The organism is Vulcaniibacterium gelatinicum (assembly GCF_008033445.1).
GTDB lineage: Bacteria > Pseudomonadota > Gammaproteobacteria > Xanthomonadales > Xanthomonadaceae > Vulcaniibacterium_B > Vulcaniibacterium_B gelatinicum.
The window spans coordinates 106511-157449 of sequence record NZ_VNKO01000006.1; the positions used below are offsets into that span (position 1 = coordinate 106511).

50 protein-coding genes and 1 other RNA gene are annotated in these 50939 nt (G+C 70.5%); 20 read left to right on the forward strand and 31 right to left on the reverse strand.

Annotated features, from left to right (window positions below; genetic code table 11):
* Positions 1-259 precede the first annotated feature (259 nt).
* The gene (locus FPV26_RS05435; RefSeq protein WP_147652703.1) at positions 260-688 is read right to left on the reverse strand and encodes a nuclear transport factor 2 family protein; all 429 of its coding nucleotides are present in this window, start codon (positions 686-688) and stop codon (positions 260-262) included.
* 158 nt (positions 689-846) lie between these two features.
* Here FPV26_RS05435 and FPV26_RS05440 point away from each other — a divergent pair, with 158 nt between their 5' ends.
* Both FPV26_RS05440 and FPV26_RS05445 read left to right on the forward strand, forming a co-directional pair.
* A complete protein-coding gene (locus FPV26_RS05440; protein ID WP_147652704.1) occupies positions 847-2526 on the forward strand; it encodes a long-chain fatty acid--CoA ligase in 1680 nt (559 codons plus the stop codon).
* A 160-nt stretch (positions 2527-2686) separates the two neighbouring features.
* Positions 2687-3559 (forward strand): crotonase/enoyl-CoA hydratase family protein, encoded by an 873-nt coding sequence (locus tag FPV26_RS05445; RefSeq protein ID WP_147652705.1) that lies wholly within the window; start codon positions 2687-2689, stop codon positions 3557-3559.
* Between the two features lie 13 nt (positions 3560-3572).
* On the opposite strand, the gene FPV26_RS05450 is transcribed toward FPV26_RS05445, so the two are convergent.
* The 15 genes from FPV26_RS05450 to hrcA all read right to left on the reverse strand — a co-directional run bounded on the left by FPV26_RS05450 (position 3573) and on the right by hrcA (position 25556).
* Positions 3573-5750 carry an ATP-binding protein gene (locus FPV26_RS05450; RefSeq protein WP_246109218.1) on the reverse strand — a complete coding sequence of 726 codons (2178 nt, stop codon included), beginning with the start codon at positions 5748-5750 and terminating at the stop codon, positions 3573-3575.
* 2 nt (positions 5751-5752) lie between these two features.
* Positions 5753-6817 carry a response regulator gene (locus FPV26_RS05455; protein ID WP_147652706.1) on the reverse strand — a complete coding sequence of 355 codons (1065 nt, stop codon included), beginning with the start codon at positions 6815-6817 and terminating at the stop codon, positions 5753-5755.
* 163 nt (positions 6818-6980) lie between these two features.
* A complete protein-coding gene (gene lysS / locus FPV26_RS05460) occupies positions 6981-8507 on the reverse strand; it encodes a lysine--tRNA ligase (protein WP_147652707.1) in 1527 nt (508 codons plus the stop codon).
* Between the two features lie 188 nt (positions 8508-8695).
* Positions 8696-9824 (reverse strand): peptide chain release factor 2 gene (prfB, locus tag FPV26_RS05465; RefSeq protein ID WP_147652708.1). Its coding sequence is split into 2 segments (ribosomal slippage): positions 8696-9748 and positions 9750-9824, totalling 1128 coding nucleotides; the frame shifts between segments, so codons are not numbered across the junction.
* Positions 9825-9904: 80 nt separating this feature from the next.
* Positions 9905-11632, reverse strand: coding sequence for a single-stranded-DNA-specific exonuclease RecJ (gene recJ / locus FPV26_RS05470; protein WP_147652709.1), 1728 nt, complete (start codon positions 11630-11632; stop codon positions 9905-9907).
* Complete coding sequence (locus tag FPV26_RS05475; RefSeq protein WP_147652710.1) at positions 11629-12564, reverse strand: phosphoglycerate mutase; 936 nt, start codon at positions 12562-12564, stop codon at positions 11629-11631. The genes recJ and FPV26_RS05475 overlap by 4 nt, the downstream gene beginning before the upstream one ends.
* A gap of 2 nt (positions 12565-12566) precedes the next feature.
* Entirely contained in the window at positions 12567-13043 is a 477-nt protein-coding gene (gene greA, locus FPV26_RS05480; protein WP_147652711.1) for a transcription elongation factor GreA, read from the reverse strand.
* Positions 13040-16282 (reverse strand): carbamoyl-phosphate synthase large subunit, encoded by a 3243-nt coding sequence (gene carB, locus FPV26_RS05485; RefSeq protein ID WP_147652712.1) that lies wholly within the window; start codon positions 16280-16282, stop codon positions 13040-13042. Before carB ends, greA begins: the two co-directional genes overlap by 4 nt.
* A gap of 1 nt (position 16283) precedes the next feature.
* Entirely contained in the window at positions 16284-17405 is a 1122-nt protein-coding gene (gene carA, locus FPV26_RS05490) for a glutamine-hydrolyzing carbamoyl-phosphate synthase small subunit (RefSeq protein WP_147652713.1), read from the reverse strand.
* A gap of 174 nt (positions 17406-17579) precedes the next feature.
* Positions 17580-18290 (reverse strand): 4-hydroxy-tetrahydrodipicolinate reductase, encoded by a 711-nt coding sequence (gene dapB, locus FPV26_RS05495; protein WP_147652714.1) that lies wholly within the window; start codon positions 18288-18290, stop codon positions 17580-17582.
* A gap of 43 nt (positions 18291-18333) precedes the next feature.
* Positions 18334-20472: a DUF1631 family protein gene (locus FPV26_RS05500; RefSeq protein WP_181952565.1), complete on the reverse strand. Its 2139-nt coding sequence runs from the start codon at positions 20470-20472 to the stop codon at positions 18334-18336.
* A gap of 141 nt (positions 20473-20613) precedes the next feature.
* On the reverse strand, positions 20614-21744 hold the full coding sequence (gene dnaJ / locus FPV26_RS05505; RefSeq protein ID WP_147652716.1) for a molecular chaperone DnaJ: 1131 nt from the start codon (positions 21742-21744) through the stop codon (positions 20614-20616).
* Between the two features lie 128 nt (positions 21745-21872).
* Complete coding sequence (dnaK, locus tag FPV26_RS05510; protein ID WP_147652717.1) at positions 21873-23801, reverse strand: molecular chaperone DnaK; 1929 nt, start codon at positions 23799-23801, stop codon at positions 21873-21875.
* Positions 23802-23899: 98 nt separating this feature from the next.
* Positions 23900-24433: a nucleotide exchange factor GrpE gene (gene grpE, locus FPV26_RS05515; RefSeq protein ID WP_147652718.1), complete on the reverse strand. Its 534-nt coding sequence runs from the start codon at positions 24431-24433 to the stop codon at positions 23900-23902.
* A gap of 73 nt (positions 24434-24506) precedes the next feature.
* The gene (gene hrcA, locus FPV26_RS05520) at positions 24507-25556 is read right to left on the reverse strand and encodes a heat-inducible transcriptional repressor HrcA (protein WP_147652719.1); all 1050 of its coding nucleotides are present in this window, start codon (positions 25554-25556) and stop codon (positions 24507-24509) included.
* A gap of 55 nt (positions 25557-25611) precedes the next feature.
* Between hrcA and recN the strand changes: the two genes are divergently transcribed.
* The gene (recN, locus tag FPV26_RS05525; protein ID WP_147652720.1) at positions 25612-27279 is read left to right on the forward strand and encodes a DNA repair protein RecN; all 1668 of its coding nucleotides are present in this window, start codon (positions 25612-25614) and stop codon (positions 27277-27279) included.
* Positions 27280-27290: 11 nt separating this feature from the next.
* Here recN and fur read toward each other — a convergent pair whose 3' ends face one another.
* Entirely contained in the window at positions 27291-27692 is a 402-nt protein-coding gene (gene fur / locus FPV26_RS05530) for a ferric iron uptake transcriptional regulator (RefSeq protein WP_147652721.1), read from the reverse strand.
* Positions 27693-27797: 105 nt separating this feature from the next.
* Between fur and FPV26_RS05535 the strand changes: the two genes are divergently transcribed.
* Positions 27798-28193, forward strand: a complete 396-nt coding sequence (locus FPV26_RS05535; RefSeq protein ID WP_147652722.1) for an outer membrane protein assembly factor BamE — start codon at positions 27798-27800, stop codon at positions 28191-28193.
* A 54-nt stretch (positions 28194-28247) separates the two neighbouring features.
* Here FPV26_RS05535 and FPV26_RS05540 read toward each other — a convergent pair whose 3' ends face one another.
* Positions 28248-28499 (reverse strand): RnfH family protein, encoded by a 252-nt coding sequence (locus FPV26_RS05540; protein ID WP_147652723.1) that lies wholly within the window; start codon positions 28497-28499, stop codon positions 28248-28250.
* Positions 28496-28930, reverse strand: a complete 435-nt coding sequence (locus tag FPV26_RS05545) for a type II toxin-antitoxin system RatA family toxin (RefSeq protein WP_147652724.1) — start codon at positions 28928-28930, stop codon at positions 28496-28498. The genes FPV26_RS05540 and FPV26_RS05545 overlap by 4 nt, the downstream gene beginning before the upstream one ends.
* Before the next feature lie 40 nt (positions 28931-28970).
* Between FPV26_RS05545 and smpB the strand changes: the two genes are divergently transcribed.
* On the forward strand, positions 28971-29465 hold the full coding sequence (gene smpB / locus FPV26_RS05550; RefSeq protein WP_147652749.1) for an SsrA-binding protein SmpB: 495 nt from the start codon (positions 28971-28973) through the stop codon (positions 29463-29465).
* A gap of 15 nt (positions 29466-29480) precedes the next feature.
* Here smpB and FPV26_RS05555 read toward each other — a convergent pair whose 3' ends face one another.
* Entirely contained in the window at positions 29481-31313 is a 1833-nt protein-coding gene (locus FPV26_RS05555) for a sensor histidine kinase (RefSeq protein ID WP_147652725.1), read from the reverse strand.
* Positions 31314-31465: 152 nt separating this feature from the next.
* Between FPV26_RS05555 and ssrA the strand changes: the two genes are divergently transcribed.
* Positions 31466-31817, forward strand: a transfer-messenger RNA (tmRNA) gene (ssrA, locus tag FPV26_RS05560).
* 296 nt (positions 31818-32113) lie between these two features.
* Here ssrA and FPV26_RS05565 read toward each other — a convergent pair.
* The 8 genes from FPV26_RS05565 to FPV26_RS05600 form a co-directional block, all read right to left on the reverse strand.
* Positions 32114-32578: a hypothetical protein gene (locus FPV26_RS05565; RefSeq protein ID WP_147652726.1), complete on the reverse strand. Its 465-nt coding sequence runs from the start codon at positions 32576-32578 to the stop codon at positions 32114-32116.
* Positions 32575-32958, reverse strand: a complete 384-nt coding sequence (locus FPV26_RS05570) for a site-specific recombinase resolvase (protein WP_147652727.1) — start codon at positions 32956-32958, stop codon at positions 32575-32577. Before FPV26_RS05570 ends, FPV26_RS05565 begins: the two co-directional genes overlap by 4 nt.
* On the reverse strand, positions 32955-34334 hold the full coding sequence (locus FPV26_RS05575) for a recombinase family protein (protein WP_147652728.1): 1380 nt from the start codon (positions 34332-34334) through the stop codon (positions 32955-32957). The genes FPV26_RS05570 and FPV26_RS05575 overlap by 4 nt, the downstream gene beginning before the upstream one ends.
* Positions 34334-34777 (reverse strand): DUF2924 domain-containing protein, encoded by a 444-nt coding sequence (locus tag FPV26_RS05580; RefSeq protein WP_019562251.1) that lies wholly within the window; start codon positions 34775-34777, stop codon positions 34334-34336. Before FPV26_RS05580 ends, FPV26_RS05575 begins: the two co-directional genes overlap by 1 nt.
* Positions 34777-34968 carry a hypothetical protein gene (locus FPV26_RS05585; protein ID WP_024890398.1) on the reverse strand — a complete coding sequence of 64 codons (192 nt, stop codon included), beginning with the start codon at positions 34966-34968 and terminating at the stop codon, positions 34777-34779. Before FPV26_RS05585 ends, FPV26_RS05580 begins: the two co-directional genes overlap by 1 nt.
* A 104-nt stretch (positions 34969-35072) precedes the next feature.
* A complete protein-coding gene (locus FPV26_RS05590; protein WP_147652729.1) occupies positions 35073-37328 on the reverse strand; it encodes a hypothetical protein in 2256 nt (751 codons plus the stop codon).
* A gap of 25 nt (positions 37329-37353) precedes the next feature.
* A complete protein-coding gene (locus FPV26_RS05595; RefSeq protein WP_024890400.1) occupies positions 37354-37926 on the reverse strand; it encodes a PIN domain-containing protein in 573 nt (190 codons plus the stop codon).
* A gap of 4 nt (positions 37927-37930) precedes the next feature.
* A complete protein-coding gene (locus FPV26_RS05600) occupies positions 37931-38392 on the reverse strand; it encodes a helix-turn-helix domain-containing protein (protein WP_132765319.1) in 462 nt (153 codons plus the stop codon).
* Positions 38393-38620: 228 nt separating this feature from the next.
* Between FPV26_RS05600 and FPV26_RS05605 the strand changes: the two genes are divergently transcribed.
* The 14 genes from FPV26_RS05605 to FPV26_RS05670 all read left to right on the forward strand — a co-directional run bounded on the left by FPV26_RS05605 (position 38621) and on the right by FPV26_RS05670 (position 49627).
* Complete coding sequence (locus FPV26_RS05605; protein WP_132765316.1) at positions 38621-38884, forward strand: MerR family transcriptional regulator; 264 nt, start codon at positions 38621-38623, stop codon at positions 38882-38884.
* A 10-nt stretch (positions 38885-38894) separates the two neighbouring features.
* Positions 38895-39374 (forward strand): hypothetical protein, encoded by a 480-nt coding sequence (locus FPV26_RS05610; protein ID WP_147652730.1) that lies wholly within the window; start codon positions 38895-38897, stop codon positions 39372-39374.
* Positions 39375-39377: 3 nt separating this feature from the next.
* Positions 39378-40151 carry a BRO-N domain-containing protein gene (locus tag FPV26_RS05615; protein WP_147652731.1) on the forward strand — a complete coding sequence of 258 codons (774 nt, stop codon included), beginning with the start codon at positions 39378-39380 and terminating at the stop codon, positions 40149-40151.
* Positions 40151-40981, forward strand: a complete 831-nt coding sequence (locus FPV26_RS05620; protein ID WP_181952566.1) for an ATP-binding protein — start codon at positions 40151-40153, stop codon at positions 40979-40981. The genes FPV26_RS05615 and FPV26_RS05620 overlap by 1 nt, the downstream gene beginning before the upstream one ends.
* A 3-nt stretch (positions 40982-40984) precedes the next feature.
* Positions 40985-41614 carry a hypothetical protein gene (locus FPV26_RS05625; protein WP_147652733.1) on the forward strand — a complete coding sequence of 210 codons (630 nt, stop codon included), beginning with the start codon at positions 40985-40987 and terminating at the stop codon, positions 41612-41614.
* A gap of 11 nt (positions 41615-41625) precedes the next feature.
* On the forward strand, positions 41626-42129 hold the full coding sequence (locus FPV26_RS05630) for a DUF6511 domain-containing protein (RefSeq protein ID WP_147652734.1): 504 nt from the start codon (positions 41626-41628) through the stop codon (positions 42127-42129).
* Positions 42126-42872 carry a hypothetical protein gene (locus FPV26_RS05635; protein WP_147652735.1) on the forward strand — a complete coding sequence of 249 codons (747 nt, stop codon included), beginning with the start codon at positions 42126-42128 and terminating at the stop codon, positions 42870-42872. Before FPV26_RS05630 ends, FPV26_RS05635 begins: the two co-directional genes overlap by 4 nt.
* Entirely contained in the window at positions 42869-43117 is a 249-nt protein-coding gene (locus FPV26_RS05640; protein ID WP_028769458.1) for a hypothetical protein, read from the forward strand. The genes FPV26_RS05635 and FPV26_RS05640 overlap by 4 nt, the downstream gene beginning before the upstream one ends.
* A complete protein-coding gene (locus FPV26_RS05645) occupies positions 43114-45384 on the forward strand; it encodes a phage/plasmid primase, P4 family (RefSeq protein ID WP_147652736.1) in 2271 nt (756 codons plus the stop codon). Before FPV26_RS05640 ends, FPV26_RS05645 begins: the two co-directional genes overlap by 4 nt.
* Positions 45385-45526: 142 nt before the next feature.
* Positions 45527-46003, forward strand: a complete 477-nt coding sequence (locus FPV26_RS05650) for a crossover junction endodeoxyribonuclease RuvC (RefSeq protein WP_147652737.1) — start codon at positions 45527-45529, stop codon at positions 46001-46003.
* Position 46004: 1 nt separating this feature from the next.
* Entirely contained in the window at positions 46005-46214 is a 210-nt protein-coding gene (locus tag FPV26_RS05655; RefSeq protein WP_147652738.1) for a hypothetical protein, read from the forward strand.
* Positions 46207-46620, forward strand: coding sequence for a DUF6362 family protein (locus tag FPV26_RS05660; RefSeq protein WP_147651735.1), 414 nt, complete (start codon positions 46207-46209; stop codon positions 46618-46620). The genes FPV26_RS05655 and FPV26_RS05660 overlap by 8 nt, the downstream gene beginning before the upstream one ends.
* Before the next feature lie 332 nt (positions 46621-46952).
* Positions 46953-48365, forward strand: a complete 1413-nt coding sequence (locus FPV26_RS05665; protein WP_246109219.1) for a site-specific DNA-methyltransferase — start codon at positions 46953-46955, stop codon at positions 48363-48365.
* Positions 48362-49627 (forward strand): site-specific DNA-methyltransferase, encoded by a 1266-nt coding sequence (locus FPV26_RS05670; protein ID WP_147652740.1) that lies wholly within the window; start codon positions 48362-48364, stop codon positions 49625-49627. The genes FPV26_RS05665 and FPV26_RS05670 overlap by 4 nt, the downstream gene beginning before the upstream one ends.
* Here the strand turns inward: FPV26_RS05670 and FPV26_RS05675 are convergent.
* The 3 genes from FPV26_RS05675 to FPV26_RS05685 all read right to left on the reverse strand — a co-directional run bounded on the left by FPV26_RS05675 (position 49591) and on the right by FPV26_RS05685 (position 50857).
* A complete protein-coding gene (locus FPV26_RS05675; protein ID WP_147652741.1) occupies positions 49591-49959 on the reverse strand; it encodes a hypothetical protein in 369 nt (122 codons plus the stop codon). The genes FPV26_RS05670 and FPV26_RS05675 overlap by 37 nt on opposite strands.
* A 71-nt stretch (positions 49960-50030) precedes the next feature.
* Positions 50031-50243 (reverse strand): hypothetical protein, encoded by a 213-nt coding sequence (locus FPV26_RS05680; RefSeq protein WP_147652742.1) that lies wholly within the window; start codon positions 50241-50243, stop codon positions 50031-50033.
* A gap of 98 nt (positions 50244-50341) precedes the next feature.
* Complete coding sequence (locus FPV26_RS05685; RefSeq protein ID WP_147652743.1) at positions 50342-50857, reverse strand: DUF3489 domain-containing protein; 516 nt, start codon at positions 50855-50857, stop codon at positions 50342-50344.
* Positions 50858-50939: the final 82 nt, after the last annotated feature.

Genomic DNA, 50939 nt, shown 5'->3' on the forward strand with positions numbered 1-50939 from the left:
CCGCTTCGGCTGGGGCGGAAGCCCGGCCCTCGCGCGGCACGCGCGAGGGCGCTCAGCGGCGCACGCGGCGGTGCCGCGTCAGCGCGCCGCTTCGCCCGCCACGGCGGCATCCTGCATTACGTGCTCCGGCAGCTGGCGGCGAAGAAGGCCGCGTAAGCGCACCCCGCCGGCGATCCACGTACCAGACCGGGCGGCACGCCGCCCGGTCCGTCGTTTCAGGGCTCGACCAGCAGCCGAACCGGTCCTGGCGCGGGGCGGCTCACAGCCGCTGCGTCCACTCCGCGCTGACCAGCATCCATTCGCCGTCCTCGACCCGCCAGCCGGTGGTGACGTCGTAGACCCGGCCGCGCTCGGGCAGCAGGCCCTCGCCGCCGGTCAGGGCCGCGGTGAAACGCACGGTGGCATGCGCCTCGCGCAACGCCACCTGCATCGGTCCCAGGCCCACGCCGACATCGCGGTAGCGCAGGAAGCTGGCCTGCGCCAGCCGCCGCGCGCCCTCGCGGTCCAGCCCTTCCGGGCCGATGAAGTCGGCGGCGAGGTGCTCGGCGACGGCCCGCGCGTCCCGGCGTTCCACCGCCGCCTGCAGCGAGGCCACGCGCGCCCGCAACGCTTCCTCGGGCGGTGGCCGCGCGCAGGCGCCGGCGAACAGGCAGGCCGCGAACAGCAGAGTGCGCAAAGTCGGCAACATGCTTCGATCTCCCGCCACGGGCACCCAGCATATCGCGCAGCCACCGCGCGCCCGCCAGGCCCGCCTTGTCAGCCCGGCGAAGGCTGTGCTCCAATCCGGACACGTCCTGTACATGCATTCGTCCTGCGGCCTTCCTTCGGGGGAACGGAGAGATCGCGATGGAATTCGAGCGTCCCTGGCTGAAGAGCTACCCGCCCGGCGTCCCGGCGGAGATCGATCCCGACGCCTACCCTTCCATCGTCGCCGTGCTGCAGTCCTCGCTGGAGCAGTACCGTGACCGCCCCGCCTTCGCCAACCTCGGCAAGGTCCTGACCTACGCCGAGTTCGACGTACTCAGCCGCCAGTTCGCCGCCTTCCTGCTCGGCGAGCTCAAGCTGCGCAAGGGCGACCGCGTGGCGATCATGCTGCCGAACTGCCTGCAGCATCCCATCGCCACCTTCGGCATCCTGCGCGCGGGCCTGACGGTGGTGAACACCAACCCGATGTACACCCCCCGCGAGCTGCGGCACCAGATGGTGGACTCGGGCGCGAGCGCGATCCTGGTGCTCGACAACTTCGCCCACGTGGTCCAGGAAGTGCTGCCGGACACCCAGCTCCGGCACGTGATCACCACCGGCCTGGGCGACATGCTCGGCCTCCCGAAAGGGCCGATCGTCAACTTCGTGCTCAAGCACGTGAAGAAGATGGTGCCGGACTACGACATCCCCGGCGCCATCCGCTTCCGCGACGCGCTCGCCGCCGGACGCAAGCACGAGCTGCCGGAGGTCTCGATAGACCCGCAGGACATCGCCTTCCTGCAGTACACCGGCGGCACCACCGGGGTGGCCAAGGGCGCAATGCTGACCCATCGCAACCTGGTGGCCAACATGCAGCAGGCCTCGGCGTGGATCGGCACCAACATCCGCTACGGCGAAGAGATCATCATCACCGCGCTGCCGCTGTACCACATCTTCGCGCTGACCGCGAACGGGCTGGTGTTCATGAAGTTCGGCGGCCTGAACTACATGATCACCAACCCGCGCGACATGAAGGGCTTCGTCAAGGAACTCAAGCAGGTGCCGTTCACCGCCTTCACCGGCGTGAACACGCTGTTCAACGGGCTGCTCAACACGCCCGGCTTCGACCAGGTGGACTTCTCGCACCTGCACCTCACCCTCGGCGGGGGCATGGCGGTGCAGAGGGCCGTGGCCGAGCGCTGGAAGAAGGTGACCGGTTGCACCCTGGTCGAGGCCTACGGCCTGACCGAGACTTCGCCCGCGGCCTGCATCAACCCGATGGATCTGCAGGAGTACAACGGCTCCATCGGCCTGCCGATCCCCTCCACCGACTGCTGCATCAAGGACGACGACGGCAGGATGCTCCCGGCCGGCGAGATCGGCGAGCTGTGCATCCGCGGGCCACAGGTGATGAAGGGCTACTGGCAGCGCCCCGAGGAAACCGCCAAGACCATCGACGCCGACGGCTGGTTGCACACCGGCGACATGGCCCGGATGGACGAGCAGGGCTACTTCTATATCGTGGACCGGAAGAAGGACATGATCCTGGTGTCCGGCTTCAACGTGTACCCGAACGAGGTCGAGGACGTGATCGCGGCCATGCCGGGCGTGCTCGAGTGCGCCGCGATCGGCGTGCCGGACGAGAAGTCCGGCGAGGCGGTCAAGCTGTTCATCGTGCGCAAGGATCCCGCCCTCACCGCGGAGCAGGTGAAGGCCTACGCCCGCGAGAACCTGACCGGCTACAAGCAGCCCAAGTACATCGAGTTCCGCGACGAACTGCCCAAGAGCAACGTCGGCAAGATCCTGCGCAAGGAATTGCGCGACGCCGAAAAACGGGCCTGAAACCGCCCAGTATTGCCCGTGCCATGGCCCGGGTAACGTGTCGGGAGCCCTCCTCCCCGTGTGATGGACACCCCGGATTCGGGGTGTAGGATCGGGCCGTGGGTGGATGTTCCCGCCCGTCCCCCACCCTCGCCCAGACGGGATCCAGAGGGGATCTGCCATGAGTACCATCGAAAAGCTGCAACGCAGCCATCGCTTTCCGACCATCCGGGTCGAGGCCGACCCGACCGGAGCGACCCATTGGCTGTACATGCATTCGGACTACGCCCCCGGTATCCGGCCTTGCTTCCGGACCGCGCTCATGGACGAGATGTGGAGCTACCTGACCGGCATCACCCTGCGCGACGACCAGCGTCGCCCGGGCTGCCTGCGCCACCTGGTGCTGGCCTCCGACGCCCCGGCGTTCAACCTCGGCGGCGACCTGGATCTGTTCGCCCGCCTGATCAAGGAAAACAACCGCGAGCATCTGCTGGCCTATGCCCGCCGCTGCGTGGACGGCGTGCACCACATCCACAACGGCCTGGGCGGCGACGTGCGCAGCATCGCCCTGGTCCAGGGCGACGCCCTCGGCGGCGGCATGGAGCTGGCGCTGGCCTGCCATACCATCGTGGCCGAGGAAGGCGTGCAGATGGGTCTGCCCGAGGTCCTGTTCGGGCTGTTCCCGGGCATGGGCGCGTACTCGTTCCTGTGCAAGCGGATCTCGCCGCAGCAGGCCGAGCGCATGATCCTCAGCGGCAACCTGTACGACGCCAGCGAGCTGCACCGGATGGGCATCGTGGACGTGCTGGTGCCGCGCGGCGAGGGCCAGGCGGCCGTGCAGGAACTGCTGGAGAAGCAGCAGCGCGCGGCCCATGCGCACCTGGCGCTCAACGCCGTGCGCGACATCGCCCAGCCGGTCAGCTACGACGAGCTGATGCGGATCACGGAAGTGTGGGTGGACACGGCGCTGGCGCTGGGCGAGCGTTCGCTGCGCACCATGGAGCGCATCGTCCGCGCCCAGACCCGTCGCTCCGGGACGGCGGCCGTGGCGTAACCGCCCGGCTGCCTCACCCGCCCTCCTGGTCGCGCGCGGCAGAGCCCTGCCGGCGCGCCTCCAGCGCCGCGCGCCCCTGCGCGAGGTGCTGGCGCAACGCTGCCAGACGCTGGCGCCACTCACGCGACAGCTGCCAGTCGGGCAGGTGCATGCATTCGCCACTGAGGGAGGCGAGCTTGATCAGTCCGAGGTTACCGGCCACGCCCTTGAGCTGATGGGCGCTGTCGCGCGCCGCGCTCCAGTCCGCGCGCTCGCAATCCCCTTCAAAACCGACGATCGCCGCTTCTGCATCACGCAGGCACTGGGTGATGAATTCGCGCTGGAACGACTCGCCCAGGCCGAGCGATGCCAGCTCCTCCAGCACGCCCGGATCGAACAGGGCGTCGGCGGACAGCACCGGCTCCACCCTGGCCACGGTGTCCATCCGCGCCTGGCCGTTGGTCGCGATCTCGGCCAGGGTGTCGAGCAGGCGCGCGGGCACGACCGGCTTGGGCAGGAACGCGCGCGCGCCGGCACGGGCGCATTCCTGGATCGCCGCAGGGGTCACGTCCGCGCTGAACACGATCACCGGCGTCTGCCGCCCGCCGCCGGCCTCCATCACCCGCAGCTGGCGCAGCAGGTCCAGGCCGCTGACCCCGGGCATGTGCAGGTCGGCGATGACGGTGTCGTAGGCGTTGTGTTCCAGCGCATCGAGCACCGCCTCGCCGCCGTCCACGCAGGTGACACGGTGGCCGGCCTTCTGCAGCAGCCGCTGCAGCACCATCCGGTTGGCCGCGTTGTCGTCGGCCACCAGGATGTCCAGGCTGCGCACACGCGCGCGGTGGCGCAGGAAGGGATCGTCGAAGGCGATGACGTTGGCGGGGATCTCCGCGGCCGGGGCCGCCTGGGGCCGCGCCGTCGCCGGCACGTCGGCCGCTTGCGCAGGCTCGGGCGCCGCGACGCGTTCGAAGGGCAGCTCGACCCAGAACCGGCTGCCGCGATGCTCCCAGCTCTCGAACCCGATGCTGCCGCCCATGGCCTCGGTCAGGCCCTTGGCGATGGTGGTGCCCAGGCCGGTGCCGCCGTAGCGCCGCGACAGGCTGGCGTCGGCCTGCTCGAAGGCCTCGAACAGCCGCTCCTTGGCGGTGGCGGGGATGCCGATGCCGGTGTCGGTGACGGTGAAGCGCAGCCGGATCTGGCCGGCCTGCTGCCCGACCGTGACCACCTCGAGCTTGACCGAGCCCTCGTCGGTGAACTTGACCGCGTTGCCGGCCAGGTTCAGCAGCACCTGACGCACATGCGCGGCATCGCCGCGCAGGCGGTCGGGAACGTCGGGCGCGATGTGCAACGAGTACTCGATCCCCTTGGATCGTGCCGAAGGCAGCAGGATCGCGCCGATGCCTTCGAGCAGCTCGTGCAGCGAGAACTCCACCACCCGCAGCTTGAGCTTGCCGGCCTCGATCGCCGAGATGTCGAGCACGTCCTCGACCAGCGACAGCAGGGTGCGGGTCGCCGCCTGGATCGTCTCCAGGCACTCGCGCTGCTCGCTGTCCAGACGGGTGGTGGCCAGCAGCTCGGTCATGCCCGCCAGACCGTTGAGCGGGGTGCGGAACTCGTGGCTCATGTTGGCCAGGAAGCGGGTCTTGGCCTCGTTGGCGCGCCGTGCCTCCTCGGTGGCGCGGGTCAGGGCGCGCAGCAGGCCGGCCAGGTACAGCGGCACCGCCACCAGGCCGAGCAGCAGGCCGATGCCGAGCACCCGGTTGTCCTGCCAGTAGTCGCTGAGGGCCACCACGCTGCCGAAGCTGACCACCGCCGCGGCCATCGCCGCCACCAGGTAACGCAGGCCGTAGCGCAGGCCGTTGCCGATGGTGACCCACAGGATGATCACGTACACCCACGCCAGCGGTTCGCCGATGCGGATCATCGCGGCCATCATCAGGCCGTAGTCGGACACCATGCCGATCGCACGGCGCACGTGCGAGGCGCCGGGGCGCCACAGGATGGCGCAGATCAGGCCGAGGCCGATCGTGAAGCCGGCCGCGACCATCCAGAGCACGTCGCGGTACTCGGCATCGTTCGGGCCGGCCGGGCCGGTCAGCAGCATGTAACCCAGGACCACCGTGAGCACGGCCAGCCGCACCAGGGCCTGGCCATGTTCGCTGTCGGGGCGATGGCTCAGGCGCTGGCGGACAAGGGCGATCAGGGAGGCCACGGTCACTCCCCGGCGGGCGGCACGAGCGGCGTGGAGGGGTACTGCCGGCAGATTTCCTCCAGCCGCGCGCGGTTGCGGACCAGCACGTCCACGCAGCGCGGGTCGAAATGCCGGTCGCGCTGCGCGTAGAGGTGGGCCAGCGCGGCCTCGACCGTGTACGGTTCGGGGCGGTACGGACGCGGCGAAATCATGGCGTCGAACACGTCGGCCACGCCGACGATGCGCGCCTCGAGCGGGATCGCCTCGCCGCGCAGCCCGTCGGGATAACCGCCGCCGTCCCAGCGTTCGTGGTGGGAACGGGCGATCACCGCACCGACCTGGATGAAGCGGTTGTGGCTGCCGCTGAGGATGTCGTAGCCGACCAGCGGGTGGCGCCGGGCCACCTCCATTTCCTCGGGCGTGAGCGGGCCGCGCTTGAGCAGGATCGCGTCGGGCAGGGCGATCTTGCCGATGTCGTGCAGCGGCGCGGCCATCTCGATCAGGCGCGCCTCGTCCTCCGGCAGCCCCAGACACTCGGCGATCAGGCCGGAGATGCGCGCCATGCGTTCGAGGTAGGCGCTGGTGGTGACGTCGCGGTACTCGATCGCGCGGGCGAGCCGGGTGATGGCCTCGCGCTCGCGCTCCTCCACCTCATTCATGCTCGCCAGCAGGCGCTGCTCCAGCGACAGCGCGCGCTGCTTGACGGTCTCGGCCTGCTGGCGCAACTGCAGCAGGTTGCGGCAGCGGGCGCGCAGTTCGCGCGGGCGCACCGGCTTGACCAGGAAATCGATCACCCCCGCGTCCAGCGCGGCCTGGCGCACCGGCTCGTCGCCGACCACGGTGACCAGCACGATCGGCACGTCGCGGTGCAGCGGCGGGCGGCGGAAACGGCGGGCGAACTCCAGCCCGTCCATGCCCGGCATGCGGTAGTCGAGCAGCAGCAGGTCCGGACGGTTCTGGTCGCACCAGGCGAGCGCATCGCCCGGGTCGCCGAAGTCGTGCACGGCGAGCTCCGGGCCGATGTCCTCCAGGATGTGGCGCAGCATCGTCCGGGAGGAAGTCTGGTCGTCGACGATCACCACGTTCATGGGTGCTCCCCTCGCGGGCCCGGCTTCCCTGCCGCTCCAGCGCAGCATACTCCTGGTTCCGGGCCGGCCGTCACGTTTTCACGTCCACCCTACGCACTCAAGGCGGATATGCGCAAGTCTTGATGTGATTTCTACGCAGTGACGGCGGCGGAGAGGACAAGCCCTAGGCGTGGCTCTCCGGCCGCATGTACGGAAAGAGCAGCACGTCACGGATGGATTCGCGGCCGGTCAGCAGCATCACCAGCCGGTCGATGCCCACCCCCAGCCCACCGGTGGGGGGCAGGCCGACCTCCAGGGCCCGGATGTAGTCGGCGTCGTAGTGCATGGCCTCGTCGTCGCCCCCCTCCTTGGCCGCGACCTGGGCACGGAAGCGTTCGGCCTGGTCCTCGGGGTCGTTGAGCTCGGAGAAGCCGTTGGCCAGCTCCTTGCCGCCGATGTAGAGCTCGAAGCGGTCGGTGATGCCGGGCTCGGTGTCGCTCTCGCGGGCCAGCGGCGAGACCTCGACCGGGTAGTGGGTGATGAAGGTCGGCTGGACCAGGCTGTCCTCGACCGTGTGCTCGAAGAGCTCCAGCAGCAGCGCCCCCCAGCCCCAGCCCGGCTTGACCGGGATCCGCAGGCGCTGGCAGTGCCGGGCCAGGGCCTCGCGGTCGCGGCAGTCGGCTACGGTGATCTCCGGGTTGTGCGCGCGCACCGCCTCCTCCAGCCGCCAGCGGCGGAAGCGCGGCCCCAGCTCGATGGTGTTGCCCTCCCACTCCACCGTCGTGGTGCCGAGCACCTCCTTCGCCACGTCGCGGATCAGGTGCTCGGTCAGGTCCATGATCTCCTCGTACGCGGCGTAGGCCTCGTACAGCTCGAGCATGGTGAACTCGGGGTTGTGGCGGGTGCTCACGCCCTCGTTGCGGAAGTTGCGGTTGATCTCGTACACGCGCTCGAAGCCGCCCACCACCAGCCGCTTGAGGTACAGCTCCGGGGCCACGCGCAGGTACAGGTCGAGGTCGAGCGCGTTGTGGTGAGTGACGAACGGGCGCGCGGTGGCGCCACCGGCGATGTAGTGCATCATCGGCGTCTCCACCTCCAGGAAGCGGCGCGCGTCGAGCCAGCGCCGGATCGCGGCCACGATCCGCGAACGCTTGACGAACACCTCGCGCGATTCCGGGGTGACGATCAGGTCCACGTAGCGCTGGCGGTAGCGCTGCTCCACGTCGTGCAGGCCGTGCCACTTGTCCGGCAGCGGCCGCAGCGACTTCACCAGCAGGCGCAGCGCCTGCGCCTTCACCGACAGCTCGCCGGTCCTGGTCCGCGTCAGCGTGCCCTCGACCGCGACGATGTCGCCGATGTCCCAGCCCTTGAACGCTTCGTACGCCTCGCCGAGCACGTTGGCCTGCAGGAACAGCTGGATGCGGCCGGAGACGTCCTGGATCTGGGCGAAGGCGGCCTTGCCCATCACCCGCTTGGCCAGCAGCCGCCCGCCGAGCGCGACCTTGCGCCCCTCGCCTTCCAGCGCCTCGGTGGTCCAGCGCTCGGCGTCGGCGTACTGCGCCTGCAGGTCGCCGGCGCAATCGGTGCGGCGGAAGTCGTTCGGGAACGCCACGCCCTGCGCGCGCAGCGCAGCCAGTTTGGCGCGGCGCTCGGCGATCAGGCGGTTCTCGTCGGCGTGCGCTTCGGCGGGGGCTGGCGTGTGGTCGGTCATGGCGTCCTGGGTTCTGGGGAGAAGCGTTTCAGCCACGGGTCAACGCGGATGAACACGGATCAAGCATGGAAAAGAGGGCAAGGGCATCGGACGGCGCCGGGCATGACGGGGGGCACGAGGCGCGGCACTCCCTTCCCTGGACGCCTGATCCGTGCTCATCCGTGTCAATCCGTGGCAGACAACACCCCTCACGCCGCGTCCGCGCGTTTGGCGCCCGCTTCCAGGCCGGCCTTGAGGCTGGCCTCGACGAACTCGTCGAGGTCGCCGTCGAGCACCTTCTGGGTGTCGGAGCGCTCCACGCCGGTGCGCAGGTCCTTGATGCGCGACTGGTCGAGCACGTAATTGCGGATCTGGCTGCCCCAGCCGATGTCCGACTTCGACGCCTCCAGCGCGGCCTTCTCGGCGTTGCGCTTCTGCAGCTCGAGCTCGTACAGCTTGGCCTTGAGCATCTTCATCGCCCGGTCGCGGTTGGCGTGCTGGCTGCGCTCGGTCTGGCAGGCCACCACGATACCGCTCGGCACGTGGGTGATGCGGACCGCGGATTCGGTCTTGTTGACGTGCTGGCCGCCCGCGCCGGAGGAGCGGTAGACGTCGGTCTTGAGGTCGGCCGGGTTGATCTCGATGTCAATGTCGTCGTCCACCTCGGGCGAGACGAACACCGAGGTGAAGCTGGTGTGGCGGCGGTTGTCGGAGTCGAACGGCGACTTGCGCACCAGCCGGTGCACGCCGGTCTCGGTCTTGAGCCAGCCGTAGGCGTAGTCGCCCTCGACGCGGATGGTGGCCGACTTGATCCCGGCCACTTCGCCGCCGCTGACTTCCAGCAGCTCGGTCTTCCAGCCGCGCGATTCGCACCAGCGCAGGTACATGCGCAGCAGCATCTCGGCCCAGTCCTGGGCCTCGGTGCCGCCGGCGCCGGCCTGGATGTCCACGAAGGCGTTGGCGCTGTCCATCTTGCCGGAGAACATGCGCTGGAACTCGAGCTGCTCCACGCCGCGGGCGTAGCGCTCGACGTCCTCGGCCACGGCCCTGGCCGTGTCCTCGTCGTTCTCCATCTCGGCCAGGTCCAGCAGCTCGGCGGCGCCGGCCAGGCCCTCGCCCAGGCTGCGGATGCCGTTGACGGTCTTGTCCAGCAGCGAGCGTTCCCGGCCCAGGGCCTGGGCGCGCTCCGGATCGTTCCAGACGTCCGGGCTCTCCAGCTCGCGGTTCACTTCCTCGAGACGTTCGACCTTGCGGTCGTAGTCAAAGATACCCCCTCAGCGCTTCCAGCCGGCCACGGAGGTCGGCGATGCGCTGGCGGACGGGATTGAGTTCGATCATGTCGTGGGATGCCGCGTGAAAACGCGCATTGTAGGCCGCCCCTGCCCGGCCGTCATGCGGACCGCCGGGCATCGGGCCGATCAGTCCGTGCCCGCCACCGGCTCGCGGTGCACGACCACGAGCTGCACCGCCTCGCCGCCGCGCCAGTCGTCGGGAGCCAGGCGGTAGGCCAGGCGCAGGCGGGGTTCCGGCGCCGCACCGGCCCAGCCGCCGAACTCGATCGCGGCCAGGCGGCGGCCGTGGGCGGCGAGTTCGAGCTTGAGGTGGCGCTCGCCGACCACACGCCAGTCGAGCACGTCGAACACGCCGTCGAACAGCGGCTCCGGATACCCCTGCCCCCACGGCCCGCCGTCGCGCAGCAGCTCGGCGTGGCGACGGTCGAACTCGCCCGGGGCGAGCTCGCCGTCGCTGAGCAGCTCGGCCTGCAGCGCGGCCGGGTCGAGCATGCGCTCGACCTCGGCGCGCAGGGCCGCCTCGAACGGCGTCAGCGCCGCCTGCGGCAGGCTCAGGCCGGCGGCCATGGCGTGGCCGCCGAAGCGCGGGATCAGGCCCGGGTGGCGCGCATCCACCGCGGCCAGCGCGTCGCGGATGTGCAGGCCGGGGATCGAGCGCGCCGAGCCGCGCAGCGTATCGCTGCCCGGTTCGGCCGGCGCGAACGCGACCACCGGACGGTGCAGGCGTTCCTTGATCCTGGAGGCGACCAGGCCGACCACGCCCGGATGCCACTCGGGGTCGAACAGGCACAGCACTGGCGGCAGCTCGCCGTCGAAGGCGATGCGGGCGAGCGCGGCCTCGGCCTCGTCCACCATCTGCTGCTGCACGCTGCGGCGCTCGGCGTTGATCGCATCGAGCGTGGCGGCGAGCGCCCGTGCGCGCGCCGGATCGTCGCAGAGCAGGCACTCGATGCCCAGCGCCATGTCCTCCAGGCGCCCGGCGGCGTTGATGCGCGGGGCGATCGCATGGCCGATGTCGGCCGCGGCCAGCGTGGCCAGGTCGCGGCCGGCGACCTCGGCCAGGGCGCGCAGGCCGGCGCAGCCCTGCCCCGCGCGCAGCCGGCGCAGGCCGGCGCCGACCAGGGCACGGTTGGTCACGTCGAGCGGCACCAGGTCGGCGACGGTGCCGACCGCGACCAGGTCGAGCAGCGTGGACAGGTCCGGCTCCGGCACCGGCACACGACCCGCCTCGCGCAGCCGGCGACGCAGCGCGAGCAGCACGTAGAACATCACCCCGACGCCGGCCAGCGCCTTGGCCGGGAATGGATCGCCCGGGAGGTTCGGATTCACGATCGCATCGGCCGGCGGCAGGCCTGCGCCGGGCAGGTGGTGGTCGGTGACCAGCACCTGCCAGCCCTTCGCTTTCGCCGCGGCGATGCCGGCATGGCAGGCGATGCCGTGGTCCACGGTCACGAGCAGGTCCGGGCGCAGCGCGGCGAGCTCCTCCACCAGCCCCGGCGACAGCCCGTAGCCGTGCACGATCCGGTTCGGCACCGCGTGCGAGACATGCCGTGCGCCGAGCAGGCGCAGGCCGCGCACGCCGAGCGCGCAGGCGGTGGCGCCATCGCAGTCGAAATCGCCGACCACGACGATGTGGCGGTCGGCGGTGATCGCCGCTTCCAGCAGGGCCACCGCATGCGCAATGCCGCCGAGCAGTTCCGGCGGCGGCAGTTGCGCCAGGCGCGGCTGGGCCTCGTGCAGGCCGCGGCTGCCGCGCGCAGCGTGCAGGCGACGCAGCAGGGGCGGGAGCGTGCCCCACTCGCCATCGTGCGCCTGTCCCGCCTCGCGTCGGCGGATGCGGCGTGGCGGGGTCATGCGAAGGCCGGCCTCGGCCGGCGCCAGAAGCGCCAGCGCTGGCGGGGCGCGAAGCGGAAGCGCGCGCCGTCCTCGAAATCGAGTTCCAGCGCGTCGAGCGTGCCGCGCCGCAGGGCCTCGACCGCGGGCACGAGCCAGGCCTCAGCCAGCGCAGCGGGATCGCGCGCGGCACGCAGGTCGTACAGCAAGGCGCCCTCGCGCGGGGCGAAGCACGCCGGCAGCGGCGCGGCGTCGCGCCCCGCCGCCTGCGCCAGCGCGGCGAGCAGGACCTCCCCGCCGTGCACGGCCGCGTGCACGGTGCGCACATGGTCGGGCAGCACGCCGCCGCCCCAGAACCACAGCGAGTTGACCGGCGGCTTGCCGGCCGCCACGCGTGCGGCGTTGTGCGGATGGTTGTGCAGGATCACCTGCGCCTCGCTCAGCAGCACGCGCCAGCGACGGCCCTCCGGCCCTTCCGGCAGGTGTTCGAACAGGTCCGCGCCGAGCGCCTCGGACGGCTCGGCGAAGGCCGGCAGGCGCGCCTCGCGCGGCAGGCGCAGGTACCAGCGCGTCGGCGCCGGGGCATCGATCGGGAAGCCGGCGTCGCCGAACAGCGGCCGCAGCGCCGGCAGGAAGGCCTCGGCGTCCTCGCGCGCGAGCCGCATCGTCTCGCCATGCGCGAGCAGGCGCACGCCGTTGATGTCGGGGCGGGCGTACACCGGGTCGGCGCGCAGCCAGCCGTGGGCGGGCGCGTCGCCGGCATCGCGCTGCCGGGTCAGGGCCGCGACCGGCCAGCCGCGCGGCAGCAGCTCGAAGTGGCGCAGCAGCTGCGCGCGCTCGCCGCCCTCCCCCGCGGGCAGCGCGTCCGCGCGCCCGAGCGCACGCGCCACCGCGTCCGGCAGCGCGCCGGGCAGGCGCGCGCGCGGAGGCAGCAGGAAGGTGGCGGCGCGCATCCTCAGCCGACGTAGCGGACGCCGACGATCTCGTACTCGCGCCGGCCGGCCGGCGCGTCAATGGTGACGGTGTCGCCCTCGTGCTTGCCGATCAGCGCACGCGCCACCGGCGAGGAAATGGCGATCAGGCCCTGCTTGATGTCGGCCTCGAGGTCGCCGACGATCTGGTAGGTCACTTCCTCGCCGCTCTCGGCGTCGGCCAGGTCCACGGTCGCGCCGAACACCACCCGCGTGCCCGGCTTGAGCGCGGCCACGTCGATGACCTGCGCGTGCGACAGCTCGGCCTCGAGCTGCTTGATCCGGCCCTCGATGAAGCCCTGCTGCTCGCGCGCGGCGTGGTACTCGGCGTTCTCGCGCAGGTCGCCGTGCGCGCGCGCCTCGGCGATGGCGTTGATCACCGCCGGCCGCTTGACCGACTTCAGTTCCTCGAGTTCGGCGCGCAGACGCTGCGCGCCCTTGGCCGTGAGTGGTGCCCTCATGCGTGCAATTCCCGGTGCAGTTCCTGCAGCGCGTGCACGTCGCCCGTTCCGCGGTAGTCCAGCGAGTTGAGCAGCGCGCGCGCGCCGGCGATGGTGGTCGAATAGGTGACGCGGTGCTGCAGGGCCTCGCGCCGGATCGAGAACGAGTCGGCGATGGCCTGCCGCCCCTCGGTCGTGTTGACGATATACACGATCTCGCCGTTCTTGATCAGGTCCACGATGTGCGGGCGGCCCTCGATCACCTTGTTGATGTGGTCGCAGGGGATGCCGTGCTCGCGCAGGTAGGCGGCGGTGCCGCCGGTCGCGACCAGGGTGAAGCCGCGCCGCAGCAGGTCCTGCGCCACCGGCAGCACGCGCGGCTTGTCCGGGTCGCGCACCGAGATGAACGCCTTGCCCGGGGCCGGCGCCCTGATCCCGCCGGCCTCCTGCGCGCGCGCGAACGCGGCGCCGAAGCCGCGGCCCACGCCCATCACCTCGCCGGTGGAGCGCATCTCCGGGCCCAGGATCGGGTCCACGTTCTGGAACTTGGCGAACGGGAAGATCGCCTCCTTCACCGAGTAGTAGCCCGGCACCACCTCGCGCGTGGCGTCCTGCTCGGCCAGGGTCCTGCCCGCCATGCAGCGCGCCGCGATCTTGGCCAGCGGCACGCCGGTGGCCTTGGACACGAACGGCACCGTGCGCGAGGCGCGCGGGTTGACCTCCAGCAGGTACACCGTGTCGCTGCCGTCGGGCTCGCGCTGGATCGCGAACTGGGTGTTCATCAGCCCGACCACCTTCAGCGCGCGGGCCAGGGCCCGCACCTGCTCGCGCAGGCGGTCCTGGGTCTCCGGCGAGAGCGAGTACGGCGGCAGCGAGCAGGAGGAGTCGCCGGAGTGCACGCCGGCCTCCTCGATGTGCTCCATCACCCCGCCGATCAGCACCTCGCCCTCGCGGTCGGCGATGATGTCCACGTCGCACTCGACCGCGTTGTCGAGGAAGCGGTCGAGCAGCACCGGCGAGTCGTTCGACACCTTGACCGCGTCGCGGATGTAGCGCGACAGGTCGGCGTCGGAATAGACGATCTCCATCGCCCGCCCGCCGAGCACGTAGCTCGGGCGCACCACCAGCGGATAGCCGATCTCGCGCGCCAGGGCCAGCGCCTCGTCCGGGTTGCGCGCGGTGCGGTTGGGCGGCTGCTTCAGGCCGAGCGAATCCACCAGCTTCTGGAACCGCTCGCGGTCCTCGGCCAGGTCAATGCTGTCGGGCGAGGTGCCGATGATCGGCACGCCGTTGGCCTCCAGCGCCTGCGCCAGCTTGAGCGGGGTCTGCCCGCCGAACTGCACGATCACGCCGCGCGGCTTCTCCACCTCGACGATCTCGAGCACGTCCTCGAGCGTGAGCGGCTCGAAGTACAGGCGGTCGGAGGTGTCGTAGTCGGTCGAGACCGTCTCCGGGTTGCAGTTGACCATGATGGTCTCGAACCCGTCCTCGCGCAGGGCCAGCGCGGCGTGCACGCAGCAGTAGTCGAACTCGATGCCCTGGCCGATGCGGTTGGGGCCGCCGCCGAGCACCATGATCTTGTCGCGCGAGCTCGGGTTGGCCTCGCACTCGTCCTCGTAGGTCGAGTACATGTAGGCGGTGGTGGTGGCGAACTCGGCCGCGCACGAGTCCACCCGCTTGTACACCGGGCGGACGCCGAAGGCGCGGCGCAGGGCGCGCACCGCCGACTCGTTGGTGCCGGCGAGCTGGGCGATGCGGGCGTCGGAGAAGCCCTTGCGCTTGAGCTCGCGCATGCGCCGCGCGTCCAGGCCGTCGAGCCCGCCGGCGGCGACCTCGCGCTCGACCTGCACCAGCTCCTCGATCTGGTCCAGGAACCACGGGTCCACGAACGACAGCGCGTGCACTTCCTCCACGCCCATGCCGGCGCGGAACGCGTCGGCGATGTGGAAGATGCGGTCCGGGCCGGGCTCCTTGAGCTCCCGGCGCAGCTGCGCCAGGCCGCCCTCGCCGGCCAGGTCCAGGCCAGTCGGGTCGAGGCCGATCTTGCCGGTCTCCAGCCCGCGCAGCGCCTTCTGCAGCGACTCCTGGAAGCAGCGGCCGATGGCCATCACCTCGCCCACCGACTTCATCTGCGTGGTCAGGCGCGGATCGGCAGCCGGGAACTTCTCGAACGCGAAGCGCGGGATCTTGGTGACCACGTAGTCGATGGCCGGCTCGAACGAGGCCGGGGTCCTGCCGCCGGTGATCTCGTTCTTCAGCTCGTCGAGGGTGTAGCCCACCGCGAGCTTGGCCGCGACCTTGGCGATCGGGAAGCCGGTGGCCTTCGACGCCAGCGCCGAGGACCGCGACACGCGCGGGTTCATCTCGATCACCACCATGCGGCCGTTCGAGGCGTTGATGCCGAACTGCACGTTGGAGCCGCCGGTGTCCACCCCGATCTTGCGCAGCACCGCGATCGAGGCGTCGCGCATGCGCTGGTATTCCTTGTCGGTCAGCGTCTGCGCCGGGGCCACCGTGATCGAGTCGCCGGTGTGCACGCCCATCGGGTCGAAGTTCTCGATCGAGCAGACGATGATGCAGTTGTCCGCCTTGTCGCGGACCACCTCCATCTCGAACTCCTTCCAGCCCAGCACCGACTCCTCGACCAGCACCTCGTGCACCGGCGAGAGTTCCAGGCCGCGCTTGACGATCTCCTCGAACTCCTCGCGGTTGTAGGCGATGCCGCCGCCGCTGCCGCCGAGGGTGAAGCTGGGGCGGATGATGGTGGGGTAGCCGACCCGGGCCTGGATCTCCACCGCCTGCTCGAAGCTGCGCGCGATCTCGGCGCGCGGGCACTCCAGGCCGATCTCGGCCATCGCGCGCCGGAACAGCTCGCGGTCCTCGGCCATGCGGATCGCCTCGCGCGAGGCGCCGATCAGCTCCACGCCGTACTTCTCCAGCACGCCGTGGTCGGCCAGGTCGAGCGCGCAGTTGAGCGCGGTCTGCCCGCCCATGGTCGGCAGCAGCGCGTCGGGCCGCTCCTTGGCGATGATCTTCTCGACCGTCTGCCAGTTGATCGGCTCGATGTACACCGCATCGGCCATCTCCGGGTCGGTCATGATCGTCGCCGGATTGCTGTTGACGAGCACGACGCGGTACCCCTCGTCGCGCAGCGCCTTGCACGCCTGCGCGCCCGAGTAGTCGAACTCGCACGCCTGGCCGATCACGATCGGGCCGGCGCCGATGATCAGGATGGTTTGGATGTCGGTGCGCTTGGGCATGTCAACGCGCCTCCATCAGCGCAACGAACCGGTCGAACAGTGGCGCCACGTCGTGCGGGCCGGGGCTCGCCTCCGGGTGGCCCTGGAAGCCGAACGCCGGCGCGTCGGTCAGGGCGATGCCCTGGTTGGAGCCGTCGAACAGCGAACGGTGGGTCACGCGCACGTTGGCCGGCAGCGTGGCCTCGTCCACGGCGAAGCCGTGGTTCTGCGAGGTGATCATCACCCGGCCGGTGTCGAGGTCGATCACCGGGTGGTTGGCGCCGTGGTGGCCGAACTTCATCTTCAGCGTCCTGGCGCCGACCGCGAGGCCGAGCAGCTGGTGGCCGAGGCAGATGCCGAAGGTCGGGATCCGGCGCGCGACGAACTCGCGGATCGCGGCGATCGCATAGTCGCAGGGTTCGGGGTCGCCGGGGCCGTTGGACAGGAACACGCCGTCCGGAGCCATCGCCAGGACCTCGGCCGCCGGCGTCTGCGCCGGGACCACGGTCAGGTCGCAGCCGCGCTCGGCGAGCATGCGCAGGATGTTGCGCTTGACGCCGAAGTCGTAGGCGACCACGCGGAACCTGGCCTCGCCGCGCGCGAACTCGCCGCGGTCGAGGTCGAGCCGGCCCTCGCGCCAGGCATAGGGCTGGGAAGTGCTGACCACCCTGGCCAGGTCCATGCCCTTCAGGCCGGGGAACTTGCGCGCGGCCTCGAGCGCACGCTCGGCGTCCACCTCGCCGGCCATCAGGGCGCCGTTCTGGGCGCCGCCGTCGCGCAGCATCCGGGTCAGCTTGCGGGTGTCGATGCCGGCAATGGCGACGATGCCGCGCGCCCGCAGCCACTCCGGCAGCGCGACCTGGCTGCGCCAGTTGCTCGGGCGGCGCGGCACGTCGCGCACGATCAGGCCGGCGGCCCACACCTGCCCGGCCTCGTCGTCCTGGTCGGTGCAGCCGGTGTTGCCGATGTGCGGATAGGTCAGGGTGACGATCTGCCGGGCGTAGGACGGATCGGTGAGGATTTCCTGGTAGCCGGTCATCGCGGTGTTGAACACCACTTCGCCGACCGAGAGGCCGGGCGCGCCGACGGAAACGCCCTCGAAGATCGTGCCGTCTTCGAGCGCGAGGATGGCGGGTTGGGTCACGGGGCTTCGCCTTGCTGGGAGGGGAGCGAGCCTCGCCCGCGCAACCCGGCCGGAAGCGGGTTGCAGCAAAGCGCGGACGCGGGGGCAATCCGGTCCGTGCTGTCAGTGAGGCAGGCGAGCGGGAATTGTACCGGCGCGGCCGGTCGGGCGCCAGCCGGAAATCCGCCGCCGAGTTCAGTCCAGCAGGTCGCGGACCCGGTACAGGCCCGGCGCGCGGCCGTGCAGGCGGACGGCCGCATGCAGCGCGCCGCGGGCGAAGATGTCGCGGTTGCCGGCGCGATGGACCAGCTCGATGCGCTCGCCCGGCCCGGTGAACTGGACCAGGTGCTCGCCGACGATGTCGCCGGCGCGCAGGCTCGCGTAGCGCGGCGCCGCCCCACCCCGCTGCGCTGCCGCGCCCAGGGTCAGGGCGGTGCCGGACGGGGCGTCCTTCTTGTGCACGTGGTGCGACTCCACGATGTCGCAGTCCCAGCCGCGCAGCGCCGCGGCCGCGCGCTCCACCAGCTCGTGCAGCACCGCCACGCCGAGGCTGAAGTTGGATGCCCACAGCACCGGGATCCGCGTCGCGGCCGCGTCCAGGGCGGCGCGCTGGGCGTCGGACAGGCCGGTGGTGCCGGACACCAGCGGCCGGCCGCGCTGCGCGCACAGGGCCAGGATCCCGTCGAAGGCTTCCGGCAGGCTGAAGTCCACCGCCACGTCGAACTCGGGCACGCCGGACAGTTCGCCGGCCGCGAACCAGGGGACGCCGTCGGCCACCCGTTGCGCCGGATGGCGCGAGACCGCCGCCACGATCGTGCAGTCGTCGCGTTCGCCGCACAGCCGCAGCAGGGCCTGGCCCATGCGGCCGCTGGCGCCGTGGATCAACAATCGGACGGGAACGGGCATCCGTGCAGGCTAGCCGGTCGCGGCAGCGGTGGACAAGCGCCGCTCAGGCATCGGTACCGCCGGAACGCGCCGGCGTGCTCACCCCATGCAGGGAGGCGGTGCGGGCCTTCATCCGGTCCATCATCCGCCGCATGGCGGTGTCGAACGGCGTGTCGGCCTCACGCAGCCGCAGCCGGCCGAGCTTGACCATCGCCGCCAGCTCCTCGGGCGAGGCGACCAGCGCGCGCAGGCCGCGGCGGTTGACGAACAGCAGGCGCGAGGAGATCGGGCTGATCCAGGACACCTTGACCGGCTCCACCGACCCGGCTTCGTCGCACAGGTCCACCCAGGTGCCGACCTCGAGCGCGCGCATGCGCTCGGCCACGTCGGAGTCGAAATCCAGGGCACGGCGGTCGGCCACCAACCGCAGTTCCGGCTCGATCACCGGTTGCGGCTGCGGCATCGCCTGCGCCGGCAGACACACCGCGTCGGCCGCGGCGCGGTCGCCGGCGGCCAGCAGGTCGAGCGTGCGCTGCAACGCCGCGAGCATCTCCTCCGCTCCCGGCCCGCTGCAGCCCGCGCTCGCCAGGACGTCGAGCAGGACCGGCCGGTCCAGCCCGGCGTCCGCATCCGGAACCGAGCCGGTGTCCTCGCATGCATCCATCAGGCCGACCACCGCGCGCAACGCATCGGCATAGCGCGGCGAACCCTTGCCCTCGCGCAGGATGACCTGGGTGAGATGGTGGCTGGCGTACTGGGCGACGAACTCGTCCACCGCGGGCGGCAGATGGCGCGCGTCGCGGTTGAGCGCCAGGTCCACCGCGGCGCTCTCGCGCGCCTGTTCCAGGCGCTCGCGTCCGCGCTGCGCCTCGGCCGCGCGACGTTCGGCCAGCTCGATCCGCTTGCGGTACTGGTCCAGGAACGCGCGCAGCTCCTGCTCGAGCAGCTCGAAGATCGCCATGTCCTCGTTGTACTCGGCGACCAGGCGGTCGATCGCCGCATCCACCCGGTCGAGCAGCTCGCGTTCCTGCGGCCCGTCGCCGTGGTTGCCGTCGCAGGCCTCGGCGACGACGTTGAGCAGGCGCCGCGCCGGGTGCTCCCGGGACAGGAACATGCGCCGGTCCTGCATCGCGACCTTGACGTACGGCACCAGCAGCCGATTGAGCTTGCGCCGCACGCCGGGCTCGAAATGGCGCTCGTCCAGCAGCACGTCGAACAGCATGCCGACCAGATCCACGGCGTCGTCGGCCTGGCTCGACAGGTGCAGGCCCTCGCCGCCGATGCCGAGCCGGCGCGCTCCGTCCAGCACGCCGCGGCGCAGCCGCTCGGCGAGGGTGAGCCCGTCGTCCTCGTGCGCGTGCTCGAGGCCCGGTGGTGGTTCGTGCTGGAGCAGGGACAGGACCGAGATCACCGACCTCGTGTCGAGCGGCGTGCCCGCGGGCTGCGCGGCTGCCGCGCCCTGCTTCCAGACCCGCAGCAGGTCGAGCAATTCCGAATACACGGCCTCGTCGCTAGCGCCAGCCTCGTCTCGACCCTGTGGCCGCGGTTCCCGCGCGCCGGTACCGGCCTGCGCCGGTGCGCTCTCGTGCTCCGCCGGCGGCGCCCCTGCCTGCACTTCGGGCATGGCATGCGGCAGGATCCCGGCGGCGGCCAGGGTCGCGTTGAGGCGCTCGTAGAGGCCGGCCAGCGCGGTCGCCAGCTCGCGCTCGAAGAACTTGTACAGGACGATGCGGACACCGGTCGGCAACTCGACCGCGCCGAGCGCGTTGTGCAACGCCTCGCCCAGGAATGCGGGCGCGGCCGGATTCTCGCCCTGCGCCATCGCCACCCGGCCGGTGAGCGCGGCCAGGCGCTTGTCGAGCAGTTCCAGCGCCGGCGCATGCGCGTGCGCAAGGCTGTTCACCAGTTGTTCGTGCGCGAGCTGCTCCTCCAGCCCCTCCTCCGAGAGCAGGCTGAGCGGCGTGGGGTCGTGCCTGCGCGGCAGCGCCGGCCCCTGCAACTTGCGGAATGCGCCGGCCAGCGCCTGGTCGAAGCGCTGCACGATCCCGGCACGGGCGCGGCGCAGGTCGCGCAGCGCGGTCAGTTCCACGTCCTCGCCGTTCTGGCTGCGGTCGAACAGATAGTCGTCGGCGCGCCGCAGCACCAGGTCCAGGGCTGCCCCCACCTGGTCCTGGGTGGTGCGCTGCAGGGATGCAAGCAGCAATCCCGGATCGTGGCTTCCTGCCGGAAGAATCGGGTCGTGCGGAGTCATGCGGCCGGCCATGGGATGCCTGGCCCCATCCTAACCAGCCGTCCGGGACAAAGCGTGATCTCCGTCCAGAAGCCGGCCACGTCCGTCGGCCGGTCAGGACACCATCCGCTCCCAGAAGCCCTTCACGCCGTCGAGGAACGTGCTCGCCTTGGGCGAGTGCCGGCGCGCGCCCTCGCCGACGAAGGTGGCCTCGAACCTCTCCAGCAGCTCGCGCTGCTCGGCGGTGAGGTTCACCGGGGTCTCGACCACGATCTTGCAATACAGGTCGCCGCGGCCGCGGCTGCGCACCGACTTGACCCCCTTCTCGCGCAGGCGGAACACCTTGCCGGTCTGGGTCTCGGCCGGGATGCGCAGCTCCACCTCGCCGTCGAGGGTGGGCACGCGGATCACGTCGCCGAGCGCGGCCTGGGAGATGCGAACCGGCACTTCGCAGTGCAGGTCGTCGCCGTCGCGGACGAAGATCTCGTGCGGGCGCACGCGGATCTCGACGTACAGGTCGCCCGGCGGCGCGCCGGGCGCGCCGGCCTCGCCCTCGCCGGCCAGGCGGATGCGGTCGCCGTTGTCCACACCGGCCGGGATCCGGACCGAAAGGACCTTCTCCTCCTCCAGCCGGCCACTGCCCATGCATGGCTTGCAGGGGTCGGGAATGGTCTTGCCGCGTCCGCCGCAGTGCGGGCAGGTCTGCTGCATCTGGAAGATGCCGCGCTGCAGGCGCACCTGGCCGCGGCCGTGGCAGGTGCGGCAGGTGTCGAGCTTGCCGTCGGCCGAGCCGGAACCGGCGCAGTGATGGCAGGACACCATGGTCGGCACTTCGATGCGCTTCTCGACCCCGGCCACCGCTTCCTCGAGGTCGAGCTCGAGCACGTAGCCGATGTCGGCGCCGCGACGCGGACCGCCGCGCGCGCCACCGCCGAAGATGCTGCCGAACAGGTCGCCGAACAGGTCGTTGACGTCGGCGAAGCCCGGCCCCGGACCGGCACCGGCGCCGCCCATGCCGTGTTCGAACGCGGCGTGGCCGTGCATGTCGTAGACCCGACGACGGGCCGGGTCGGAGAGGACCTCGTAGGCCTCCTTGCACTCCTTGAACGCGGCCTCCGCCTCCTTGTCCCCCGGGTTGCGGTCCGGGTGGTACTTCATCGCGCAGCGGCGGTAGGCCTTCTTCAGCTCCTCGTCGCTGGCGTCGCGGCCAACCCCCAGGACTTCGTAGTAGTCGCGCTTGCTCATGCGTTGGCTCTTCCCCACCCCGCCGGGGACTGCCGGGGCGGGATCCGGTCATGCGCGAAGGTCCGGGGCCGCAGGACGACCCCGAACCTTCATTTCCACCCCTCCCCTTGCGGAGAGGGCCGGCCAGCTTACTTCTTGTCCTCGTCCTTGACCTCGGTGAACTCGGCGTCCACCACGTCGTCGTGGCGCGCCCCGCCCTGCGGGGCCTGCGCGCCGGCCTCGCCCTGCGGCTGGGCGGCGGCCGCCGCGGCGGCGAACAGCGACTGCGCGGCCTCCTCCAGGGCACGCGACTTGGCCTCGATCTGGGCCTTGTCGTCGCCCTTCATCGCCGCCTCGAGTTCGGCGATGGCGCTCTCGGCGCGGCCGATCACGTCGCCCGGGACCTTCTGCCCGTGCTCCTTGATCGCGCTGCGCGCGGTGTGCACCAGGGCGTCGGCGCGGTTGCGGGCATCCACCAGCTCGTGGAACTTGCGGTCCTCCTCGCGGTGCGCCTCGGCGTCCTGGATCATGCGCTGGATCTCCTCGTCGGAGAGACCCGAGCCGGCCTTGATCTCGATCTTCTGCTCCTTGCCGGTCTTCTTGTCCTTGGCCGACACGTGCAGGATGCCGTTGGCGTCGATGTCGAAGGTGACCTCGATCTGCGGCATGCCGCGCGGCGCGGGCTCGATGCCGGCCAGGTCGAAGCGGGCCAGCGACTTGTTGTAGCGGGCCTGCTCGCGTTCGCCCTGGAGCACGTGCACGGTGACCGCGGACTGGTTGTCCTCGGCCGTGGAGAACACCTGCGAGGCGCGGGTCGGGATCGTGGTGTTCTTCTCGATGATCTTGGTCATCACGCCGCCCAGGGTCTCGATGCCGAGCGAGAGCGGGGTGACGTCGAGCAGCAGCACGTCCTTGACGTCGCCGGCGAGCACGCCGCCCTGGATCGCGGCGCCGAGCGCCACGGCCTCGTCGGGGTTGACGTCCTTGCGCGGCTCGCGGCCGAAGAACTCGGCCACCGCCTGCTGCACCTTGGGCATGCGGGTCTGGCCGCCGACCAGGATCACCTCGCTGATGTCGCTGGCGCGCAGGCCGGCGTCGTTGAGCGCGATCCGGCACGGCTCGATGGTCTTCCGGATCAGGTCCTCGACCAGCGCCTCGAGCTTGGCGCGGGTGAGCTTGATGTTCAGGTGCTTCGGGCCGGAGGCGTCGGCGGTGATGTACGGCAGGTTGACCTCGGTCTGCTGCGCGCTGGACAGCTCGATCTTGGCGCGCTCGGCCGCGTCCTTCAGGCGCTGCAGGGCGAGCGGATCCTTGCGCAGGTCGATGCCCTGGTCCTTCTGGAATTCCTCCACCAGGTAGTCGATCACGCGCTTGTCGAAGTCCTCGCCGCCGAGGAAGGTGTCGCCGTTGGTGGACAGCACCTCGACCTGCATCTCGCCGTCCACGTTGGCGATCTCGATGATCGAGATGTCGAAGGTGCCGCCGCCGAGGTCGTACACCGCCACCTTGCGGTCGCCGGTGCCCTTCTTGTCGAGGCCGTACGCGAGCGCGGCCGCGGTCGGCTCGTTGATGATGCGCTTGACCTCCAGGCCGGCGATGCGGCCGGCGTCCTTGGTCGCCTGGCGCTGGCTGTCGTTGAAGTACGCGGGGACGGTGATGACCGCTTCGGTCACCGGCTCGCCGAGGTAGGCCTCGGCGGTCTTCTTCATCTTCTCCAGCACCCGCGCGGAGATCTCCGGCGGGGCCATGCGCTTGCCCTCGGCGGTCTCGACCCAGGCGTCGCCGTTGGCGTGCTCGACGATCTTGTACGGCACCAGGCCGATGTCCTTCTGCACCTCGGCGTCGGTGAACTTGCGGCCGATCAGGCGCTTGACGGCATAGAAGGTGTTCTTGGGGTTGGTGACCGCCTGGCGCTTGGCCGGGGCGCCCACCAGGACTTCGCCGTCCTTGGTGAAGGCGACGATGGACGGGGTGGTGCGGTCGCCCTCGCTGTTCTCGATCACGCGGGCCTTGCCGCCCTCCATGATCGCCACGCACGAGTTGGTCGTGCCGAGGTCGATGCCGATGATCTTGCCCATGGTGATGGTTCCTCTGGAATCCGGTGCTGGCTGGCGGGCGGGCCGCCGATGGGGGCTATCTGGGGCTGGCGCCGCGCCCTTCAAGGGCGGGCGCGAGCTCAGTCGTGTTTGGCCACCACGACCAGGGCCGGGCGCAGCAGGCGCTCGTTGAGCGCGTAGCCCTTCTGGAACAGGCGAGCCACGGTGCCGGGGGGCACGCCCTCGGCCTCGACCATGCTCATGGCCTGGTGGCGCTCGGGGTCGAAGGTGTCGCCCGGCGCGGGGGCGATCTCGACCAGGCCGTTGTTCTCGGCGATCCGGTGCAACTGGCGCAGGGTCAGCTCCATGCCCTCGCGCAGCGGGTCGTTCTCGGCCGCGGCGGCCAGGCCCGCCTCCATGCTGTCGAACAACGGCAGCAGCTCGGCCAGCAGGCGTTCGTTGGCGAACCTGCGCGCCTGTTCGATCTCGCGCGCCATGCGCTTGCGCTGGTTGTCCAGGTCGGCGCGCTCGCGCAGGGCGTCGGCGCGCAGCTGGTCGAGTTCGGCCTTCAAGCGCTCGATCTGTTCGGCCAGCCCGCCCTCGGACGCGGCCTCAGGCTCGCGCGGAGCCTCACTGGCCAGGCTGGTCTCGGCATTGGTCGGTTCGGTGGACATGCAGTGATCCCTTCGCGGCCCGCGCCGCGCAGACTCAAGGGATAGGGGCGCCGCCCCCGCTTTCAAGTGGCGGTCACGACCGGGTCGGCTCGATCGCCTCGCCCAGCACTTCTGCCGCGGCCTGCACCAGCGGGATCACCCGGTCGTAGGCCATGCGGGTGGGGCCGATCACGCCGAGCACGCCCAGCACCCTGCCCTGCGCCGCGTAGGGCGCGGTGACCAGCGAGACGCCCTCGAGCGGCGCCAGGCCGGTTTCCTCGCCGATGAAGATGCGCACGCCGGGCGCGCGCAGGGTGCGCTCGAGCAGCTGCAGGATCTCGCGCTTGCGGGCGAAGGCCTCGAACAGCTCGCGCAGGCGGTCGAGGTCGGACAGGTCCTGCACCCCGAGCAGGCGGCTCTGCCCGGCCACCACCACGTCCTCGTCGCTGCCGGCCAGGGCCTGCTCGGCCAGCTCCACCGTGCTGGCCAGCAGCGCCTCCATCTCGCTGCGCGCGGCGCGCAGCTCCTGCAGCAGGGTGGCGCGGACCTCCGCCAGCGGCCGGCCGGCGAAGTGCTGGTTCAGGTAGTTGGCCACCCGCTCGAGCTCGGCCGCGTCGTACTGGCGGCGGGTCTGCAGGATCCGGTTCTGCACGTCGTTGTCGGCGAAGACCAGGATCGCCAGCACCCGCTGGCCCTCCAGCGGCACGAAATCAATGTGCCGGAACGCGAACTGCTCGCGCCGCGGCACGCTGACCACGCCCACGAAATGGGTCATCGCCGAGAGCAGCTCGGAGGCGCTGCCGAGCAGGGCCTGGGTGCCCGAGCCGGTGGGCAGCTCGTGGCGCAGGCGCTCGACCTCGGTTTCCGGCAGCGGCCGCACCTGCAGCAGCGAGTCCACGAATACCCGATAGCCCTGCGCGGTCGGCACCCGCCCGGCCGAGGTGTGCGGCGAGGCCACCAGGCCGATCTCCTCCAGGTCGGCCAGGATGTTGCGGATCGTGGCCGGGCTGATGTCGAGCCCGGCGTGCCGCGCCAGGGTCTGCGACCCGACCGGCTCGCCGTCGCGGATGTAGCGCGCGATCAGCGTGCGCAGCAACTGGCGGGCGCGCGGGTCGAGCTGCGGGACGGCGGGAGTGCGGGCCATGCCGCGGATATACGACCGGGGGCGGAGCGGCGCAAGCGGCCGCTACACTTGCGCCATGCTGACCCGCCTCTCGATCCGCGACTTCGCCGTCGTCCGCGCCGCTGAACTGGAATTCGGCCCCGGCCTGACCGTGATCTCGGGCGAGACCGGCGCCGGCAAATCGTTGCTGGTGGACGCGCTGGGCCTGCTCGCCGGGCTGCGCGCGGACAGCGGCGTGGTCCGGCACGGGGCCGAGCGGGCCGAACTCTCGGCCGGTTTCGACCTGGCCGACGCGCCGGCAGCCCTGGCCTGGCTGCGTGAACAGGAGCTCGACGACGGCGACCAGTGCGAACTCCGGCGCACCCTCCGCGCCGACGGCGGCTCGCGCGCCTGGATCAACGGCCGCCCGGCCACCCTGTCCCAGCTCGCCGCGCTGAGCGCACACCTGGTCGAGATCCACGGCCAGCACGAGCACCAGGCCCTGCTCTCCCGGCACAGCCAGCTGGCTCTGCTCGACGCCTACGGCGGCCATGCCGAGGCCCTGGCCGCGGTGCGCGAGGCCGCCCGCGCCTGGGCCGCGCTGGAGCGCGAGCGCGAACGGCTGACACAGCAGGGGGATGTCTCCGACCGCATCGCCTGGCTGGAGCACCAGCTGCGCGAGCTGGACGCCGAGCCGCTCGATCCGGCCGCGATCGCCGAGCTGCTCGCCAGCCACCGGCGCCACGCCCATGCCGCCGGCCTGATCGCGGCCTGCGACGAGGCCGTGGCTCGCCTGGGCGGCGACGACGGCCCGTCCCTGGCGCGCCAGCTGCGCCAGGTGCGCGCCCTGCTCGCCCGCGAGGCCGAACACGAACCGCGCCTGGCCGAGGCCGACGCCATGCTGGACGCGGCCGCGATCCAGCTCGACGAGGCCGCGGCCCTGCTCGACCGCGTTCGCGCCGACCTCGACCTCGACCCGGCCGCGCTCGACGCCCTCGACCGCCGCCTGGGCCGCCTGCACGACCTGGCCCGCAAGCACCGGGTCCCGGTGGAAGGGCTGGCCGCCACCCGCGAAGCGATGGCTGCCGAACTGGACGCGCTGCGCGGCGCCGGCGAACGCCTGGCCATGCTCGAGCGCGAGCGCGCCGCCGCCGTCGCCGGGTGGCGCGCGGCCGCCGCACGCCTGGGCGCGGCCCGCGCCGAAGCCGCCGCGCGCATGGCCGAAGCCACCACCGCCGCGATCGCCGAACTCGGCATGGGCGGCGGGCGCTTCGAAGTGCAGCTGGAACCAACCGGCGAGGAGCGACCCGATCCGCTCGGCGCCGAGCGGGTGGAGTTCCTGGTCAGCGCCAACGCCGGCCAGCCGCCGCGGCCGCTGCGCAAGGTCGCCTCCGGCGGCGAACTCTCGCGCATCTCGCTCGCCATCGAGGTCACCGCGCTGGGCCTGGACGCGGTGCCGACCATGGTCTTCGACGAGGTGGACACCGGGATCGGCGGCGCCGTGGCCGACATCGTCGGCCGCCGCCTGCGCGCGCTCGGCGAGACCCGCCAGGTGCTGTGCGTGACCCACCTGCCGCAGGTGGCCGCGCACGGCCACGCCCACTACCGGGTCAGCAAGGCCGCGCACGACGGCGTGACCCAGAGCGCGGTGCAGCGGCTGGACGCGCGCGAGCGCACCGAGGAACTGGCGCGCATGCTCGGCGGCGTGGACGTCAGTCGCGAGGCGCGCGCCGCGGCGCGGCGCCTGCTGCAGGGCGTGGATTGACGGCGCCGGGCTCAGCGCTTCTTGCGCACGTACAGCACCAGCGAGTGGTCCTCGATCTGGTAGCCGTGCCGGGCCGCGATCTCGCGCTGCAGCTTCTCGATCTCGGGGCTCTGGAACTCGATCACCTTGCCGGTGTCCACGTCCACCATGTGGTCGTGGTGCTCGCCGCGGTCGAGCTCGTACACCGCGTGCCCGCCCTCGAAGTTGTGCTTGAGCACCAGGCCGGCTGCCTCGAACTGGGTCAGCACCCGGTACACGGTGGCCAGGCCGATCTCGTCGCCGTGCTCGAGCAGCTGGCGGTAGATGTCCTCCGCGGTCATGTGCCGCGGCTTGGCCTGTTCGAGCAGCTCCAGGATCCGCATCCGCGGATGGGTGACCTTGAGCCCGACCTTGCGAAGATCCTGCGATTCCATCCCGTCCTCGTCCGCGGGCCTTCCCCGCATGAACGCGCGGGTGCGCAGGGCGCCCGCGCCGGCTTTGAGTGTATCATCGCCCGCCTACCCGCCCGTACCGTCCCGATGCGCCCACTCCTGCTCGCCATCGCAGTCGCTATCGCCACCGCCGGATGCGGCGTGCTCTACCGCCAGCCGATCCACCAGGGCAACCTGCTCGAGCAGTCGCAGGTCGAGCAGCTCCAGGCCGGGATGGACAAGCGCCAGGTGCTGGCGCTGCTGGGCTCGCCGTCCATCGCCGATCCATTCCACCACGAGCGCTGGGACTACACCGCCAGCCAGCGCACCGGCCGCACCGGCCGTACCGAGGTCAAGAACCTCACCCTGTGGTTCGAGGGCGACGCCCTGGTGCGCTGGGAAGGCGATTATTTCCCCGAACAGGACAGCGAGCTGGCCCGGCAGATGGCGCGCTTCGGCAACCTGCCGAAGGACAAGGACAAGCGCCGCGGCGGTCGCCGCTGAGCCGGCTGCCCCGCCTTCGTTCCCGCTGACGAGCCCGGCCCCGCGCCGGGCTCCTCATTTGCGGCCGGCGCGGCGCCGGCGCTGTTCCTTCGGGTCGGCCAGTAGCGGGCGCAGCAGCTCCACCCGGTCACCGTCGCGCAGCGGTTGCGTGGGCGCGGCACGCACGCCGTGCACGGCCGCGCCGATCGTGCCGGCGGTGTCCAGGCCGCTGCGGGCGATGGCCTCGGCCACGGTCGCGCCGTCCGGCAGCTCCAGCGTCACCGCCTGGAAGCGCCGCGGCCAGGCCAGCACCACCTCGACCTTCATTCGCCCGCCCCGGCGTCGGCCGCGCGCACGAAATCGTTGACCATGCGGTCGGCCAGGCCCTGCATGCCGAGCGCGAACGCCGGGCCGAGCAGCGCGCCCTTGGCTTCGAAATCGAGGGTCAGGGTGACCTTGCAGGCCGACTCGTCCAGGGCATGGAACTGCCAGCGCCCGACCAGCCTGCGGAACGGCCCGTCGCGCAGGCGCATGTCGATGTGATGCGGCGGCACCAGCGTGTTCTCGGTGGTGAACCAGGTACGCAGGTTGCCCAGGCCCAGGTCCAGGCGCGCCACCACCCGCTCGCCGTCGGCCTCCAGCACCTCCGCCGACCGGCACCAGTCGAAGCGCCGCGGATAGGCCGCGACGTCGTTGACCAGCGCGAACATGCGCGCGGCGGAGTGTTCGACGAGGGCGCTGCGCTGGATGACCGGCATGGGGCTGGGCCGCGCCGCCGCCTTCGGCGACAATGCGGCGATGGGCAAGAGAGATGGCAAGGATAAGGCAAACGGCGGCGGCACCATCGCGCAGAACAAGCGCGCCCGCCACGAGTACCACCTCGAACAGACGTTCGAGGCGGGCCTGGCCCTGCAGGGCTGGGAACTGAAGGCGATCCGCGCCGGCCGGGCCAACATCGGCGAGAGCTACGCCGTCGTTCGCGACGGCGAGCTGTACCTGTTCAACGCCCAGATCACCCCGCTGATCACGGCCTCGACCCACGTCGTGCCCGAGGAGCGCCGCACCCGCAAGCTGCTGCTGCACCGGCGCGAGATAGACACCCTGATCGGGCGCATGCAGCGCGACGGCTACACCCTGATCCCGGTCTCGCTGTACTGGAAGGGCAACAAGGTCAAGGCCGGGATCGCGCTGGCCCGCGGCAAGCAGCTGCACGACAAGCGCGCGGCCAGCAAGGAACGCGACTGGCAGCGCGAGAAGCAGCGCCTGCTGCGCCGGCACAACAAGGACGCCTGACCGGCGCCGCCCCGCTCAGTTGCCTTCCTCCGGCAGGGTGAAGCGGAACGTGGCGCCCTGCCCCGGCGCGCCCTCGGCCTGCACCGTGCCGCCGTGGCGCTCGACGATGCGCTTGACCGTGGCCAGGCCGATGCCGTGGCCGGCGAACTCCTCGCGCCCGTGCAGGCGCTGGAAGGGCTGGAACAGCTTGCCCGCATAGGCCGGATCGAAGCCCACGCCGTTGTCGCGCACGTGGAACGCGCCGTCGGGGTCGCGCCCGACCTCGATCCGCGCGGGCTCGCGGCCACGGGTGAACTTCCAGGCGTTGCCGATCAGGTTCTGCAGCAGCGCCCGCACCAGCCCGGCGTCTGCGTGCGCGTGCAGCCCCGGCGCGATCGCCACCTCCACCCGGTGCTCGGGCTCGGCCGCACGCAGCTCGGACACGATCTCGGCCGCGATCCGGCCCAGGTCCACCGGCTCGCGCCGCAGCTCGCCGCGGCCGATCCGGGTCAGCGCCAGCAGCGCGTCTATCAGCTCGTCCATGTGCGCGGCGGCGCGCACCACCCGCCCCAGGTAGTCGCGGCCGGTCTCGTCCAGCACCGCGGCGTAGCGGTCGCCGAGCACCTTGCTGAACCCGCCGATCGCGCGCAGCGGCGAGCGCAGGTCGTGCGAGATGCTGTAGGCGAAGGCCTCCAGCTCGCGGTTGGCCTCGCTCAGCTCGCGCGTGCGCGCCGCCACCCGCGCCTCCAGGGTGCGGTTCAGCGCCCGTACCTCGGCCTCGCTCTGGCGGTAGGCCTCGGTCATGCGCGCGGCGATGCGCAGCGCACGCTGCTCGGTGTGGGCCAGCATCCAGGCCAGGCCGAACAGCAGCAGCGAGGCCAGCACGCCGATCGCCAGCAGCCCCTGCAGGGTGCGCATGCCCTCGCTCTGCGCCGGCGGCGTGGCCGGCACGAACTCGAAGCGCCAGCGCCGGCCGTAGTGCTCCGCTTCCACCGTGTGCGACAGCCGGTCGCCGGCCGCCTGCGCCTCGGCGAAACCGGCATCCGCGTACAGCAGCTGCGGCCGCCCGCCGGTGACGTCGAGGATGCGGAAGCGCACGCTGCGCTCCGACAGCCGCAGCGTCGAGGCCACCATCGCCTCGACCCGGAACGGCGCGAACAGCCAGCCCTGCATGGACAGCCGCCGCGCCGCCGGCGTGCGCGGCAGGTCGCCGGCGCGGTACACCGGCGCATACAGCACCAGCCCCGGCACGGCCTTGCCGCTGTCCTGCACCAGCTGCACGCGCCCGCTGAGCTGCAGCTGCCCGCTGTCCAGCACCGCCAGCAGCGACGCGCGGCGCACGGGATCGGAATGGATGTCGTAGCCGCGCGCGAGCAGGTTCTCGCGCGTCCTCGGCTCCAGGTACAGGATCGGCGCGTAGTGCGGCCGCACCCCGCGCGGCCAGACGTCGAGCAGGCCGAAGCCGGCCGCGCGCGTCTCCTCCTGCAGCACGATCAGCCCGCCCTGGGTCAGCCACGGCGCGAAACCGAGCCCGGTCAGGCCCGGGAACCGCTCGAGCTGGAAGCCCTCCACGAACGCCCGCCACTGGGTCGGCGTCGGCCGCGCCACGGTCGCGAACAGCGCCACCCCGCCGCGCAGCAGCAGCTCGTAGTTCACCAGCCGCTGCCCGATCAGGTCCGCCACCTCCTGCGAGGACGCGCGGAACTCCGACTCGTAAGCGCGCAGCTCGCGCTCGCGCGCGGTGCGCCAGGCCACCAGCACCAGCGCCAGCGACCCGGCCAGCACCAGCCACGCCAGCAGGTACCCGACCTGGCTGCGCGGCACCCGTTCGCCGATGCGCGGTTCCTCCTGGGGCGTGGGCGTGGTCATCGCCCCGGAGCATACCCACTGCCCCGCCGTGGCCGCATCCCGCGCCGGAGCGTGCGGCGCCGCCTGAACCGCGCCTGCGCCGCACCCGTCCGCACCTTGTCCCCGCCCGCCCCGGCCCTATACTGGCCGGGTCGGCGACGACGACTTTCCCCGGGGGTGCACTGGCTTCGACGGGGGTTGCGAAATCGCCCGGCGCATGCCGAGGGGGCTGCTTTCCTCGTTAATCCAGCGGCAAAAAAACAGACGCCAACGACGACGTCTACGCTCTGGCCGCTTAAGGCCTAGCCCCGAACCCGCTTGTGCCCGTGCTCGCGGATGTAGGGTCATCATCACGGGATCGCCGCGGCGGCTGCCGGTCAGTCGCGGTCAAACCAAAACCGGCTGGTCCGGCGGTGCGCTCTGCGCTTCGTGCTGCCGCCGGATGAGACCCAACGAAGCGACAAGCATGTAGTGCCGGGGATGGAGTGCCTTCGGACGGCGGTTCGACTCCGCCCACCTCCACCAACACCCAAGGGCCAACCGGAACGGTTGGCCCTTTTTCTTGCCCGCAACGCCAGTGTTGGCGCGGTTTCTGGGCGGCGCCTTGCGGACGCGCACGCCGTCCGAGCGCCGTTCCCGCCCCGACAGGGCCTCTCTGTTCTCGGTTTTTCTCTGCGGCCCGTGGTGGGAACCAGAGGCCACCTCCTTGTCTGACAAGGACTTAGAGACCCCCGGTTGTAGTCAGAAACTGCCTTGCGGCGGCGACCCGGGCGCGACGAAGCGCAAAAAAGCCGCCCGCAGGCGGCTGCGGCGGCGTGACGTCAGTCAAGCAACCGCACCTGCTCGCGCCAGCCGTAAGGCCAGGGGCGGCCCAGCACCTTCTCGACGGCGAGGTCGGGCGATCCGACCAGCCGCTCGATCACCTCGGGCGCGAGCAGCGTCAGCCGCATCAGGCGATGCACTTTGGATACATCCAGCCCCTCGGCCTGGGCGATCTCGGTCGCCGACGCCACCCGCCCCTCATGGAGCAGCCGTTGCCAGTGGTGCGCCAGCCCGAGCGCACGCATCAGCGCCGTGTCCTTGGCCTCGGTGCGCGCCGGGCCGGCCCACGTCGAATGCACCTCCACCGCCTTCGGTGCGCCAGGCGGCGCGATCACCACGCGCCGGATGCCGCGCTGCACCAGCCGCCAAGGCACGAAGGTTTCCAGTTTCACGCCGCCCGCCGGAGTCGGCAGTTTCTGGGTGACCGGCGCTCCCTCGATGCGTCCCCGGTGCTTCGTGCTCACGCTTTCTCCTCGAAGCGCCGCACGATCTCGCGCTGCGCTTCCCAGTCCACCGGCAGCGGGTGGCGCTGGAACCAGATCAGGCTCATCCGGCGTGGCTGCCGCCCGGCCATCAGCATCTCGACGATGTCGGGCGCGAGCAGCGTCAGGCGCAGCAGCTCGTTGACCACCGAGTGGTGCAGCCCTTCGGCACGCGCGATGGCCGAGCCGCTGGGCATCGCGCCGCTGTCCAGCAGCCGTTGCCAGTGGAAGGCCCGTGCCATCCCTTCGATGAGCGTGCTGTCGTGCGCGTCCCGGTCCTCGGCCTGGTGCTGAACCAGCCGGCGCACGCCGCGCCGCCGCAGGGTCAGCGGCACGAAGGTTTCGAACGTCCCGTCCTTCATGCTTCGACCTCCAGCAACTCGGCACCGATGCTCCTGGGCGCGAACTCGCCGATCAAGGCGTCCCAGCCCAGTTCGCGCCACTTCACCCGGATGCCCTGCATCTCGTCGGTGTGGACGAGATCGATGCGCTCGATCATCAGATTGACGATGCGGTGCTGCTCGACCGGGAAGAGCTGATCCCACACGTCGTTGAGGCGCCCCATCGCCATCACGACCGTGGCCTCGTCGATCGGTGCGCCCTGGCGTTGGATGTGACGCACGACGGCGGCGATGGATTCGGGGCTGGTCAGCACGGTGCGGATCTGGGCCACGACCGCCGCCTCGATCTCGCGGGCGGGCAGGCGCTCGTAGTTCTTGCCCGGCGCGCCGAAGCGGCTCTCGGACTTGGAGACGTAGTACTGGTACTTGCGGCCGTTCTTGCGCGAGTACGTGGGGTACATGCGTTCGCCCGTCGGCGCGTACAGCAGCCCCCGCAGCAGCGCGTCGTTGCGCGAGCGGATCTTGGTCTCCACCGACCGCGCGTGGCTGTCGCGGGCCAGCACCGCGTGAACCTGATCCCACAGCTGGCGTTCGATGATCGGCTCGTGCACTCCGGGGTACCACTGGCCCCGGTTCGACAACTCCCCGAGGTAGATGCGGTTGCGCAGCACCTTGTGGATGTACTTCTTGTCGATGCGCGTGCCGGTCCGCACCCGCCCGTCCTGCGTCGTCCACGCCTTGGTCGTGATGCCCTCGGCGGTCAGGCGCGCTGCGATCTGCGTGGGTGAGCCAATGGTCAACATCTCCTCGAAGATGCGGCGCACCACCGCCGCCTCGGCGGGGTTGACCACCAACTGGCGGTTGACCACGTCGTAGCCGATGGTGGGCACGCCGCCCATCCACAGCCCCTTCTTCTTGGCCGCGGCGATCTTGTCGCGGATGCGCTCGCCCGTGACCTCGCGCTCGAACTGGGCGAAGGACAGCAGGATGTTGAGCGTGAGCCGCCCCATCGAGGTCGTGGTGTTGAACTGCTGCGTGACCGAGACGAAGGACACGCCGTGGCGCTCGAACACCTCGACCATCTTGGAGAAGTCGGCCAGGCTCCTCGTCAGGCGGTCGATCTTGTAGACCACCACGATGTCGATCAGCCCGCGCTGGATATCGGCCATCAGGCGCTTCAAGGCCGGGCGCTCGGTGTTGCCGCCGGAGTAGCCGGGGTCGTCGTAGTCGTCGGCCACCGGAATCCATCCCTCGGCGCGCTGGCTGGCGATGAAGGCGTGCCCGGCTTCCTTTTGCGCATCGATGGAGTTGAACTCCTGGTCGAGCCGCTCGTCCGACGACACCCGGCAGTAGACCGCACAGCGCTTGCGCGCCTTGGTGGAGGCGATTTCCGTCATCAGGCGCCTCCCTTCAGGCCGAAGAACAGCGGGCCGCTCCAATGCTGGCCGGTGATGTGCCGCGCCACGGCGGTCAGGCTCTTGAAGCGGCGGCCTTCGTATTCGAAGTGACCATCGGCGTCAACCGTCACCCGGTGCTCGCGCTCGCCCCATTCGCGTAGCAGCACGGTGCCCGGTGCGAAGTCGAACTTACGCGGGCGCGCGCGCAGTTTGATCTTGGAGTGCTTCGCGCCGATGGCCTCAAGGCGCTGGCGCGTTTCGGGTGCGAGTCCGCCGAAGGCTTCTTCCTGCAGCTTGTAGGCGATACGGGATTCGACATGGGTGCGGTTCGGAAACTCCGGGCGCCGCTCGAAGTACCGATCCCAGAGCACCCAGAGTTCGGCCATCGGCAGGTGACTCAGCTCGGCGATCCGCGCCGCGACGGAAGCTTGTTTCTCGTTCATCACAACTTCTCCTGTTGAGAGGGGGTTGTATGAACGCGCTGGTCGGGCAAGAAGCCAAGGCGAACCGCGCTCTGTTCCAGCCCGGAAGACCCGAGGGTACGGACGATGGCGGCCGCAAGGATGGTGGTGATTTCGCCAGCACGGGCGCTGGCGCTCATCTCTGCCGGAGATGCAAGTTCGAGGTTTCTCATGACGGCTCCAGGGAATCGAAACCGCCAGGGATGATGTGCGCAGATTTCCGAAGCGGATCGCAACGCCGATCAATCGGCGCGGCGCGCTGACGCCTCAACGGCGGTCAGACGTCTTCGGTGACTGCTTCGATCGCAGCGCTGCGCGTGTCGCTGTCATCGACGATCACTCGATCGAGTGGGGTCAGCTTCAGCTGCCACGCCCGCGTGCCTGGGACCCTTTCGAGATAGTCGCGCCAGGGCGAGTGCTTGCCGGTGAAGAGGTTGGCCGGAGACGTGCAGCCCGTGCCGGCCATCAGCGCCTTCGTGTTGACGTGGGGCGTTCCTGCGGCCCAGGCCTCCACCAGCCGCTGCAAGACGGCGATCCTTGCTTTGCCCGTGACCCGCCACGGCGCCTTGCCCGGAAGGTACAGCGTCGCCGCGTGACCATCGGGGGCGACCTTGAGCGTCACCGTCGACCCGCCCATGGCCGCCAGTTGCCCGTGGCGATAGGCCACCTTCAGCCGGTCCAGGTCGATGGCGCTGCCGGTGCCCGCATCGGCGAGCACATCCTCGATGGGAATGACGACATTGGTGCCGGCGAATGGCAGCGGCGTCGAGGTCGTCGTCAACACCACGCCCGCCACCGGGCGCGGACGAAGCCTCAGCGCAGCGTCGACTTTCGCGTACGCGCGCTCGTGGGACATCCTGGAGGCGAAGTACAGCGCCACGGCATGGCCGTCGATGTCGATCTCGCCAAGGAACACCGGCTCGTCGTCGAAGTGCCGACTGCGGGGTCCTTTCAAGGCCGATCCCAGCGCCGTGATCAACTCCTCGCGCAACCAGTCCAGGTGCACCTTCCAGCGCCGGGCGAGACGGGCCGGCAGGACCACGTCCTTGCCTGTCAGGGGATCGCGGTAGCGCACGGTGTCGGCATTGGCGCAGCGTTCGAGCACCACCTTCATCGGCTCGCCTTCGTCGACGGGGACCGACAGCTCGGCGATGCGCTCGCCTTCGATGAGGATGCCTTCGTCCTGCAGCCGCTCGATGTCGATGCCGAGCTTATGCAGTGCGAAGCCGTCCATCGGGCTGCTGGCGCTCTCCAGAAGCCGGGCGACCTGCGCGATCAGGCTCGGATCGTCCCGTCCGCAGCCCGGGTGCAGCGGTTTGCGCACCCCCAGGGCCTCGAGCAGTTGCATCCCGGCGCGGCGCAGGCGTTGGTCTTTCTCGCCAGCCAGGCTGCAGCGACCGGGCTCGGCCAGCACGATGGCCAGCGGGGTGGCCGCCGTCTCCCCCTCGAACACCAGTTCGGCCACCAGGGTCACACCGAGCAAGGCACCAGGCTGCGCGAAGGGGTGGTTGCCCCAGCGCTCGTCGATCACCTCGTGCAGTTCTGCGCCGCTGTCGATGTGCAGCGTGACGGCGTCCGTGGCATGCCCAAGCAAAGCCTTGGCTTCGGTCAGATACAGCCGCTCGATGCGACCCCCGTCGATGCGCGGCTTGGTGTCCTTCAGTGGCCGCGCAAAGCGCGACAGGTCGTAGCGCGAGCGGTCCAGCGGACGGTTCGACAAGGGGGCTTTGAAGCCGTGACGGGACAGCACGTTGGCCAGCGGCGCACGGGTGCCCAGCGTCGGGGCAAAGACTTCGACGAGCCCACGATGAGGCGCGTAGATGAGGGTGGCGTCGCGCGCCGGGAAGTAGAAGAAGCTCTTGCGCTGGCGGTTGCGCATCTCCACCGCGGCCACCTGATCGCCGGCGAAACGCACCACGAGGTAGTGTGTCGCCTGGGTCTGGCCTTGCCGGTTCGGCTCCTCCATGGCCACGTGGATGACCTCGCAGGGCTCGGCCAGCCGCATCGCCTCGGTGAGTTGCGCTTCCAGCCGGTCCTTGACCGCATCGTTCCACAGGAAGGGCGGCGCCTCGCCAGGCACGTCGAACGCGTCGTGCAGGCGTTTGAGCCCCTTCAGGTCCTGGGTGTTGACGATGGACTCGGCAGTGTCGAAGAGCTTGATCGAGGCCTCGCTGTGCGTTCGCATCCACACCGCGCGACCGACCTCGCCGCCTTCTTGCGCACGAAACCGTGCGAGCAGGTCCTCGTCGTAGAGCTGCTCGGCGACGGTGGCGAGGATGGCGGCCCCGCGCACGGTGCTCAGGCGCAGCACCCGCAAAGCTTCGCGCTCGGCCGGATCGCGCTGCTCCTTGCGCAGGTGCTTGATGTGCTCGATGAGGGCAGCGCTCAGCCCCTCGTCGGGCTGCGTCCAATCAAACCCGCGCTGCAGTCCCAGGCACTCGGGCAGGCCGGCGAACAGCTTGAGGACTGATGCCGGCACGCGCTCGACCAGCTCCAGCAGACAGTGTGCGTTGGTCAGGGTCTTCTTGCCCATGCTCCCTCCGATACAGCGCGGTGCCTCACATGGCCATGACCCATGGGCGCATCACCGCCACCGATTGCGTCAGCCCCTGCGCCAGCAGGGTGTCCAGGTAGTCGTCCGCCGACTTGGGCGGGTTCTTCAGACTGCGGCGGTGGCGGGCGACTGCTTCGAGCACGCCGGCCGGGTGCAGATCCAGCAGATCGACGATGAAGTCGTCCGGATGCTGCGCCGCGAGGTTGTAGGGCTTGAGCGCCTCGGGCGGGAAGTCCTTGAGGTTGAAGGTCACGATGAGGCTGGCGCCGGCGTGGATGGCGGCCGCCACCACATGGCGGTCGCTGGGGTCGGGCAACTCGATCGAGGGAATCAGGTACTCGAAGCCGGTGACCAGGCAGTCGCGGACGTGGGCGTTCATCAGCCGCCGCGTGCGCTCGAGTTGCTCGGCAGTCAGATCGGGACGGCTGGCCAGCACGTTGCGCATCCACTCGTCGTGAATCCTGTCGCTCCAGCGCGCCCGGTACAGGTCCGACAGCGCCAGATGCATCAACAGATCGCGCAGGGGCGCGGGATAGAGCACGCAGGCGTCGTAGACGACGGTGAAGTGCGAGCTCATCCGCTCAGTACCCCATGCCGAGTTCCTGGGCCTGCGCGGCCAGTTCGTCGAGGGCCTTGCGGCGCTCGGCATCGATCCGGTGCTTGTAGGCGATCACGTCCTGGTAACGCACCCGACGATGCGTGCCGATCTTGTGGAACGGGATCTCGCCTTTTTCCAGCAACTGCACGAGGAAGGGCCGCGAGACGTTGAGCAGGTCCGCCGCTTCCTGCGTGGTCAGCTCGGCGTGGATCGGGATGACGGTGACGGCATTGCCCTGGCCGATCTCGGTCAGCACGTCCAGCAGCAACCGCAGCGCCGTGGTCGGCAGCGTCACTGAGCGCACCGCGCCCTTGTCGTCGTGGAAGTCGATCTGCTGGGTCTCGGCGCGCGTTTGCAGCACCGTCGAGAGCACGCGCCCGGACTCCCGGGCGAGCGCGACGTCCTCGGCCGAGGGCAGCGCCTTGGGGATGGTGGGGGTCGTCATGGGGCTCTCCAGGCAGGGGGTGATTCGCAGCAAGGGGCAGTATAACCGAAACAAACGAAATCGCAATAAACGTAATGTGCAGCGGATATTCTGTTGCATCAATGACTTAGGCGAGCGACTACCGGCCGGGCGGGGGCGGCCCATCGGCGCCATCGCCTAAAAGACTCGCGCCCAAGCCCAAAGCCCCGGCCCATGGAATAGAGGCTCCCAAACACAAGGAGCCTCGCCATGCAAATCCTCGCTGCACCTGTTCAATCCGGCCGGGACGCCCGCCCGGCATCGGCACCGGATGCGACCCCCATCGCTCTGAACGAGTTCGAACTCGCCGCTCGCTGGCGGTTGTCCGTCCACACCCTGCGCCGTTGGCGCCAGGAACAACTCGGCCCGGTCTTCTGCAAGCTCGGCTCGCGCGTCACCTACCTGATCAGTGACGTCGAGGCCTTCGAGCGGCGCGTCTCGCGCTACTCGACCTTCGCACGGGCATACCAGTGAGGCGGCGGCCATGAGCGACCTCACCCTCTACCCCGCCGACATCGCCGCGATGTCCGTCGGCCAGCTGGCCGCGCTGCCGCCTGCCCAGAAGGCGGAGATCAGCCGCAACCTCGACGAAGCGCTCGCCTGGCTCAAGCAGGCCCGCGCGAAGTTCGACGCCGCGCTGGAGGCCGCCTACGGCGAGCAGGCCCGTGCTGCCCGCCTCGAGGCCGGCAAGGACTTCGGCGTCGTGCACCTGAAGGACGGGCTGCTTCGCGTGACGGTCGATGTCCCGAAGCGCGTGTCCTGGGACCAGGCGCAACTGGCCGCCATCGCCCGGCGCATCGCCGCCGCCGGCGAGAAGGTCGAGGACTACCTGGACGTCGAGTACTCCGTCTCGGAATCGCGCTTCTCCAACTGGCCGCCGGCACTGCGCGCCGGGTTCGAGGCCGCCCGCACCGTCAAGCCCGGCAAGCCCACGTTCCGGCTGGCCCTCGTCTCGGAGGAGTGATCCATGAGCACCGAACTGATCCCGTTTGATTTCGAGGGCCGTCCGGTCCGGGTCGTCACGGATGCCCAAGGCGAACCGTGGTTCGTCGCGGCGGATGTGTGCGCGGTTCTTGAACTGCCGAACACCACCCGCGCCCTGGCGCGGCTGGACCCTGACGAGCAAGCCCTGATCTCAATTCAGGGCATCTCGCGCGGCAATGACCAGGTCAACGTCGTCAACGAGCCCGGGCTGTACAGCCTGGTCCTCGGCAGCCGCAAGCGCGAGGCCAAGCGCTTCAAGCGCTGGGTCACCCACGAGGTGCTGCCGGCGATCCGCAAGACGGGCAGCTACACGGTGCCAAGTGCACGCCCGACCCTGCCGGCACCCACCCAGGACCGCGTCGCCGCTCTGCTGCTGATCGGCGAGGCCGTGGCCAAGGTGCCGGGGGTCAAACCCGGCATCGCGATGGCGGCCACGCTCACCTGCATCCAGGAGAACACGGGCTTGGCGGTCGAGACGCTGCGCCGCGCCCTTCCTGCCCGGGACACTGCGGCGAACGAGGCGATCTGCTCGCTCAACGCCACCCAGCTCGGCAGGCTGCTCGGCCTGTCGGCCAAGGCCACCAACCAGCGCCTGGCCCACCACGGCCTGCAGTTCCGCAACGAACGCGACGAGTGGGAACTGACCGAAGCCGGCGAGGCTTGGGCCGAAGCCATGCCGTACTCGCGCAACGGGCACAGCGGCTACCAGATCCTCTGGAACCCCGCCGTCGCTGAAGTGCTGAAGGAGGTGGCGTGATGGCCCTCCCCATCATCACCGCCGACCAGCGGCTGCGCGAGAAGCAGGGCGTGAAGCTCGTGCTTCTAGGCAAGAGCGGCATCGGCAAGACCAGCCAGCTCAAGACGCTGCCGGAAGGATCGACCCTGTTCGTCGACCTCGAGGCCGGGGATCTGGCCGTCAAGGACTGGCGCGGCGACTGCGTGCGCCCGACCACCTGGCCGGAGTTCCGCGATCTCGTGGTGTTCCTCGCCGGCCCGAACCCGGCGCTGCCCGCGGATGCGCCGTTCTCCGAGGCGCACTACCGGCACGTGTGCGAGCGCTACGGCGATCCCGCGCAACTAGCGAAGTACGACACCTACTTCGTCGACAGCATCACCGTACTCGCGCGCCTGGCGCTCGTCTGGGCCAAGACCCAGCCGCAGGCCTACAGCGAGCGCACTGGCAAGCCCGACACCCGGGGCGCCTACGGCCTGCTCGGCTCGGAACTCATCGGGGCGCTGACCCACCTGCAGCACGCGCGCGGCAAGCACGTGGTGTTCGTGGCCATCCTCGACGAGCGCCTGGACGACTTCAACCGCAAGGTCTTCGTGCCGCAGATCGAGGGCGCCAAGACCGCGGCGGAACTGCCCGGCATCGTCGACGAGGTGGTCACCTTGGCCGAGATCAAGGCGGAGGACGGCTCGTCCTACCGCGCCTTCGTCTGCCACACGCTGAACCCCTACGGCGTCCCGGCCAAGGACCGCTCCGGCCAGCTCGAGTTGCTGGAGCCGCCGAACCTGCGCGCGCTGATCGACAAGTGCGCCGCCGCCACCCGCCTTCCGCCATCCGCTACCGCCTTCGAGGAGTGAGCCATGACCGCCTGGAACGATTTCAACGACGCGCAGCAGCAGCCCAGTTTCGACCTCATCCCCAAGGGCACGCTCGCCCGCGTGCGCATGACCTTGAAGCCCGGGGGCTACGACGATCCGGCGCAGGGCTGGACGGGCGGCTACGCTACCCAGAGCTTCGAGACGGGATCGATCTATCTCGCCGCCGAGTTCGTGGTGCTGGAGGGCGAGTACGCCCGGCGCAAGCTCTGGAGCAACATCGGCCTGCATTCCCCGAAGGGCCCGGCCTGGGGCCAGATGGGCCGCAGCCTCATCCGCGCGATCCTCAACAGCGCCCGCAACGTCCATCCCCTGGACAACGGGCCGCAGGCCGCCGCCGCGCGGCGCATCCAGGGCTTCCACGAGCTCGACGGCATCGAGTTCCTCGCCCGCATCGACATCGAGAAGGACGGCCGCGGCGACTTGAAGAACGTCGTCAAGAGCGCCGTCGAGCCCGACCACCCGGACTACGCCCGCCTGATGGGCGTGCCGCCGAAGAGCCCCGGCACCGGTAACGAAGGCGCGCCGGCGGCGGTCACCCCGCCCCGTGCGATGCCTGCGCCTGCCGTTCCCCAACGCCCCGCCGTGCCGGGCAAGCCGGCCTGGGCGCAGTGAGAGGAGGGCCGGTGAAGTGCTGGGTCTGCAAACGACAGGCGCGCGGCTACGGCCACTCGGACCTCCGGCATGCGGTGGGCGACGCCCGGCGCTATCCGATCGACTGGGTGTTCTGCTCGCGGCGCTGCCAGGAGGCGTTTCACACGCTCTACGGCAACTGGCTGCGGGTGCGGGATGGACGTCCACCCCTCGGGGAGGTCGCGATGATCGATCCGTCTGACGTCGAACTGGCCGCGATGAGGAAGTGCCTCAAGGCCTTCGGCGCGGCGGCAGAAAGCATCGGCTTCGAGAAACCCCTCGGCGCGTACTCCGAGGCCGAGGCCCTGCGGGTGATCGACGCCATCGTCACCTGCTACACGGAGGCGATGGTCGAGCACCACGAGGCGACCAAGTACCCGCCGGTGCGCGGGCTCAAGGAACCGGTGTCCGACCCCTTCGCCGACCTCGAGGACGATCTGCCGTGGGAGGAACCGAAGGCGGCCCCGAAAGCGGCACAGAAGGAGGCGCGGCGATGATGGACTTCAACGCCTCCAAGAGCCTGTCGGCTCGGCTCACGGCGCTGATCGATGCCGGGATGCAGCAGGCTCGCGCCGCGCAGCCTCGCCGCACGTACCTGGGCGCCTCGCGTCTAGGGGTCGCCTGCGAGCGCGCGCTGCAGTACGAGGTCGCCGACGCTCCGGTCGATCCGGGCCGTGAGGCCGACGGCCGCCTGCTGCGCGTCTTCGAGCGCGGCCACGTCATCGAGGACTGCATGGTCGGATGGCTGCGCGCGGCGGGCTTCGATCTGCGCACGCGTAACGACGCGGGGGAGCAATTCGGCTTCTCGGCGCTGGACGGGCGCCTGCAGGGCCACGTCGATGGCGTCATCGTCGCGGGGCCGGATCTCGGCCACGGCAGCGGCTATCCCGCGCTGTGGGAGAACAAGTGCCTGGGCGCCAAATCGTGGCGCGAGTTGGAGAGACATCGCCTCGCGGTCGCCAAGCCCGTCTACGCCGCGCAAGTGGCGCTCTACCAGGCCTACCTCGAACTGCACGCGCACCCGGCCCTGTTCACGGCGGTGAACGCCGACACGATGGAGATCCACGCCGAGCTGGTGCCGTTCGATACGGCGTTGGCGCAGCGCATGTCCGACCGGGCCGTGAAGGTCATCACGGCCACCGAGGCGGGCGAACTGCTGCCGCGGGGGATCGTAGATCCCACCCATGTCGAGTGCCGGATGTGCCCGTGGCAGGACCGGTGCTGGAGGAGTCAGGCATGAGCACCAGGCCCGATGCCGTCTCGGCCGTCGAACCGATGATCGACGCCAAGCAGGCGGCCGCCTCGCTTCGGCTTCCGTACTACTGGTTTGCCGACCCGGCGATGCGCAGCAAGTACCGCATCCCGCATTACCTCCTGGGCGGGCTGGTGCGCTACCGGCTGTCGGAACTGCAGGCTTGGGCCTCGCACCACGCGTCAGCCGTCGCCCGCCGCGCGTCGGATGGCAGCGAGGAGGGCGACGCATGATCGATTTCAACGATCGCCCGGCCCCGCCCACCGACGCCGACCCCACCGCGCGCCGCGAGGCGATTCGCGCCGCCCTGCTCGCGAGGCTGGAGTCGGTGCTGGCCACGCTGTTTCCCGCCGGTCGGACGCGCCGCGGCAAGTTCGTCATCGGCGACGTGCTCGGCAGCCCGGGCGACAGCCTGGAAGTCGTGCTCGACGGCGACAAGGCGGGACTGTGGACCGACCGCGCCACCGGCGACGGCGGCGATGTGTTCCACCTGATCGGCGCTCACTTCGGCGTGGACGTGCAGGGCGACTTCGCCCGCGTCCTCGACCTGGCCGAGGACCTCGTCGGCCGAGCGCTCACGGCGCCGCCGCGCAAGGCGGCCAAGAAGGCCCCGATCGACGACCTCGGCCCGGCCACCGCCAAGTGGGACTACCTCGACGCACAAGGGCGCCTCATCGCCGTCGTCTACCGCTACGACCCGCCTGGGCGCAAGAAGGAGTTCCGGCCCTGGGACGCGCGCCGCCGCAAGATGGCTCCGCCCGAGCCGCGGCCGCTCTACAACCAGCCGGGGATCCACAACGCCGCCCAGGTCGTGCTGGTCGAGGGCGAGAAATGCGCCCAGGCCTTGATCGAGCGCGGGATCGTGGCCACCACCGCGATGCACGGGGCCAACGCCCCGGTGGACAAGACCGACTGGACGCCGCTGGCGGGCAAGGCCGTCCTCCTCTGGCCCGATCGCGACAAACCCGGCTGGGACTATGCGATGGCCGCGGCGCAGGCCGCACTCGCCGCCGGCGCCGCCTCCTGCGACGTGCTGCTGCCGCCCGACGACAAGCCCGAGGGGTGGGACGCGGCCGACGCTCTTCGCCAAGGCTTCGACGTCGCCACCTTCATCGCCTCGGGCCCGCGGATGAGCATCAAGCCAGCACTTGGGCTGCCCACGCAGGAGCCTTCCGTCTGGGCCACCGACGACGCGCTGGCGCTGAGCTTCACCAGCCGCTACGCCGAGGACTGGCGCTACTGCGCCGCCTGGGGCAAGTGGCTGGTGTGGGACGGCCGGCGCTGGCAGGCGGACGAGACGCTGCTGGTGCACCACCTCATCCGCGCGATCTGCCGCGAGGCCGCCCTCAAGGCCGACTCCCACCGGCTGGCGGCCAAGCTCGCCGCGAGCAGCACGGTGGGCGGCGTGGAGCGGCTGGCGCGCACCGACCGGCGGCACGCCTCCACCTCGCAGGAGTGGGACGCGGATCTGTTCGCGCTCAACACGCCGGGCGGCGTGGTCGACCTGCGCAGCGGGCGGCTGCGTCCCCACGACCGCGCCGACCGGATGACCAAGCTCGCCACCGCCACGCCCCGCGGCGACTGCTCCCGCTGGCGGGCGTTCCTGGCCGACGTCACCGGGGGCGATGCCGACCTGCAGGCCTACCTTCAGCGCATGGTGGGCTATTGCCTTACCGGCTCGACGGCGGCGCATGCGCTGTTCTTCCTCTACGGCACCGGCGCCAACGGCAAGTCGGTGTTCGTGAACACCTTGGCCACGATCCTCGGCGACTACGCCACCAGCGCGCCGATGGACACCTTCATGGAGGCGCGCGGCGACCGGCATCCGACCGATCTCGCGGGCCTGCGCGGGGCGCGCTTCGTCTCCTCCATCGAGACCGAGCAGGGCCGGCGCTGGAACGAGTCCAAGGTCAAGGCCATCACCGGCGGCGACAAGGTCTCGGCGCGCTTCATGCGCCAGGACTTCTTCGAGTACACGCCCCAGTTCAAGCTGGTCATCGCCGGCAACCACAAGCCCGCGATCCGCAACGTGGACGAGGCGATGAAGCGCCGGCTGCACCTGATCCCCTTCACCGTGACCATCCCGCCCGAGCGGCGCGACGCCATGTTGACCGACAAGCTCCTGGCCGAGCGCGACGGGATCCTCGCCTGGGCGGTGCAGGGCTGTCTGGCCTGGCAGCGCGAGGGGCTCCAGCCCCCGGCCAGCGTGGTGTCGGCCACCGCCGAGTACTTCGACGAGGAGGACGCCGTCGGCGACTTCCTGGACGAAGAGGCGCAGCGCCACCCGCAGGCCCGCGTGGCCGTGGCCGACGTGTTCCAGCGCTGGCAGGACTGGGCCGGCCGGCGCGGCGAGTACGTGGGCACAAGCCGCTGGCTCGCCCAGCAACTGGCCAACCGCGGCTTCGAGCGCACGCGCATCCACGGCGGCGTCAAGGCCCTGGCGGGCCTGTCGCTCAAGCCCAAGGACTCCGGCGTACGGCTCCCGTACCGCGACGACTGACCACCCACGGTGACCGAAGGTGACCCGCCCGGGGATTGAGTCTCTTTACGCGCGTACGCGCGCACAGGCGGAAGGACGATTCCCCACGGCGGTCACCTTCGGTCACCCCATGTTGACAAGGACCTTGACAAGGACCGACACGATGCACACCACCCTGCTTGCCCTCGACCTGGGCACCACCACCGGCTGGGCGCTGCGCGACCGCACGGGCCGAATCACCAGCGGCACCGAATCCTTCAAGCCCCGACGCTTCGAAGGCGGCGGCATGCGTTTCCTGCGCTTCAAGCGCTGGCTCACCGAGCTGAAGGCCCACGCCGACGGGATCGACGCGCTGGTCTTCGAGGAAGTGCGCCGCCACGTCTCGACCGACGCGGCGCACGCCTACGGCGGGTTCCTGGCCACGCTCACGGCCTGGTGCGAGCACCACGGCGTCCCCTACCAGGGCGTGCCGGTGGGCACGATCAAGAAGCACGCCACCGGCAAAGGCAACGCCCGCAAGGACGCGGTGATGGCGGCCGTGCGTGCGCGGGGCCACGCCCCGGCGGACGACAACGAGGCCGACGCCTTGGCGCTGTTGCACTGGGCCCTCCCGCTCCACGACGCGGCGCAGGAGGCGTGAGATGGACGTCCCGACCCCTCGCTACCGCTGCCCGCTGGGGCGCCTGCAGCCCGAGCCGATGGACGTGGAGGCCGTCAAACGCCGCGGCTGGCGCGAGCAACGCCTGCTCGTCGTCTCCCTCGACGACGACCGGCTCGACTGGATGGAACGCGAGTTGATCCGCCGAATCGGCGAGCGGCTCTACGGTGCACGGGAGGCGCGCCATGGCTGAGTGGACCGTCGAACGTGTGGCCGAACGCTTCCGGGAGGCGGCCATCACCGCCCACCGCTTGCCGTCCGTGCGCGTGCAGGGCTACTTCAACACCTGGCCCGCGATCCGGCGCATGCCCTGGGAGACGCTGGGGGCCGAACCCACGATCCGGCGCTTCCCACCCAGCCCTGAGGCTATCGAGCGCATGCTCGAGACCATGCGCTGGGTCTTGTGGCTGGAGGAAGAGGAACGGCATCTCGTGTGGATGCGCGCCGAGCGCCACCGCTGGCGCGACATCTGCGCCCGCTTTGGCTGCGACCGGACCACCGCCTGGCGGCGGTGGCAGAAAGCACTGGAGGTTGTGGCGTTCAACCTCAACGGGCGCACAAAGCCAACCGGGGCCAAAGCGATGGGTCAGGCAGGGTAATGCCTGCCGCAACTGTCCCCGTTCTTGGCCGATTGTCCTTTTGCCGCCCCTGATGGTCTGCAACAAAACGGCCCGCCCAGCGCTAGTATTCCCGCTACGCTCAGGACAGAAGTGACCGACCGGGTGACTTCTACGGCAGCACGGGTCCTTCCTGGGCACCGAGCCATGCGGGGGGCACGAGCGCGGCGCTTCGCCACCGTCAGGGTGCAAACCGAGGTTTGCAGGGTTTGCGGTTTGCAGCCCTCCAGCCCGAGACCTTCTCCCCGACACCCTAGCCCGCCCACGGTCCGCCGTCGGCGGGTTTCTTCGTTTCCAAGACACCGATTCTGGACATGCTTGCCGTCACGTACCGCAAGGTCGAGACGCTGATCCCCTACGCCCGCAATCCGCGCACGCACAGCGACGAGCAGATCGCGCGCATCGCTGCCAGCATCGCCGAGTTCGGCTGGACCAACCCGATCCTGGTCGATGGCGACCACGGCGTGATCGCCGGTCATGGCCGGCTGCTGGCCGCGCGCAAGCTGGGGCTCGCCGAGGTGCCGGTGATCGAGCTCGCGCACCTGACGCCTGCGCAGAAGCGCGCCTACGTGATCGCCGACAACCGGCTCGCGCTCGATGCCGGCTGGGACCAGGCGATGTTGGCACTGGAGTTCGCGGAGCTGGCCGACGCCGGCTTCGATCTGGACCTGACCGGGTTTTCGGCCTCCGAGATCGAAGGCCTGCTCGACGCCATCGAGGAGACCGAACCGTCCGACGAAGAGGCGAGCGCTTTGGTCCGTGCCCCGGACGAGGACGACCTCACGCCGCCCACGGTGGCGGTCACGCGCCCCGGCGATCTGTGGCTGCTCGGTGAACACCGGCTGCTGTGCGCCGACAGCCGCGACGCGGCCGCCGTCGCGCGCCTCCTCGAGGGCGAGCGGGCGCACCTGCTCTTCACCAGCCCGCCGTATGCCAATCAGCGCGACTACACCACCGGCGGCATCGCGGACTGGGACGCGCTGATGCAAGGCGTGTTTGGCGCTGCTCGCGCGGCACTGCGCGAGGAGGCGCAAATCCTGGTCAACCTCGGCCTGGTCCATCGCGACGGCGAGTGGCAGCCGTACTGGGACGGCTGGATCGCATGGATGCGCACTCAAGGCTGGCGGCGCTTTGGCTGGTACGTGTGGGACCAGTCGGTGACCGTGCCCGGCGACTGGGCCGGGCGGCTGGCGCCCCGGCACGAGTTCGTCTTCCACTTCAACCGACGCTCGCGCAAGCCGAACAAGATCGTGCCCTGCAAGTGGGCCGGGCACGAGACGCACCTGCGCGCCGACGGATCGTCCACCGCGATGCGCGGCAAGGACGGCAAGGTCGGCGCCTGGAACCATGCCGGACAGCCCACGCAGGAGTTCCGCATCCCAGACTCGGTCGTCGAGGTGACGCGCCAGCGCGGCCGCATCGGTGAAGGCATCGATCATCCGGCGGTGTTCCCGGTGGGGTTGCCCCGGTTCTTCATCGAGGCCTACACCGACGCGGGCGAGATCGTCTTCGAGCCGTTCGCGGGCTCCGGCACCACGCTGCTGGCCGGCCAACACACCGACCGCAAAGTGCGCGCCATCGAACTCGCCCCCGAGTACGTGGACGTCGCGCTGCGCCGCTGGCTGCAGCACCACCCGGGCACGGTGCCGGTGCTGGAGGGCAGCGGTCGGACCTTCGCCGAAGTCGCCGCCGAGCGGCTGGGCGAGACGGCGGAGGTCACTGCATGAGCTGGCTTGCCGATCGCATCGAGCACTGGCCGATCGACAAGCTGCTGCCCTACGTGCGCAACGCCCGCCAGCACTCGGACGAGCAGATCGCCCAGATCGCGGCCTCCATCGCGGAGTTCGGCTTCGTCAATCCCATTCTCACCGGCGCCGACGGTGTGCTGGTCGCGGGCCATGGGCGGCTTGCCGCCGCGCGCAAGCTGGGCCTGCCCACCGTGCCGGTGGTCGTGCTCGACCACCTCACGCCGACCCAGCGCCGCGCCCTGGTGCTCGCGGACAACCGGCTCGCGGAGCTCTCGACCTGGGACGATGTGCTACTGCGCATCGAACTTGAGGCACTGCAGGACGAAGGCTTCGACCTCGATCTCACCGGATTCGACGCCGATGCACTGGCAGAACTGCTGGCCGATGAGGAACCACAGATCGATGGCCGGACGGAGGACGACGCCGCGCCCGACGTGCCCGAGGAACCCGTCTCCCGGCCGGGCGACGTCTGGCGGCTCGGGCCGCACCGCCTGGTCTGCGGGGACGCGACCACCGCCGAGGCCTACGCGCGCCTGTTTCCGGACGGCGAGCGGGCGGACATGGTCTTCACCGATCCGCCCTACAACGTGAACTACGCCAACAGCGCGAAGGACAAGCTGCGCGGCAAGCACCGCCCCATCCTCAACGATGCGCTGGGCGAAGGCTTCTACGATTTCCTCTTTGATGCGCTGGCGCTGATCATGGCGCACACCCGCGGCGCGATCTACATCGCCATGTCCTCCAGCGAACTGGACACGCTGCAAGCGGCCTTCCGCGCCGCCGGCGGGCACTGGTCGACCTTCATCATCTGGGCCAAGAACACCTTCACGCTCGGGCGCGCCGACTACCAGCGCCAGTACGAACCGATCCTCTACGGCTGGCCCGAAGGCGCGACGCGCCACTGGTGCGGCGACCGCGACCAGGGCGACGTGTGGCAGATCAAGAAGCCGCAGAAGAACGACCTGCACCCGACCATGAAGCCGGTGGAGTTGGTCGAGCGGGCGATCCGCAATTCGAGTCGTCCCGGCGACGTGGTGCTCGACCCCTTCGGCGGCTCGGGCACGACCTTGATCGCCGCTGAGAAGGCCGGGCGCGTGGCGCGCCTGATCGAACTCGACCCGAAGTATGCGGACGTGATCGTGCGGCGCTGGCAGGACTGGACGGGCAAGCAGACCACCCGCGAATCGGATGGCCTGGCGTTCGATCAGGCGGCGACTTCCTCCTCGACGATCTCGCAGTGAATCACGAACCCGGTCAGATAAGGAAGCCCGCGCGGGATGCCGTAGTCCTTACTGGTGCGGCGTCCGATGGTCCATTCCATCCACTGCCGGGTGGCGGCGCGGATCGCGTCGTGGAGGGCATGGCCCGCATGCATGCGGTTGAGCACTTCGTCCGCGAAGTGGCGTCCGTGGCGGCTGTCGAGGAAGGCCCGCACCGCTTCGAAGGGCTGTCCCGTGGCGTCGTAGATGGCGTTCATCGCGATGGGCCAGGCGGCTTGCGCGTGCGCGTCCATCGTGCCCCAGAAGCCCCAGGCTTCGTTGCGGGTGACGGGGATCGTATTGGCTGTGGTCATCGTTGTCTCCTTCGTTGATCGTTGCGACACACGTATGAACGCGCTGTTCGATCAGGAAGCCAAGCTCAATCTCAATCCTCTCGCGTCGTCTGTTGGCGACCGGTTACGGCGGCCAGCTTGGCGCGGGCCGACGCGCTTTCCCAGTGGCAGGGTCCGTTGCCGTGCGCAGCCTCTTCGCTCCAGCGGGCCAGGATTTCGTCATCGCTCCAGCCCTTGGCGGTGAGGTAGGCGTAGTCGTCGGCGTCGTAGTTGCTGTGGGTGAGGATGGCGCGGGTGGGTTTCATGCTGTGCTCCTTGGCGTGGATGGTTGCGACACCCGTATGAACGCGCTGCCGGCGCGGGAAGCCAAGCGTTTTCTGCTTGGCTTCCCATTCCGATCGAATCACGCGATCCGGTAGATGCGCTCGCCGCCCTCGGGCTTGTCCGAGGTGATGGTCAGCCCCAGCTTCTTCTTGAAGGCGTTGGCGAAGGTGCCGCGCACCGTGTGCGCCTGCCAGCCGGTGAGTTCGCAGATCTGACGCACCGTCGCGCCCTCCGGGCGCCGGAGCATCGCGATGACTTGGGCCTGCTTGCTGTTCTCGCGGGTGCGGGGCTTGGTCTCGGCGCGCTGCGGTGCCCAGGTGGCTTCGGCGGCTGCGACCTCCGCCTCGAGATCCGCATCTGCCTCCACCGGCGCCGGCGCGGGACGCGGGCGCCCCAGGGCTTCGTAACCCTCGGCGGCGACGGACCAGTCGGTGCCGTCGGTGGTGATCAGGGCCCGATTGCAGAGGCCGTCCAGCACCTTCTTGCGGGCGCCGCCTTTCACGTTGTCGGGGAACCACTCGATCTTGCCACCGGTGTGCTCGACGGCGTAGGCCAGGATCGCGTGCTGGGCGGGGGTCAGGGTGATGGTGCTCATGGTCTGCTCCTGGATAGGGATGGATCGGCGCGAGTCAGTCTTCCCAGAGGTGCTCGCCATCGAGGCTGATCCACAGGCGCGC

Excerpts from the sequence above, each read along its gene's own strand:
- grpE (WP_147652718.1), bottom strand. The coding sequence starts at position 24,433 with ATGTCCACCGAACCGACCAATGCCGAGACCAGCCTGGCCAGTGAGGCT.
- FPV26_RS05620 (WP_181952566.1), top strand. The coding sequence starts at position 40,151 with ATGGCCCTCCCCATCATCACCGCCGACCAGCGGCTGCGCGAGAAGCAG.
- recN (WP_147652720.1), top strand. The coding sequence starts at position 25,612 with ATGCTGACCCGCCTCTCGATCCGCGACTTCGCCGTCGTCCGCGCCGCT.
- FPV26_RS05570 (WP_147652727.1), bottom strand. The coding sequence starts at position 32,958 with ATGAAGGACGGGACGTTCGAAACCTTCGTGCCGCTGACCCTGCGGCGG.
- FPV26_RS05625 (WP_147652733.1), top strand. The coding sequence starts at position 40,985 with ATGACCGCCTGGAACGATTTCAACGACGCGCAGCAGCAGCCCAGTTTC.
- smpB (WP_147652749.1), top strand. The coding sequence starts at position 28,971 with ATGGGCAAGAGAGATGGCAAGGATAAGGCAAACGGCGGCGGCACCATC.
- FPV26_RS05445 (WP_147652705.1), top strand. The coding sequence starts at position 2,687 with ATGAGTACCATCGAAAAGCTGCAACGCAGCCATCGCTTTCCGACCATC.
- lysS (WP_147652707.1), bottom strand. The coding sequence starts at position 8,507 with ATGACCGACCACACGCCAGCCCCCGCCGAAGCGCACGCCGACGAGAAC.
- FPV26_RS05545 (WP_147652724.1), bottom strand. The coding sequence starts at position 28,930 with ATGCCGGTCATCCAGCGCAGCGCCCTCGTCGAACACTCCGCCGCGCGC.
- FPV26_RS05600 (WP_132765319.1), bottom strand. The coding sequence starts at position 38,392 with ATGACGACCCCCACCATCCCCAAGGCGCTGCCCTCGGCCGAGGACGTC.
- FPV26_RS05475 (WP_147652710.1), bottom strand. The coding sequence starts at position 12,564 with ATGCGCGCCGCCACCTTCCTGCTGCCTCCGCGCGCGCGCCTGCCCGGC.
- carB (WP_147652712.1), bottom strand. The coding sequence starts at position 16,282 with ATGCCCAAGCGCACCGACATCCAAACCATCCTGATCATCGGCGCCGGC.
- FPV26_RS05555 (WP_147652725.1), bottom strand. The coding sequence starts at position 31,313 with ATGACCACGCCCACGCCCCAGGAGGAACCGCGCATCGGCGAACGGGTG.
- FPV26_RS05590 (WP_147652729.1), bottom strand. The coding sequence starts at position 37,328 with ATGGGCAAGAAGACCCTGACCAACGCACACTGTCTGCTGGAGCTGGTC.
- FPV26_RS05585 (WP_024890398.1), bottom strand. The coding sequence starts at position 34,968 with ATGAGAAACCTCGAACTTGCATCTCCGGCAGAGATGAGCGCCAGCGCC.
- FPV26_RS05670 (WP_147652740.1), top strand. The coding sequence starts at position 48,362 with ATGAGCTGGCTTGCCGATCGCATCGAGCACTGGCCGATCGACAAGCTG.
- FPV26_RS05605 (WP_132765316.1), top strand. The coding sequence starts at position 38,621 with ATGCAAATCCTCGCTGCACCTGTTCAATCCGGCCGGGACGCCCGCCCG.
- FPV26_RS05680 (WP_147652742.1), bottom strand. The coding sequence starts at position 50,243 with ATGAAACCCACCCGCGCCATCCTCACCCACAGCAACTACGACGCCGAC.
- FPV26_RS05660 (WP_147651735.1), top strand. The coding sequence starts at position 46,207 with ATGGCTGAGTGGACCGTCGAACGTGTGGCCGAACGCTTCCGGGAGGCG.
- FPV26_RS05540 (WP_147652723.1), bottom strand. The coding sequence starts at position 28,499 with ATGAAGGTCGAGGTGGTGCTGGCCTGGCCGCGGCGCTTCCAGGCGGTG.
- recJ (WP_147652709.1), bottom strand. The coding sequence starts at position 11,632 with ATGACCCCGCCACGCCGCATCCGCCGACGCGAGGCGGGACAGGCGCAC.
- FPV26_RS05675 (WP_147652741.1), bottom strand. The coding sequence starts at position 49,959 with ATGACCACAGCCAATACGATCCCCGTCACCCGCAACGAAGCCTGGGGC.
- FPV26_RS05635 (WP_147652735.1), top strand. The coding sequence starts at position 42,126 with ATGATGGACTTCAACGCCTCCAAGAGCCTGTCGGCTCGGCTCACGGCG.
- fur (WP_147652721.1), bottom strand. The coding sequence starts at position 27,692 with ATGGAATCGCAGGATCTTCGCAAGGTCGGGCTCAAGGTCACCCATCCG.
- FPV26_RS05645 (WP_147652736.1), top strand. The coding sequence starts at position 43,114 with ATGATCGATTTCAACGATCGCCCGGCCCCGCCCACCGACGCCGACCCC.
- FPV26_RS05610 (WP_147652730.1), top strand. The coding sequence starts at position 38,895 with ATGAGCGACCTCACCCTCTACCCCGCCGACATCGCCGCGATGTCCGTC.
- greA (WP_147652711.1), bottom strand. The coding sequence starts at position 13,043 with ATGAGGGCACCACTCACGGCCAAGGGCGCGCAGCGTCTGCGCGCCGAA.
- FPV26_RS05655 (WP_147652738.1), top strand. The coding sequence starts at position 46,005 with ATGGACGTCCCGACCCCTCGCTACCGCTGCCCGCTGGGGCGCCTGCAG.
- FPV26_RS05440 (WP_147652704.1), top strand. The coding sequence starts at position 847 with ATGGAATTCGAGCGTCCCTGGCTGAAGAGCTACCCGCCCGGCGTCCCG.
- FPV26_RS05685 (WP_147652743.1), bottom strand. The coding sequence starts at position 50,857 with ATGAGCACCATCACCCTGACCCCCGCCCAGCACGCGATCCTGGCCTAC.
- FPV26_RS05575 (WP_147652728.1), bottom strand. The coding sequence starts at position 34,334 with ATGACGGAAATCGCCTCCACCAAGGCGCGCAAGCGCTGTGCGGTCTAC.
- FPV26_RS05580 (WP_019562251.1), bottom strand. The coding sequence starts at position 34,777 with ATGAACGAGAAACAAGCTTCCGTCGCGGCGCGGATCGCCGAGCTGAGT.
- dnaK (WP_147652717.1), bottom strand. The coding sequence starts at position 23,801 with ATGGGCAAGATCATCGGCATCGACCTCGGCACGACCAACTCGTGCGTG.
- FPV26_RS05665 (WP_246109219.1), top strand. The coding sequence starts at position 46,953 with ATGCTTGCCGTCACGTACCGCAAGGTCGAGACGCTGATCCCCTACGCC.
- hrcA (WP_147652719.1), bottom strand. The coding sequence starts at position 25,556 with ATGGCCCGCACTCCCGCCGTCCCGCAGCTCGACCCGCGCGCCCGCCAG.
- FPV26_RS05640 (WP_028769458.1), top strand. The coding sequence starts at position 42,869 with ATGAGCACCAGGCCCGATGCCGTCTCGGCCGTCGAACCGATGATCGAC.
- dapB (WP_147652714.1), bottom strand. The coding sequence starts at position 18,290 with ATGCCCGTTCCCGTCCGATTGTTGATCCACGGCGCCAGCGGCCGCATG.
- FPV26_RS05650 (WP_147652737.1), top strand. The coding sequence starts at position 45,527 with ATGCACACCACCCTGCTTGCCCTCGACCTGGGCACCACCACCGGCTGG.
- dnaJ (WP_147652716.1), bottom strand. The coding sequence starts at position 21,744 with ATGAGCAAGCGCGACTACTACGAAGTCCTGGGGGTTGGCCGCGACGCC.
- FPV26_RS05455 (WP_147652706.1), bottom strand. The coding sequence starts at position 6,817 with ATGAACGTGGTGATCGTCGACGACCAGACTTCCTCCCGGACGATGCTG.
- FPV26_RS05615 (WP_147652731.1), top strand. The coding sequence starts at position 39,378 with ATGAGCACCGAACTGATCCCGTTTGATTTCGAGGGCCGTCCGGTCCGG.
- FPV26_RS05535 (WP_147652722.1), top strand. The coding sequence starts at position 27,798 with ATGCGCCCACTCCTGCTCGCCATCGCAGTCGCTATCGCCACCGCCGGA.
- FPV26_RS05595 (WP_024890400.1), bottom strand. The coding sequence starts at position 37,926 with ATGAGCTCGCACTTCACCGTCGTCTACGACGCCTGCGTGCTCTATCCC.
- FPV26_RS05435 (WP_147652703.1), bottom strand. The coding sequence starts at position 688 with ATGTTGCCGACTTTGCGCACTCTGCTGTTCGCGGCCTGCCTGTTCGCC.